Origin of the sequence: Bacillus sp. LK2, assembly GCF_001043575.1 — a bacterium.
In the GTDB taxonomy this organism is placed as follows: domain Bacteria; phylum Bacillota; class Bacilli; order Bacillales; family Bacillaceae_G; genus Bacillus_A; species Bacillus_A paramycoides.
Genome location: NZ_LDUK01000003.1, coordinates 57,672 through 115,342 on the forward strand (window position 1 = coordinate 57,672; position 57,671 = coordinate 115,342).

59 protein-coding genes, 1 pseudogene, 2 riboswitches and 1 other annotated feature (1 of these 63 only partly in view) are annotated in these 57,671 nt (G+C 34.8%); of the genes and pseudogenes, 19 read left to right on the plus strand and 41 right to left on the minus strand.

From position 1 onward, the window contains the following. From gudB to VK90_RS03400, 8 genes are all read right to left on the minus strand, one after another. Nucleotides 1-481, minus strand: the 5' portion of a protein-coding gene (gene gudB / locus VK90_RS03365; protein ID WP_002171137.1) for an NAD-specific glutamate dehydrogenase. Its footprint begins 806 nt before the window's first position; 481 of the gene's 1,287 nt are visible here — the first part of the coding sequence; its start codon is at nt 479-481; its stop codon lies beyond the left edge, outside the window. A gap of 355 nt (nt 482-836) precedes the next feature. After that, nucleotides 837-1,445, minus strand: a complete 609-nt coding sequence (locus tag VK90_RS03370) for a genetic competence negative regulator (RefSeq protein WP_002171136.1) — start codon at nt 1,443-1,445, stop codon at nt 837-839. A gap of 77 nt (nt 1,446-1,522) precedes the next feature. After that, on the minus strand, nt 1,523-2,398 hold the full coding sequence (locus VK90_RS03375) for a MerR family transcriptional regulator (protein WP_048370453.1): 876 nt from the start codon (nt 2,396-2,398) through the stop codon (nt 1,523-1,525). Then, entirely contained in the window at nt 2,398-3,174 is a 777-nt protein-coding gene (locus VK90_RS03380) for a metallophosphoesterase (RefSeq protein ID WP_048370455.1), read from the minus strand. Before VK90_RS03380 ends, VK90_RS03375 begins: the two co-directional genes overlap by 1 nt. 72 nt (nt 3,175-3,246) lie before the next feature. Continuing rightward, nucleotides 3,247-3,726 (minus strand): LysM peptidoglycan-binding domain-containing protein, encoded by a 480-nt coding sequence (locus VK90_RS03385; RefSeq protein WP_048370456.1) that lies wholly within the window; start codon nt 3,724-3,726, stop codon nt 3,247-3,249. Between the two features lie 22 nt (nt 3,727-3,748). After that, nucleotides 3,749-4,312 (minus strand): CPBP family intramembrane glutamic endopeptidase, encoded by a 564-nt coding sequence (locus VK90_RS03390; protein WP_002171132.1) that lies wholly within the window; start codon nt 4,310-4,312, stop codon nt 3,749-3,751. Then, nucleotides 4,312-5,841 carry a RecQ family ATP-dependent DNA helicase gene (locus VK90_RS03395; protein WP_048370458.1) on the minus strand — a complete coding sequence of 510 codons (1,530 nt, stop codon included), beginning with the start codon at nt 5,839-5,841 and terminating at the stop codon, nt 4,312-4,314. Before VK90_RS03395 ends, VK90_RS03390 begins: the two co-directional genes overlap by 1 nt. Then, nucleotides 5,831-6,892 (minus strand): helix-turn-helix domain-containing protein, encoded by a 1,062-nt coding sequence (locus tag VK90_RS03400; RefSeq protein WP_048370460.1) that lies wholly within the window; start codon nt 6,890-6,892, stop codon nt 5,831-5,833. Before VK90_RS03400 ends, VK90_RS03395 begins: the two co-directional genes overlap by 11 nt. A gap of 298 nt (nt 6,893-7,190) precedes the next feature. On the opposite strand from VK90_RS03400, the gene VK90_RS03405 reads away from it, so the two are divergent. Then, nucleotides 7,191-7,439, plus strand: a complete 249-nt coding sequence (locus VK90_RS03405) for a ferredoxin (protein ID WP_002171129.1) — start codon at nt 7,191-7,193, stop codon at nt 7,437-7,439. 116 nt (nt 7,440-7,555) lie between these two features. Here VK90_RS03405 and VK90_RS03410 read toward each other — a convergent pair whose 3' ends face one another. Further along, entirely contained in the window at nt 7,556-8,134 is a 579-nt protein-coding gene (locus VK90_RS03410; RefSeq protein WP_048370462.1) for an ECF transporter S component, read from the minus strand. Nucleotides 8,135-8,297: 163 nt separating this feature from the next. Continuing rightward, nucleotides 8,298-8,437, minus strand: a riboswitch (FMN riboswitch). A 247-nt stretch (nt 8,438-8,684) separates the two neighbouring features. Here VK90_RS03410 and VK90_RS03415 point away from each other — a divergent pair. Continuing rightward, on the plus strand, nt 8,685-9,371 hold the full coding sequence (locus VK90_RS03415) for a hypothetical protein (RefSeq protein WP_002171127.1): 687 nt from the start codon (nt 8,685-8,687) through the stop codon (nt 9,369-9,371). 29 nt (nt 9,372-9,400) lie between these two features. On the opposite strand, the gene VK90_RS03420 is transcribed toward VK90_RS03415, so the two are convergent. The 14 genes from VK90_RS03420 to VK90_RS03485 form a co-directional block, all read right to left on the minus strand. Then, complete coding sequence (locus tag VK90_RS03420) at nt 9,401-10,015, minus strand: peptidoglycan DD-metalloendopeptidase family protein (RefSeq protein ID WP_048370464.1); 615 nt, start codon at nt 10,013-10,015, stop codon at nt 9,401-9,403. A gap of 83 nt (nt 10,016-10,098) precedes the next feature. Next, nucleotides 10,099-10,680, minus strand: coding sequence for a cob(I)yrinic acid a,c-diamide adenosyltransferase (locus VK90_RS03425; protein WP_048370468.1), 582 nt, complete (start codon nt 10,678-10,680; stop codon nt 10,099-10,101). Nucleotides 10,681-10,820: 140 nt separating this feature from the next. Then, nucleotides 10,821-12,596: a sensor histidine kinase ResE gene (gene resE, locus VK90_RS03430; RefSeq protein ID WP_082147765.1), complete on the minus strand. Its 1,776-nt coding sequence runs from the start codon at nt 12,594-12,596 to the stop codon at nt 10,821-10,823. After that, nucleotides 12,596-13,312: a DNA-binding response regulator ResD gene (resD, locus tag VK90_RS03435; RefSeq protein WP_002171123.1), complete on the minus strand. Its 717-nt coding sequence runs from the start codon at nt 13,310-13,312 to the stop codon at nt 12,596-12,598. Before resD ends, resE begins: the two co-directional genes overlap by 1 nt. 302 nt (nt 13,313-13,614) lie before the next feature. Further along, nucleotides 13,615-14,772 (minus strand): cytochrome c biogenesis protein ResC, encoded by a 1,158-nt coding sequence (gene resC, locus VK90_RS03440; protein ID WP_048370470.1) that lies wholly within the window; start codon nt 14,770-14,772, stop codon nt 13,615-13,617. A 14-nt stretch (nt 14,773-14,786) separates the two neighbouring features. Next, a complete protein-coding gene (gene resB / locus VK90_RS03445) occupies nt 14,787-16,412 on the minus strand; it encodes a cytochrome c biogenesis protein ResB (protein ID WP_025147257.1) in 1,626 nt (541 codons plus the stop codon). A 122-nt stretch (nt 16,413-16,534) separates the two neighbouring features. Continuing rightward, a complete protein-coding gene (gene resA, locus VK90_RS03450; RefSeq protein WP_048370471.1) occupies nt 16,535-17,056 on the minus strand; it encodes a thiol-disulfide oxidoreductase ResA in 522 nt (173 codons plus the stop codon). Nucleotides 17,057-17,161: 105 nt separating this feature from the next. Beyond that, nucleotides 17,162-17,890, minus strand: a complete 729-nt coding sequence (rluB, locus tag VK90_RS03455; RefSeq protein ID WP_002171119.1) for a 23S rRNA pseudouridine(2605) synthase RluB — start codon at nt 17,888-17,890, stop codon at nt 17,162-17,164. Between the two features lie 288 nt (nt 17,891-18,178). Further along, nucleotides 18,179-18,709, minus strand: a complete 531-nt coding sequence (gene spmB, locus VK90_RS03460; protein ID WP_002171118.1) for a spore maturation protein SpmB — start codon at nt 18,707-18,709, stop codon at nt 18,179-18,181. Further along, entirely contained in the window at nt 18,706-19,302 is a 597-nt protein-coding gene (spmA, locus tag VK90_RS03465) for a spore maturation protein SpmA (RefSeq protein WP_002117584.1), read from the minus strand. Before spmA ends, spmB begins: the two co-directional genes overlap by 4 nt. Continuing rightward, entirely contained in the window at nt 19,295-20,419 is a 1,125-nt protein-coding gene (locus VK90_RS03470; RefSeq protein WP_048370474.1) for a D-alanyl-D-alanine carboxypeptidase family protein, read from the minus strand. Before VK90_RS03470 ends, spmA begins: the two co-directional genes overlap by 8 nt. 112 nt (nt 20,420-20,531) lie before the next feature. Then, entirely contained in the window at nt 20,532-21,446 is a 915-nt protein-coding gene (locus VK90_RS03475) for a superoxide dismutase (protein ID WP_002171116.1), read from the minus strand. A 112-nt stretch (nt 21,447-21,558) separates the two neighbouring features. Then, nucleotides 21,559-22,050: a YpuI family protein gene (locus VK90_RS03480; RefSeq protein WP_002171115.1), complete on the minus strand. Its 492-nt coding sequence runs from the start codon at nt 22,048-22,050 to the stop codon at nt 21,559-21,561. Between the two features lie 22 nt (nt 22,051-22,072). Then, a complete protein-coding gene (locus tag VK90_RS03485) occupies nt 22,073-22,462 on the minus strand; it encodes a hypothetical protein (protein ID WP_048370476.1) in 390 nt (129 codons plus the stop codon). A gap of 338 nt (nt 22,463-22,800) precedes the next feature. On the opposite strand from VK90_RS03485, the gene mprF reads away from it, so the two are divergent. Further along, nucleotides 22,801-25,386 carry a bifunctional lysylphosphatidylglycerol flippase/synthetase MprF gene (mprF, locus tag VK90_RS03490; RefSeq protein WP_048370477.1) on the plus strand — a complete coding sequence of 862 codons (2,586 nt, stop codon included), beginning with the start codon at nt 22,801-22,803 and terminating at the stop codon, nt 25,384-25,386. A 4-nt stretch (nt 25,387-25,390) separates the two neighbouring features. On the opposite strand, the gene VK90_RS03495 is transcribed toward mprF, so the two are convergent. Beyond that, nucleotides 25,391-26,185, minus strand: coding sequence for a hypothetical protein (locus VK90_RS03495; protein WP_048370479.1), 795 nt, complete (start codon nt 26,183-26,185; stop codon nt 25,391-25,393). A gap of 174 nt (nt 26,186-26,359) precedes the next feature. Between VK90_RS03495 and deoD the strand changes: the two genes are divergently transcribed. From deoD to VK90_RS03515, 4 genes are all read left to right on the plus strand, one after another. Beyond that, entirely contained in the window at nt 26,360-27,067 is a 708-nt protein-coding gene (gene deoD, locus VK90_RS03500; protein ID WP_002171111.1) for a purine-nucleoside phosphorylase, read from the plus strand. Nucleotides 27,068-27,268: 201 nt separating this feature from the next. After that, nucleotides 27,269-29,080, plus strand: coding sequence for a sensor histidine kinase (locus tag VK90_RS03505; RefSeq protein ID WP_048370482.1), 1,812 nt, complete (start codon nt 27,269-27,271; stop codon nt 29,078-29,080). Nucleotides 29,081-29,187: 107 nt separating this feature from the next. Continuing rightward, nucleotides 29,188-29,718, plus strand: coding sequence for a tyrosine-type recombinase/integrase (locus VK90_RS03510; RefSeq protein ID WP_000806236.1), 531 nt, complete (start codon nt 29,188-29,190; stop codon nt 29,716-29,718). A gap of 121 nt (nt 29,719-29,839) precedes the next feature. After that, entirely contained in the window at nt 29,840-30,034 is a 195-nt protein-coding gene (locus VK90_RS03515; RefSeq protein WP_002171109.1) for a DUF3924 domain-containing protein, read from the plus strand. Nucleotides 30,035-30,250: 216 nt separating this feature from the next. Here VK90_RS03515 and VK90_RS03520 read toward each other — a convergent pair whose 3' ends face one another. Beyond that, on the minus strand, nt 30,251-31,096 hold the full coding sequence (locus VK90_RS03520) for a DUF72 domain-containing protein (RefSeq protein WP_048370484.1): 846 nt from the start codon (nt 31,094-31,096) through the stop codon (nt 30,251-30,253). A 160-nt stretch (nt 31,097-31,256) separates the two neighbouring features. On the opposite strand from VK90_RS03520, the gene VK90_RS03525 reads away from it, so the two are divergent. The 3 genes and pseudogenes from VK90_RS03525 (at nt 31,257) to VK90_RS03530 (ending at nt 33,314) form a co-directional block, all read left to right on the plus strand. Beyond that, nucleotides 31,257-32,507 carry a PAS domain-containing sensor histidine kinase gene (locus VK90_RS03525; RefSeq protein WP_048370486.1) on the plus strand — a complete coding sequence of 417 codons (1,251 nt, stop codon included), beginning with the start codon at nt 31,257-31,259 and terminating at the stop codon, nt 32,505-32,507. Between the two features lie 82 nt (nt 32,508-32,589). Further along, a pseudogene (locus VK90_RS31340) lies at nt 32,590-32,664 on the plus strand (transcriptional regulator); the annotation flags it as partial. Between the two features lie 221 nt (nt 32,665-32,885). Next, the gene (locus tag VK90_RS03530; protein ID WP_025147267.1) at nt 32,886-33,314 is read left to right on the plus strand and encodes a hypothetical protein; all 429 of its coding nucleotides are present in this window, start codon (nt 32,886-32,888) and stop codon (nt 33,312-33,314) included. 105 nt (nt 33,315-33,419) lie between these two features. Here the strand turns inward: VK90_RS03530 and VK90_RS03535 are convergent, their stop codons facing one another. Next, a complete protein-coding gene (locus tag VK90_RS03535; protein WP_048370488.1) occupies nt 33,420-35,441 on the minus strand; it encodes a transglycosylase domain-containing protein in 2,022 nt (673 codons plus the stop codon). A 311-nt stretch (nt 35,442-35,752) separates the two neighbouring features. On the opposite strand from VK90_RS03535, the gene VK90_RS03540 reads away from it, so the two are divergent. The 3 genes from VK90_RS03540 (at nt 35,753) to VK90_RS03550 (ending at nt 38,301) form a co-directional block, all read left to right on the plus strand. Beyond that, a complete protein-coding gene (locus VK90_RS03540; RefSeq protein WP_025147269.1) occupies nt 35,753-36,373 on the plus strand; it encodes a DUF47 domain-containing protein in 621 nt (206 codons plus the stop codon). Nucleotides 36,374-36,384: 11 nt separating this feature from the next. After that, entirely contained in the window at nt 36,385-37,383 is a 999-nt protein-coding gene (locus VK90_RS03545; protein ID WP_048370490.1) for an inorganic phosphate transporter, read from the plus strand. Nucleotides 37,384-37,500: 117 nt separating this feature from the next. After that, nucleotides 37,501-38,301, plus strand: a complete 801-nt coding sequence (locus VK90_RS03550; protein ID WP_025147271.1) for a sulfite exporter TauE/SafE family protein — start codon at nt 37,501-37,503, stop codon at nt 38,299-38,301. A 293-nt stretch (nt 38,302-38,594) separates the two neighbouring features. Here VK90_RS03550 and VK90_RS03555 read toward each other — a convergent pair whose 3' ends face one another. Beyond that, nucleotides 38,595-38,822, minus strand: coding sequence for a hypothetical protein (locus tag VK90_RS03555; RefSeq protein WP_048370492.1), 228 nt, complete (start codon nt 38,820-38,822; stop codon nt 38,595-38,597). A gap of 170 nt (nt 38,823-38,992) precedes the next feature. Here VK90_RS03555 and VK90_RS03560 point away from each other — a divergent pair, with 170 nt between their 5' ends. Beyond that, nucleotides 38,993-39,505, plus strand: coding sequence for a Crp/Fnr family transcriptional regulator (locus tag VK90_RS03560; RefSeq protein WP_002171099.1), 513 nt, complete (start codon nt 38,993-38,995; stop codon nt 39,503-39,505). Nucleotides 39,506-39,535: 30 nt separating this feature from the next. On the opposite strand, the gene hmpA is transcribed toward VK90_RS03560, so the two are convergent. Both hmpA and VK90_RS03570 read right to left on the minus strand, forming a co-directional pair. Then, on the minus strand, nt 39,536-40,744 hold the full coding sequence (gene hmpA / locus VK90_RS03565) for an NO-inducible flavohemoprotein (RefSeq protein ID WP_048370494.1): 1,209 nt from the start codon (nt 40,742-40,744) through the stop codon (nt 39,536-39,538). A gap of 158 nt (nt 40,745-40,902) precedes the next feature. Next, complete coding sequence (locus VK90_RS03570; RefSeq protein WP_048370496.1) at nt 40,903-41,994, minus strand: site-2 protease family protein; 1,092 nt, start codon at nt 41,992-41,994, stop codon at nt 40,903-40,905. Nucleotides 41,995-42,145: 151 nt separating this feature from the next. Here VK90_RS03570 and VK90_RS03575 point away from each other — a divergent pair, with 151 nt between their 5' ends. Continuing rightward, entirely contained in the window at nt 42,146-42,343 is a 198-nt protein-coding gene (locus VK90_RS03575) for a hypothetical protein (RefSeq protein ID WP_002171096.1), read from the plus strand. A 135-nt stretch (nt 42,344-42,478) separates the two neighbouring features. Here the strand turns inward: VK90_RS03575 and VK90_RS03580 are convergent, their stop codons facing one another. After that, nucleotides 42,479-43,330, minus strand: coding sequence for a hypothetical protein (locus VK90_RS03580; protein WP_048370498.1), 852 nt, complete (start codon nt 43,328-43,330; stop codon nt 42,479-42,481). Between the two features lie 108 nt (nt 43,331-43,438). On the opposite strand from VK90_RS03580, the gene VK90_RS03585 reads away from it, so the two are divergent. Next, on the plus strand, nt 43,439-44,215 hold the full coding sequence (locus tag VK90_RS03585) for a class I SAM-dependent methyltransferase (RefSeq protein ID WP_048370500.1): 777 nt from the start codon (nt 43,439-43,441) through the stop codon (nt 44,213-44,215). Between the two features lie 40 nt (nt 44,216-44,255). Here the strand turns inward: VK90_RS03585 and VK90_RS03590 are convergent, their stop codons facing one another. Further along, nucleotides 44,256-44,465 carry a hypothetical protein gene (locus VK90_RS03590; protein ID WP_002171093.1) on the minus strand — a complete coding sequence of 70 codons (210 nt, stop codon included), beginning with the start codon at nt 44,463-44,465 and terminating at the stop codon, nt 44,256-44,258. 262 nt (nt 44,466-44,727) lie between these two features. Then, nucleotides 44,728-44,986: a binding site (T-box leader), on the plus strand. Between the two features lie 56 nt (nt 44,987-45,042). Here VK90_RS03590 and brnQ3 point away from each other — a divergent pair. Next, nucleotides 45,043-46,365, plus strand: coding sequence for a branched-chain amino acid transport system II carrier protein BrnQ3 (brnQ3, locus tag VK90_RS03595; RefSeq protein WP_048370502.1), 1,323 nt, complete (start codon nt 45,043-45,045; stop codon nt 46,363-46,365). A gap of 57 nt (nt 46,366-46,422) precedes the next feature. Here brnQ3 and VK90_RS03600 read toward each other — a convergent pair whose 3' ends face one another. The 9 genes from VK90_RS03600 to gltP form a co-directional block, all read right to left on the minus strand. Continuing rightward, nucleotides 46,423-46,779, minus strand: coding sequence for a DUF3992 domain-containing protein (locus tag VK90_RS03600; protein WP_048370504.1), 357 nt, complete (start codon nt 46,777-46,779; stop codon nt 46,423-46,425). Between the two features lie 10 nt (nt 46,780-46,789). After that, a complete protein-coding gene (locus VK90_RS03605) occupies nt 46,790-47,422 on the minus strand; it encodes a response regulator (RefSeq protein WP_025147280.1) in 633 nt (210 codons plus the stop codon). Beyond that, nucleotides 47,419-48,474 carry a sensor histidine kinase gene (locus VK90_RS03610; protein ID WP_025147281.1) on the minus strand — a complete coding sequence of 352 codons (1,056 nt, stop codon included), beginning with the start codon at nt 48,472-48,474 and terminating at the stop codon, nt 47,419-47,421. Before VK90_RS03610 ends, VK90_RS03605 begins: the two co-directional genes overlap by 4 nt. Further along, a complete protein-coding gene (gene liaF, locus VK90_RS03615; protein ID WP_048370506.1) occupies nt 48,474-49,214 on the minus strand; it encodes a cell wall-active antibiotics response protein LiaF in 741 nt (246 codons plus the stop codon). Before liaF ends, VK90_RS03610 begins: the two co-directional genes overlap by 1 nt. A 107-nt stretch (nt 49,215-49,321) precedes the next feature. Continuing rightward, nucleotides 49,322-49,984, minus strand: a complete 663-nt coding sequence (locus tag VK90_RS03620) for a PspA/IM30 family protein (RefSeq protein WP_048370507.1) — start codon at nt 49,982-49,984, stop codon at nt 49,322-49,324. A 44-nt stretch (nt 49,985-50,028) separates the two neighbouring features. Beyond that, nucleotides 50,029-50,385, minus strand: a complete 357-nt coding sequence (locus VK90_RS03625) for a lmo0954 family membrane protein (protein ID WP_048370510.1) — start codon at nt 50,383-50,385, stop codon at nt 50,029-50,031. A gap of 322 nt (nt 50,386-50,707) precedes the next feature. Next, a complete protein-coding gene (locus VK90_RS03630) occupies nt 50,708-52,024 on the minus strand; it encodes a Na+/H+ antiporter NhaC family protein (RefSeq protein ID WP_048370512.1) in 1,317 nt (438 codons plus the stop codon). A 94-nt stretch (nt 52,025-52,118) separates the two neighbouring features. Further along, nucleotides 52,119-52,224, minus strand: a riboswitch (SAM riboswitch). Between the two features lie 120 nt (nt 52,225-52,344). Then, nucleotides 52,345-52,863 carry a DUF402 domain-containing protein gene (locus VK90_RS03635; protein WP_048370514.1) on the minus strand — a complete coding sequence of 173 codons (519 nt, stop codon included), beginning with the start codon at nt 52,861-52,863 and terminating at the stop codon, nt 52,345-52,347. A gap of 67 nt (nt 52,864-52,930) precedes the next feature. Continuing rightward, the gene (gltP, locus tag VK90_RS03640; protein WP_048370516.1) at nt 52,931-54,205 is read right to left on the minus strand and encodes a glutamate/aspartate:proton symporter GltP; all 1,275 of its coding nucleotides are present in this window, start codon (nt 54,203-54,205) and stop codon (nt 52,931-52,933) included. Between the two features lie 486 nt (nt 54,206-54,691). Here gltP and VK90_RS03645 point away from each other — a divergent pair, with 486 nt between their 5' ends. Both VK90_RS03645 and VK90_RS30100 read left to right on the plus strand, forming a co-directional pair. Next, nucleotides 54,692-55,954, plus strand: coding sequence for a murein hydrolase activator EnvC family protein (locus VK90_RS03645; RefSeq protein ID WP_048370518.1), 1,263 nt, complete (start codon nt 54,692-54,694; stop codon nt 55,952-55,954). Nucleotides 55,955-56,054: 100 nt separating this feature from the next. After that, a complete protein-coding gene (locus VK90_RS30100) occupies nt 56,055-56,216 on the plus strand; it encodes a hypothetical protein (protein WP_197088198.1) in 162 nt (53 codons plus the stop codon). 30 nt (nt 56,217-56,246) lie between these two features. Here VK90_RS30100 and VK90_RS03650 read toward each other — a convergent pair whose 3' ends face one another. Then, nucleotides 56,247-57,602, minus strand: coding sequence for a sodium-dependent transporter (locus tag VK90_RS03650; RefSeq protein ID WP_048370521.1), 1,356 nt, complete (start codon nt 57,600-57,602; stop codon nt 56,247-56,249). Nucleotides 57,603-57,671 lie beyond the last annotated feature (69 nt).

Sequence of the window (57,671 nt, forward strand, 5' to 3'; positions counted from 1 at the left end):
CGTCTGGAGCTGGAATATCTTTTGTTGGACCAACGATTTGGCTAATTGCTCGTACATAACCACGGCTTAATCTTTCTAACTCACGGAATGACATTTCACGTGGGTCACAGATAATTCCACCTTTACCTCCACCATATGGTAAATCAACAATACCACATTTTAAACTCATCCAGATTGAAAGTGCTTTCACTTCATTTTCTGTTACATTTGGATGGAAGCGAATTCCACCTTTCGTTGGACCAACAGCATCATTATGTTGTGCACGATATCCTGTAAATATTTTAACAGTCCCGTCATCCATACGAACTGGAATCTTCACCGTCATCATACGAACTGGTTCTTTCAATAATTCATATACTTCGTTTGGATAACCCAATTTTTCTAATGCTTCATTAATAACAATTTGTGTTGAATTCAACAATTCAAAATGTTGTTCCCTTTGTTGTTGTGTTTTCGTTTGAGTTCCCTTTTCGGCTACCATAGTAAGTAAACCCCCTGTAATTTCACTTGTTTAGTAAACCTTCATTGCCTAGTATACACCGTTAAATTTGGAATGCAATAGAAAACGCTAACAAATATATACAAACTATTTTACGTTGCAAGCGTTTTCACTATTATTATAGTCCTTTTATTGCTTTTAGAGAAGTAAAATACTTAAATATTTAAATATTTTTTAATTTCATCAAAATATAGTGCGATAAAATAAATATTTAACCAAGAAAAATCAATTAAGTATTTGCAAATAGATCAGCTATTCTTCTTGTCCCCTCAGTTTTCAAAACTTTAGATTTCCCTATTCTTTTCAGGATAAAAATAAAACCTCAAGCTACTTTACATTAGCTGAGGTTTTGTTTTTTCACAAAGTAATTGTATATTTGTTCAACTGCTTGAGAATCCATTAACTCCTTACCATATTCCATGATGCGGTAAATGGTTGCTGTAGATGAATTTCCGTATTCCGCTAAAATAGCTATAAAATCTGCTTTCAGCAATTGAAATTGATCTTCTTCTTCTATCCAAAGATAAAAACGCCCATCCCACGTATACAGCTTTCCGCTAGTTACACCAAGGTTATATAAGCGATTTGACAAATTGATTACATCATCCAATGTAGCAAACTCGTAAAGTATATGCTCACTTTCATCAAGAGTCACTTGCATTTCAATAAACTCGTCACGGAACTCATCTTCTGTGTCCATTTCGTGATTTTCTTTTGTTACAATTACAACCATCCCTTGCGCTTGTAGAGAAAATACTTCAACAGCAATCGGACCATCCGCTTCAAATCCTAATTCTTTATTCGCTTCTTGCATCATATCACGGAATAGCTGCTGTACTTTCGGTGCGTTTCTCCACAAATCTTCTTTCGTTAATCCTCGTTCAGATAAATCATCAAATGTTAGGAAAATTTTTATCTTATTGTAATTTAAACGTTCCAGCCTCATCTCATACCCTCCCTACGTAACCATTGAATCTAATTTTTATTATATGAAATAGAAAATAGATGGTTCTTTCCGAACAACTATTCTGACAATTTTAACCATCCATCCCATTCTTCTTTTGTATTACCAATTAGGACATTTTGAAGATTTAATTGACCTTCAACACCTTTTCTCCCTATAAAACCAACAGAAAGATTTTTATTTTTTTCCTGCAACAAATCAGTGAATCTCACTGCCTTCTCAAGTTCTCGTTCATCATCAAAAGATATAAACAAATATTTAGGTCGTAATTGTTCAATGGCTAGTATAATACCTTCTTCATCTAAACTTGTCCCAATATACATCGCTTGATATCCTTTTAAACGTAAATACGTCGCGAAAATAAATCCTTTTAATATATTATTTTCTAAAACGAAAACTTTGTGTGCGGAAGGATGCAGTGACGCATTATGATAAACCATACCTAGACGTGTTTGCAAGAATGATACTACATATTTGAATTGTGACATTGTAATCTCATTATTATTTTTTAAAACTAACAATTTGTTTGTCACTTGAAGGATGATGCTTGTAATGACTTTTTCTGCTGAATATATACTAAAAGCTTCGTTTAATAATGCAGAAGTTGTAATTTCATCAAATTTTAACAAAGCTTGTAGTATATCGTCCACTAAAACAACTTCTTTATCATAAAGATTTTCTTTTTGAACGTTATTCTGCAACCGATTCCCTTCTAATAACTGAACTGCTTGTCCAATCATCATACCCTCAGAAACTTTGTCCATTAACCATTTCAAAATTTTGATATGCTCTTCTGTATATAGACGATGCCCCGCATGATTCCGCTTTGGAGCAATAATATGATAGCGTCTTTCCCATGCACGAAGTGTACTCGGCTGAATTCCGAGTATATTTGAAACAGCTTTTATATTATATTTTCCATTTAAAGTTGGCATTATTTCCCCCTGCATAGCGTAATGATATGTGTTTGGGAAGGTGCCCGAAAACGAAGAGGGAACAAAGTTGTTCCATACCCATTACTAACAAAGAGAGTCGTATTTGAATGCTTATATACGCCCCCCTTTAAATGCTTTTTAGACGGGAACAATCGAATCTGTCCTCCATGTGTATGCCCACTTAGCACGAGCGAAATTCGTTCTTTCCCAGACATTTTTTTTATTATATCAGGGTTGTGACTAATTAAAATGCGCAAACCCTCTTCTTTGCAATCTGCCAACGCTAAATCTAAACGATCCCGTTCTAATCCAACGTCATCTACACCGAGTAAGCAAATCTTCTCACCTGATTCAGATTCAAATACAACTCGTGTATTATCTAAAACCTTCACGTTATTTTCTAACAATAAAGCATCTAATTCGTGATATTCAATTTCATAATCATTATTTCCCCACACAAAATATACAGGAGCTACTTCTCTTAGTTTTTGAATATTTAAAGAGATTTGCGATAAAGGTACGCCCTTTTCCGCTAAATCGCCGCCAATAATTACGAAATCTACTTTTCCTTTTACTTGTTCAATTAGCGAGTTAGAAATGATCCTTCTATGAATATCCGAAATAAAAAAAACATTAACTTTTTGAAAACTTTCCGGAAATTCTTCGAATACTAGAGTATGTTCCAACACCGTATTACGCATCGCTTCTTTATACATTCCAAGAAGACATACAAAACCAATGCATATGAGAGTACCTAATAATATAATCCATGACATATATTTTTTACTCCCCCTCCTCGTAAAGTATAGTCCATAATTTTTATATCCAGCTATGAATCACTTATTTTACTAGCTCTCTTGTTTCGTGGACTTATCTTTAATAGGAATTTTTAATTCTTGCCCTACTTTCACTTCATCTTCTTGTAAATTATTGTATTTTTTAATCACTTCAATCCCAGTTTCATCTGAAAAATATTGCTTCGCTATACTTTCTAACGTTTCTCCCTCTTTCACAGTATGAGTGACTACTTTCTCAGACTGCTTCTTTGATTCAGTCTTAGCTGAATCAAAGAAAATCACTTCAAACGCACTTTTTCCAGCATTATTACTATCACTTTTCACCTGTATATATTTATCTGTATACCATAGAATTCCAATAGGTAACAATATGAATAGAAATGTTAACACTCGGACGAAAATGTGATTCATTTTAAATTTTGGTTTTTTTTCTTTATTTCTACGAATTTCACTACGCGGCGGTAAACCTTCATCTTCTTCCACTCGCTCAACTTCTAATTCCTCTTCAAAATCAGGAATTCGTTTTCTCATGTTGTTCACCACCACCTTCCATTTATTTTCTTAATTGAAGCCCCATTATAAAATCAACAAGAAAGTGTGCAAAGATTGTTATAAACAAATTTCCTGTCCACTCAAATACATAACCAAAAACAAAACTAATAAAGCAGACAAAACAAAACAAAAAAGGCTTCGTTATATATCGAATATGTAACACAGCAAAAATTAAACTCGCTATTACAATTCCAAAATGAGTCTGCATTACACCTCTAAATAAAAATTCTTCAGCAAAACCAATAATAAACGTAATGACGAGTAAATGCATGACAGAAATTCCTTGAAACATTCTATCGTTAATACCACCGTCATCAAACCAAGACTCTGGGAACACTCTCATTGCAATATAATCTAATAACACAATACCAATCGCTAACAAACCACCTATTACAAGTATGGAAACAGGTTCCCATTTCCACAAACTATAAACTTCTTTCTTATCTTGAAATAATATATATGCTAGTAAACAACCGATACCAATAATAATTAATTGTGTTATGTAGAGATTCAGTCTTATTTCCCTCGGACTCATATCTTCAACATTATGCCTTTGAATGTTCATCATTCCTCCATCTTTTCTAGGCCGAAAAGCTTTTGTAACTCTGTTTCCCAATTATAGTCGAAAATTGATTGTTGCGCTCGTCTTTTTTTATAATCCGTTTTTGTAATACCACAGTAATCACAACAGTTTTTTAACTCTTGGTCTTTTCTATAACCGAATTGTTGTAATAAATATTCACGTCTACACCCTTGAACTTGTATCCATGACTTCATATTTTCTAGCTGACTATATTTATTACGCAATCTCACTTCCACTTCCGCTATTAATCTGTACATTATTTCATCTGACAAGCTCTCTAGCATAAGATTTCGCTGTTGTATGATTCCAAGATGTTCAAGATGATAGCGGATGAAACGCCAATATTGTTCACTAAATCCTGCTGCATCATAACAAATTCCTTCTACATCTTCTATTGGTAATGCTTTCATTTGAAACATTCTTTCTTGTAGTAACGAAAATAAAAATTGTATTTGCGACTTACTTGGCAATTCATCTTCAATGATTGAAATTGGCAAATCATGATCCATTGGGCTACATAATAAAATGGCTATACTCGGTTCGCCATCTCTTCCAGCTCTTCCGATTTCTTGTAAATAGGAAGCTACATTTGTCGGATAATGAAAATGAATAATATATCTCGTATTCGACTTATTTACTCCCATCCCAAAAGCACTTGTACATATTACAAGCTGCAATTGATCATTCATAAACTGTTGTTGAATTAACATACGCTCTTCGTGTTCCATACCACCATGATAAAAAGCTACACCTGTAACCCCTTTTCCTCTTAAATACTCAGTTAAACGCTCTGTCCATGCCCTACTTGAACAATAAACAATACCCGGTCCTTGTAAGTACATTACATGCTCAAAAAGCGCCTCTTTTTTTTCTTCTATCGTCTCCACAAATTGTACTTCCATCGCAATATTTGGACGATCAATTGAGTATACATGCTCAGCGACATTTTTTAGACTTAAACTCTCCGCTATATCTCGTAGTACATCCTTTGTCGCGGTCGCCGTTAATGCTAGTACCGCTGGAGATCCGATACTCTCAATTACTTGATCTAACTTTTTATAATCCGTCCGAAAATCATAGCCCCATTGTGAAATACAATGAGCCTCATCTACGACAAACAATGAAATATGAATTCCCTTCAATTCTCTTATTAACAATTCCGACTGCAACATCTCTGGTGATACAAAAATAAATTTATAAAAAGCTAGCTTTTTCATAGCCTCTCTTTTTTCACTTAACGTCCGAAAACTATTAAATGCAATAACTCGATTTTTCACAACATGCTTTAATTGCATAACTTGGTCTTCCATTAAAGATAATAATGGTGATACAACAAGCACCGTTCCCTTTTGCATAAGCCCCGGAAGTTGATAGCACATGGACTTCCCCCTTCCAGTCGGAAGCATTGCTATAACATCTTTTCCTTCCAATAGGTCCGTAATAACTTCCTTTTGTCCCGGACGAAATTCAGAATATCCAAACCACTTATATAAATATTCCTCAAGCTTCATTTATACCCTCCATCCGTGCCAATACAAGACGGACTTCAAAATAAGAGATTTCCTCCCCAACCGCTTGCTTCAACACACGCAATTTACGTGTTTGTAATGCTTCAATTACTTTTGTTACTTTTTCTATTTTGTCTTTTCCCATAAACATCTCAATAGAAAATTCTTTTTCTCGTAAAGCAATTTCTACAAAATGATCTTCTATTGTTGCAACCTTCAAATTCCTTATTGTTGCTATTTCTTCTAAAGAACGCCCTTGTCTCCAAAGATTGTATGTTCTTTTCGTCGACAAGCTAAACAAATCAGCTCTCTCATTTGGATAAGATATAATTTCAGCTAATAATGGAAACTCATTTTCTTTATTGCGAACTTCTTGAATAAAGAAGTGAATTGTACCCCAAAATAAAAAATGCACTCGAAATACATCTTGTTTCGTAATTTCCGCTAATTGTTGTACAGTACAACCAATACGTTCATAGCCAGTTAAACGATATGTTACAATTGTCGCCTCTACTGGATTACTTTTTTCTAAAAGACCATGTATTTCCTTCCACAATCTTTTAGCCAATTCACTCCTCACATATGGAATTCCAGTGAGAAAACGTTTCACCCACATCATTATTTCTGTATCTTGTTGAATTGGAATAAATTTCGTATTCGCCTGTTGTAAATTCGAAATAGTTTGGACAATTAATGATAATCTCTTCCAAAACGTTGCACCTAATTCACCATAGTGTAAACCATGTAAATACGTCGGAAAAGCAAATACATCTTCCCATTTGTTTAATTGTATTTTACCAGTAGTCGTTAACACGTATGTATTTTCATGTATAGCTTGAACCAACTCCGCTTGTAACAACTTTGCAACTTCTCGATCATAATCAGCTCTATCTAATGATTTATATATCCCAAACAAAAAAGAAATTCGGAACATATTACCATCTTGTAATGTTTGCGAAGATCGCTTTCCTTTTAATAAATAATAAATAGAAGAAACGGTTCTTTCACCATTCAATTGTTTTAAACAATATAATAAAGTGTATTGTAGCTGCATTACCGCTTCCACCCTTCAATATAACTTAATTTCTTTTTCAGTATGATTACACGTTTACCGTTACTAATTAAACTTATCATATTCGCGCTCTATACTTGTATATATTCTATTGTATCAAACGTAGTAACATTTAAGTATTTTGAAAATCTTATGAAATAATTCAAAAATAAGTTGACACTCTAATTGATAAGCATTATCATTATAATTTTATGTTGAAAAGTTTTAAAAACCGTTTTACAATAAGGTTATAATTTTTATGGCGAACTTTTCACATACATATTATCAGGAGGGAAAAAAGATGGCAAAATATACAATCGTTGATAAAGATACTTGTATTGCATGCGGTGCTTGCGGAGCTGCTGCACCAGACATTTATGACTATGATGATGAAGGTATTGCATTTGTAACATTAGATGATAACCAAGGTATCGTTGAAATTCCAGATGTATTAGTTGAAGATATGATGGATGCATTCGAAGGTTGTCCAACTGACTCAATTAAAGTTGCTGACGAATCATTTGATGGCGACGCTTTAAAATTCGAATAGTCTTTTATTAACTTCAAAAAATCCCCCTCCTAAATATGAGGGGGATTTTTTGTTCACTCTTTCATTTGCCTTAACAAAAAACCATCAGCAGTAATACTGCCGATGGCTTAATATTTTCAAGCGTTTTTCATCTTTGCAAATACCCATACTTTCAGGCGTGAAAATAACGCTACAAATACAATCGTCACAACAATTCCTTTAATTATATTAAACGGTAATATAGCCGCTATAATAGTTTGCCGCATAACATCACTAGACATAGCTGGTGAATTTAAAAACCAAGTGTACGCTGGTAAAATAATGAAGTAGTTTAACACACTCATAATAACCGTCATAGTAATTGTTCCTAACATTAATCCTGTAGTTAAACTTTTTACTGAACGATACTTTCGGAATAAGAATGCTGCCGGACCTATAAATAAACATCCCGCTATAAAGTTCGCTATTTCTCCAACTGGCACTCCCGTTAAACTCCCTTGAATTCCATAGTATAAAACATTTTTAATGGCTTCTACAATTACTCCTGCAATCGGACCAAAAATAATCGCTGCAATTAGAGCTGGTACATCACTAAAATCAATTTTTAAAAATGGCGGAAGCCCTGGGAATGGGAAGTCCAACATCATCAGTAAATATGCAATACTACTTAGCATCGCCACACTCACCATCTGCACTACACTGTTTTTTTGTTTCATCTTTCTCTCTCCTTTTCCATCGATCTTCTCATGGAAAGTGGAAAGGTTCTGCTATGCCTATTTTTTCATAGAACGAAAAAACCCCTTGTGATTTACACAAAGGGAGAATTTTAAGGCACATCAAACAGACGTTCAAATACTTATCTTTTTTGAACGCTTGAACCTCCATCTTCTCCCATCCAGACTATACTGTCGGCTTTGGAATCACACCAAATCCTGCCTTAACGGCTCGCGGGCTTAGAACGACATCATTAACTGTTCATCACCGCCGGTCGGGATTTTCACCCTGCCCCGAAGATAGACCGATATTCTATTTTCTCCTTCATTATACAACAACATGATCGTATTGTGAACTAAAAAAGCGTAACTTATTATAAATAAGTTATCTACTTTAAGTATATGTAATGGACTGAAAAATATTTTACAATACAACCCATATTTTTTATAATTCGGTATTTCTCTTATGAATCCCCTAGTCATATATAGTTAAAAGTGATAAGATGTTGAATTGTTAAGATAAGAACATTTTCTGAATTATGGAGGAAATGTCATGAAGAAAGAGAAAAGACACTCTATTCGAGAAGCAATGAAAAAAAACTTAAGAAAAGAATACTTTTACTTAAAAAAGGAATTGCTTTTCTACTGTCCAATTGATTTAGGCACATTCTCAAGTGAGACATACTACGCTACTTTTGATCAAGATGGCATAAGTATTTATCAGTATGATAAAAAAACAGAAAGTAAATTAAAATTGTGTGAGCGTCATCCATGGAAAAGTTGGAATAAAGTGAAAGTTGATCACTATTTGACAACTTCTCAATTTATTTTCCAAGGTGAGCGAAATTGGATTTTATCCCTTTTCCAAAAAGGAAAAGAAGCTCAAAAAATAATTGAGGAACATACATCTTTACAAACAGAAGTTGTTTCCCGTTCTTTTTTCAAAAAACTTCCTGGTTTCCGTTCTAATACACCATTGAATAAATACATCGGCAGCATTTGTTACACTGCACTTATTGCATTTTTATTAAAATGGATGATCCCATTTCAAGCACCACAAATCGCCCTGTATTCTATTTCAATTGGCTTTATGCTTCTTGGCTTACTTTGTCTTACAATCGGTTTAATCGAACCAACTATTGTACTGTTTCGGACAAAAGAAAAAACAAGAACAAAAGTCTTTTACTTATATAGCTACTTAGCTATTTCTGGATTTATATGTGTCTTTATTTTTTGGTAAAAAAAGAGCTAGTTTGACTAGCTCTTTTTTTAATCAACGTATAATTGTTGATTCGGATAGATTCGCTCTTGTTGCAATCCATTTCTCACTTTAATTTCATCAACTGTCATACTAAATTTCCGAGCAATGCTGACTAAAGTATCACCTTTTTGTACGACATATAATGATGATGACACGACTTGATTTTTTTGTTCATTTAAAACAAGCAACGGATTCATCGCATTCCTTTTCTCCATCGTCCATCTTCCTTGATGCACTTCTAAATGTAAATGCGCGCCTCGCGATTCTCCTGTATTACCGACCTCTCCAATTAGCTCTCCTTTTGAAATATTATCCCCTTGAACTACATATCTCTTATTTAAATGCGCATAAACAGCCTCGTATTCTCCATGTTTAATAAACACAACATTCCCATAACTACTTGAAAAATAAGACCTCATCACCTTACCATTTTGAATAGCCGCAACAGGTGTTCCAATAGGCGCAGCTATATCAATACCATAGTGCTTCCCATGCCTTGTCCCAAAATAATCACTTATCTGCCCCTCAACAGGCCATATCCACTGATTTTCTTCAGCGTAAACATGTAATTGAGATAAAAATAATATACTCAATAGCATCACGCTACATTTTAACGCTTTCATATACATCCTCCGTTTTCTAATAACCATCATACCTTCTCTATTGTGGTATATTACAGAAAAAAGTATACAAAAAAGAAAGTGAATTACTCCACTTCCTTTTCTTCTTTATCACGAAAAACAATTGCACTGCGGTTATATTCCACATCTTTCACTTGTAAACGAGCATTTATTACTCTAGCAATCGCAAAGAAATAGTCAGATAACCTATTTACATACTTAAGGACAATTTCATTTATTTCTCCTTCTTTTTGCAATGACACGATGTAGCGTTCCGCCCTTCTTATAACTGTACGTGCAATATGGATAGTAGCCGAAGCCTCGCTACCGCCTGGTAAAATAAAACGCTCTAACGTAGGTGCTTCTTCTATATACGAATCAATCCTTCTTTCTAAATACTCGACCATTTCTACCGTTACTTTATAAGGAATTTTTTGCTCAACTACCGCTAAATCTCCTCCACAATCAAATAGTTCATGTTGAATATTTTCAAGTTCATTATAAATGTCACGAAAGCGTTCTTCTTGCAACTTAGTCATCGCATATCCGATATGAGAATTCGCCTCATCAATTGTGCCATAGGCTTCTACACGTATATGATCTTTATCCACTCGACCACCTATTACACTTGTTTTCCCTTGATCTCCTGTTTTTGTATATAGTTTCATTTCATTACGACACCCCTCTTATTATTTTCCGTTCTAATCAATATAGAAAAAGCTCTACTATTCTTTATTTAATTGAACTTACAAAAAAATAAAAAACAGTAGAACTTTTATTAATCATCATCCTTAAAGAACATGTATATCTAAATTAAACGATTCGGTAAATATACAGAGAATGTAGTTCCTTCTCCAACAACACTCGATACAGAAATTTTACCATCATGGCCTTGAACAATATTTTTAGCAATCGCAAGCCCTAATCCAGTTCCAACCTTTTTCCCGCGCGTTCTCGCTTTATCAGCTTTATAGAATCGATCGAACAAGAATGGAATATCTTCTTCTGGAATACCAGCACCTGAATCCTGCACTTCGAAAGTAAGGCCATTATTTTTCGTATCAATTACAAGTGCAACATGCCCACCTGCATTCGTATGACGGATTGCATTATCAATTAAATTCGTCAACACTTGTTCCATACGGTCTGCATCAAACGGGTATTGTTCAATTGGACTTTGGAAATCAACTGTTAATTGGACTTCTTTATCCTTTGCAATCCCTTGGAATTTACGGCCAATTTTTTCGACAAATGGATGAATATCTACTTCACCTATATGTAACTCTACATGACCACTTTCCATACGAGCTAAATCTAATAACTCATTTACAAGTTTACCTAAACGAACAGATTCATCATAAATAATTTGGACAAACTCATTAATTTCTTCTTTCGTTTGCACAATATCATCTAAAATTGCTTCACTATACCCTTGAAGCATTACCATCGGTGTACGAAGTTCATGTGAAACATTTGCAATAAAGTCTTGACGCATCTTCTCCAGACGACGTTCTTCCGTCATATCTCGCAGTACTGCTACAGCTCCACGAATTTTCGTTTGGTTGTAAAGTGGTGTCATAAGAACTACGTAGTTACCTTTTTGCAAATTAATTTCAACAACTTGCTGTTGTTCGCTTTCTACAACAAGATGGAATAATTCAACAAATTCAGAAGGCAATTTTTTACTCAATTCTAATTCTTTTTCTTCTTGCCAAACTTGTAAGAAATGTTCTGCCGGTGGGTTGATAACAACGACTTCACCTTCTTGATTTAACGTAATAACACCATCAGCCATACTACTCAAAATGCTAGTTAACTGCTCTTTTTCTTGTTGCAATGCATTCATATTAAACTTCAACTGCTTTCCCATTTGATTTAAAGCAGTTGCAAGCTCACCTATTTCGTCCTGAGACACCATAGGAGCTTTCGTATCAAATTTCCCGCGCGCCACCTCAAAAGCAACCTCACGCATTTTACGGAGCGGCGCTGTAATTCGAGTAGATAAGAAAAATGCAAAGAAAGTTGTTAAAATAATCGCAATCCCGGCTGCTAAGAAAATAAAATCAGTTGTTTTCTCCATATCTTTTATTGGCACTTGTAAAGATTCATATACAAACACTGCACTTTGATTTTTTGACTGTACTGGTTTCCCGACGATCACAATATCACTTTCAGTGTTTTTATTCTTTCTACTATTAGGAGCTTTTTTAATGTTATTTTTAATTTCTTTTTTTTCTGTAAAAACAGCTGCTAATTCTTTATCTTCTTTTAGATTATCTATCGTTAGAGTAACTAACCCTTCTTGTTTCGGTGAAGAAGATATTTCCTTACCATCTTCTACAATAATAATCCTTGAAAGTTTATCAGAGAATTTGTACGCGATATTCTCAATCGTTTTTACATCGGCACCTTCTTCAATTAACTCTGTGACACTTGTTGCAACTTTCTGAAGCCTAGCTTCACTCATATCAACATAATACGTTCTAAAAAACTGCGAAAGTAAAATAGCAACAAATCCAAGAACAAACGAAACGAGAAGTAATATGGTCATCCATAACTTACCTACTACACTTCTCCAAAGCATCAGTCGTTCACAACCTCAAACTTGTAACCTACGCCCCAAACCGTAACAATCATTTTCGCTGCGTCTGGTGATTTTTTACTTAACTTCTCACGTAAACGCTTTACATGTGTATCAACTGTACGTAAATCTCCGAAGAATTCATATTGCCACACTTCTTTTAGCAATTGCTCACGATCGAATACCTTATCAGGGGCTTTCGCTAAGAATAATAGTAATTCATATTCTTTCGGTGTTAAGTTTACTTCATTACCATCCGCTGTAACGCGATGTGCATCATTATCAATTGTTAAATGTGGGAACACAGTAACATCTTTCGTCGTTGTATCTTGTGTAAAGAATGTTGTTGGTACAGCACGTCGTAATACCGCTTTCACACGAAGCACTACTTCACGCGGGCTAAACGGCTTTACAATATAATCATCTGTTCCAACTTCAAATCCTTGTACCCTATTTACTTCCTCACCTTTTGCTGTCAGCATAATAATTGGCGTTGCTTTCTTTTCACGAATTCCTTTACACACTTCAATACCATCTTTGCCAGGCATCATAATGTCTAATAGGATTAGATCATAATCATTTTGTAATGCCATTTCTAAAGCTGTATCACCATTATCTGCTTCTTCAATTGTATATTGCTCTCTTTCTAAATACATCTTTAATAAACGACGAATACGATCCTCATCGTCTACAATTAAAATTCTTGATTCATTTTCCATTTCTACCCGTCACGTATTTTAACGCAACGGTTTACACCTACCCTTCTACAATATGATGCTGCACCTATTCTCGTTTAACAAAGCATATCTTTAAACATTCCACTTTCCATATTATACTTCACAAGAATAATAAATTTTGTTCATTTTTTTTCCAAAACTATGTATTTTTTTTGAACAGTGTATTTGGTCCTCGACATCATTTTACAAAATCAACCGCTACTTTGTCATGTTTTTCTCAAAAAAGAAGAAAAGTTAACAAAAATAAAATAGGAAAGTGACATACACTCTCCTATTTTATTTCTCTATGCATATGAATGTAAACCCGCGATAATTAAGTTTACTACAATAAAGTTAAACATAATGATTGCAAAACCAATTACTGCAAGCCAAGCGGATTTCTCTCCATGCCACCCTTTAGATAAACGTAAATGTAATACCGCAGCATAAAAGAGCCAAGTAATAAGCGCCCAAACTTCTTTTGGATCCCAACCCCAAAAGCGCGTCCACGCTATTTGAGCCCAGATCATTGCAAAGATTAGCGCCCCTAATGTAAATACTGGGAATCCAATTGCAATAGATCGATACCCAATTTCATCTAACAAATCACTATTCGTATTCTTTACTAACGGCTGCAGTGCTGCTGATACTCGTTTGCGCAAAACAAGTCTTAATACAATATAAAGTAGTGTTCCGACTATTACTGACCAAATAACAGTATTTAATTTTTTCGCATTTACAAACGCTGGAACCTCCACTTTTGGCTCTAACTTATTTTCTGTCATTAACTTCCCTTCATGTGGTCCCACTAAAGCTGGAAGGTTATACTTCATCTCAACTTGTTGTTCATTTTTATCAATCCATTGAAACTTCGCTTCGTATTTCATGCTAGAGAATACCGTTGTTACTGCAATAAATCCAACAGTACAAACAAGTGTGAAAACTACCGTTTCTAACCAAAATGTACGTTTACTTCTCGTTGATTGATCTACATTTTTCAATAAATACATTACGCCCGTAATAAAACTAATTGCTAAGATCGCCTGTCCTGCTGCTGCAGTAGTCACGTGAATATGTAACCAATTACTTTTTAAAGATGGAATAAGCGGGGATATCTCCCTCGGGAACATACTTGCATAGGCAATTAATAAAAGCGCAACCGGTAATGCAAATAGTCCGATTATACTTACTCGGTACATAAAATACATCACAATAAATGCTCCGACAAGCATCATACCGAAAAATGTACCAAACTCAAAAAAGTTACTAACTGGCGCATGCCCTGATGCAATCCACCTTGTAACAAAATATACTGTTTGTGCAATAAACCCTAATATTGTTATAGTTATACCTACATTTGCCCACCTATGACCTTTTTCTTTGATTGCTCCGCCAAAAAATAGAGTTGCAATTAAATATAAGATGAAAGCGGCAAACAGAAAATTACTACTTATTTGCACCATATCGTTTCCCCACCTTAACTAATTTTTTTATCGGTTATTTTATCATGTGGTTGCGGAATCGCTGTTCCTTCTAAAACTCTTTCAATATCTTTCTTTAAACCGAACCAATTTTTATTTGTATGACCTGCAACCCACCACTCATCATTGACGCGTTGTATCCAAATACGGCGATGGTTCCAATACATACCTTGAATCACACCAACCATAAATATAAATCCACCAATACCAAGAATCCAAAGCGTTAAATCTTTTCTTACAGTAAGTGCTGTTGCATTTTGCATTTCCACACCTGCAAATGACATTTTATATTTATTGTTTCCATCCGGTTCTATATTTTGCCGAATACCAACAAAGCTCACTTCACCATCTGGTGTTTCCGGGGTAAACATTTTAAAGACGAATGCAGGATTGTTTGGTAATTTTGTCTTCGTATTCGGCTTTCCATTCTCATCAAAATAAAAATCAGGAAAATAGCTTAATAGTTCTAGAGAATACCCGTTTCCTAGATCATATTTTTCTGTAGGATTCGCTAAATTCACTTTAATCGGTCCCCACTTTTGATTATTTGCTTTATTTTGCAAATGGAAGGACATACTTTTAAATTCACTTTCCTTATAATCCACTTGATAAACAGCAAATTGGTCAAACTTCAGTGGCTCATTCACCCGAATTTCAGCTTCTTTTACCTTTTCTAATTTTGGTTTTTGACCTGCTATAGTTTCTCCTACTGCTTTATATAATACGGCATTCGTTTGGAAGTTTTTCGCAATCATTTTATCACCAATACGATCAATCGCATCATCAAAAACTTCTTTGTCCTTACTCTTATCATAAACTTCCTTTATAAACTTTTCGTTTTTCAAATAGTATTGACCATCAGTTCCTGGTATTTCTTTCGTTTCACCATCGCGTAACCAAAGTGCTTCGTCTACATACATACTCGGTAAAAAACGTAGCATTGCACCAAATAGAAAAATAATAAGACCGATATGATTTACATATGGACCCCAGCGAGAAAAACGTCCCTTTTCCGCTAAAACGTTCCCGTCTTCCACTTTCACATTATAATTTCTTTTCTTTAAATTAATTTGAACTCGTTCTAAGTCACCCTCTTGTGGCGAACCAGTCCCGTACACTCTCTGTCTCTTTAAAAAGCTTGGGTGTCTTTTCACCCCTTGTTTTTTTAATGCTTTATAAAGAGGAATTACACGGTCTAAGCTACATATAACGAGTGAAATGCCAATGGAAGCAATTAAAATCATGTACCACCATGATCCATATAAATTATTAAACCCTAATTGATAGTATAATTGCCCTAAAAATCCGTACTCTTTCTCATAATATTCAGCCGGTGCGATTCCTGGAGTTATGTACATTTCTTGCGGAAAAATAGTTCCTATTGCCGATGCAGCTAAAGTTATTACAATTAACCATACCCCTACTTTTACAGAAGAGAAAAAACTCCAAATTTTATCGATTATCGTTTTCGTATGTGTGAGAGATCTCCGGGCACTCCCCTCATATCTCATATCCAATAAATTCACATTTTCATTGCTTTCAAATGGTTTCCCACAAGCTTCACAAAAAACGGTTCCTATCGGATTAACATGTCCACATTCACACTTAATTTCTTTCAACACTCTCACCACCCCAGTATCTATATGTACTATTGTATATTCTACCTTCAAGTTACCGCAATACTCAGAATTCTTAAAACGAAGGTGCTATACACCAAGCACCTCTTATGTAAAGGCTTTCTTTATTATGGAGTAATTTTCTTCAAATAGGCTTCCAGTTGTTCCTTCGTTTGCTCACCTATAATTTGCTCAACAACCTTGCCTTCTTTATCAATTAAAAAGGTTGTTGGTAATGGTCCCACTCCATATGTACCTATGATTTTTTGCCCTTTATCAATTGCAACCGGGAATTTCAAACCATATTGGTTCACAAAATTTTTCACTGCGATATCCGTTTCATCTGCATCTAACGCGATAATTTCAACGCCTTTTTCTTTATACTTTGGGTATAACTCATTCATGTACGGCATTTCTTTTTCACAAGGCTTACACCAAGTTCCCCAAAAATTTAAAAATACACCTTTTCCCTTTAAATCTTTCAGTTCAATTTTCTTTCCTTCTAAATCAGTCACGATAAAGTTAGGTGCTTCTTTCCCAATTTGCATTTTCTCTTTATCAGCAAAAAAACCTTGATACAGTGTAAATCCTACAGCACCGCTTAAAATGAGCAGAATGATAACACGAAATAATAGGCGATTTTTTTTCATATTCTCTCTCCTCTCTTCGATGAATATATGTATTCTTTTTTACAAATGTTTTATTGAATAAATCACCAGCGGAGCATTCCACTGGTGAAAGTTTCAATCTATAGCTTATCGTGGTTTTGTAGTCGCCAATGCACGTAATTGCTTCACCTCATGCGGTGTCAATTCTCTTGCATCACCAGGTCGCAAACTACCTACTTCTAAAAAGGCATAACGTTCACGTTTTAATTTCATGACTTTACAATCTAACGCTTCAAACATACGACGTACTTGACGGTTACGTCCTTCATGAATCGTTAATTGTACAATCGCCATCTCTTTACGCTTGTCCCAAGAAATAATTTTCACTTGTGCTGGTGCTGTTTTCCCGTCTTCCAGCGCAACACCTCGTTCTAACATGCGAATTTTCTCACCTGTTAATGGCCCTTTAACTTTCGCAACATACGTTTTTTCAACTTTATATCTCGGATGCATTAATACATTTGCAAAGTCCCCATCGTTTGTCATCAATAATACGCCAGACGTATCATAATCTAAGCGTCCGATTGGGAATAAACGTTGTCTAATTTCAGGGAAAAAGTCTGTTACAACATTTCTTCCTTTATCATCTGATACACTTGAAATTACACCAGTTGGTTTATATAGTAAAAAGTAAACAGGTTCTTCTTTTTCAAGAGGGATGTTATTTACTTCTACTTTATCTTGAGGAGTTACTTTTGTTCCTAACTCCTTCACTATTTTTCCGTTAACTTTCACTTTTCCTTGCTGAATTAATTCCTCAGCCTTCCTTCTCGATGCAATACCTGCTTGCGCAATCACTTTTTGTAATCGTTCCATTTCTTTTTTTCACCTCAAATTTATCTTACCTTCATTAGAAAGACTTGGCAACTGCCTAAGCTTTACGCCATTTGCTTCGCCTTGCCTTAACAACATAGCGATGATAATAAACGTATAAAGGTCAATACACGTTTTCACCCTTTATTATTGTTTACACTTTTTCATATTGCTCACAATAAAAGTTCATCATTTTGTCAAAAATACCGCATAAAAAAACCACTATTAAGCTACACCTTAATAGTGGTCGTATACGTATTATAAGCGAAGTAGCGTAAAAAATGAATACCATTAATGAAACAATAAAGAAACAAACACAATTGAGCAAATAATCCCGATTAAATCTGCAAACAATCCTACTTTTAGTGCATCTCCCATTTTTCTAATACCAACAGCCCCAAAGTATACCGTTAAAATATAAAAAGTCGTATCTGTACTACCTTGCATCGTAGAAGCTAATCTCCCAATAAACGAGTCTGGTCCATATGTAGCGATTAAATCGGTCGTTATACTTAAACCAGCAGAGCCCGAAATCGGACGTATAAGTGCCAGTGGAACGATTTCTGCTGGTACATGAATAAAATCTAACATCGGCTTCATTACCGATATCATTGCATCTAGAGCACCTGATGCCCGGAAAATAGAAATAGATACAAGCATTCCAACCATAAACGGCAAAATTGAAACTGCAATTTGAATCCCTTCTTTTCCTCCCTCAACGAACGATTCATACGTTGGAACTTTTTTTATCGTACCATATAAAAGGATAAAACCGATTACACAAGGGATTACCCATAATGAAATTGTATTTACAATGCTCATTTTTTCCGCCCCTTTCTACTCCTTCTCCGGTAAAAATAGCGGTCAATCCAAATTGCCCCGATCATCGATAACACTTGTGCAATGAATGTTACGCCAACGATTTCTGTAGGGTTTGCTGATTCATAAGTCATTCGAATTGAAATTACAGTGGTCGGAATTAATGTAATTGCTGATGTATTTAAGGCTAGGAACGTCACCATAGAACGACTTGCAGAATCCTTCCCACCGTTTAACTCTTTGAGTTGCTCCATTGCTTTAATGCCCAGAGGTGTTGCTGCATTTCCTAATCCAAAAAAGTTTGCCATCATATTTGATAAAATGAATCCCATTGACGGATGATCCTTCGGTATTTCTGGAAACAATCTTTTGACTATCGGCATAAAAAGTGAAACTAACTTTTTTAACAATCCCGCTTCTTCTGCAATTTTCATTAAACCGAGCCAAAATACTAAAACACTAATAAGTCCAATACATATCGTAACCGCATCTTTTGACCCTTCAAAAACGGCTTTATTCACCTCTTCCATCGTTCCATTTATCATGGCATATACAATCCCTATAACTGCCATCGCTACCCAAACGAGATTAACCATCTGTACCAACACCTATCATGTAAGAAAAGATTTCTTTTACATTATTCCAATACATTCCCGTCGTAGCTACTAACTTCCGCTTACTATAAAACAAATTACGTTCTCCAACTTTCTCATTACCAACAAAAATTTCCGTTTTCCCAATTTTCACTCCATCCGAAGGTTTTACACTTTTATCAAGTTCAACTTTTAATAACACATTCTTCCTTTCCTCTTCAGTTAAAGGTACGGAAAAACTATTTTTCGTGTAAACATGATTGGCATACTTCTTTTCATTTATTTCAGCAAGTGCTCCTTGCCCTAAAACTTTTGTTTGCTTATAGCGTTCAAAGCCTTTATCAAACAGGTTCATATGATCGTTCCAGTCGCTAGAAGCACTCAAAGTTACCACAATTAAATCCAGCCCATCTTTTGAAGCTGTCGTGACAAGCGTCCGCCCCGCTTTTTTTGTAAAACCTGTTTTCCCCCCTGTTGCAAATTCATAATAAGATGTCACGAGTTTATGTTTATTTTTCCACGGATAATCCCAAGAATCTGATTTATATGTTTTTGTTCCAAAGATTTTCTTAAAAGTCTCGTTCCCCATGGCATATTTCGTTAATAATGCCATATCATACGCTGACGAATAATGCGATCCATCCCCATCCAAGCCATGTGGGTTTGAGAAGTGAGTATCTTTCATTCCGATTTCTTTCGCCTTTTCATTCATTAAATATACGAACCCGTCTATACTCCCTCCAACATTTTCAGCAATTACTTGCGCTGCATCATTACCAGATCTGAGCATTAATCCGTAAACTAAATCTTCTAACTTTACTTTTTGTCCAGGTTTTAAATAAATGGCCGACCCTTCTACCCGTACCGCTTCATTACTAACCGATACCAATTCTTTCATTTTTCCTGATTCAGCAGCTAACAATGCTGTCATGATTTTTGTTATACTAGCAATTTTTTGTGGCTCATGTTCTAATTTTCCATACAGTACACGGCCAGAATGCTGTTCCATTAATACTGCGTTACGAGCACTGACACTACTGTTCATCTCTGCATATGTAGGAATCGGCATGACGCTTGCGTACATTATAATTAGCGAAATGATTATACAAATTCGTCTCATATTTCCCCCCACGTCCTTTTGGCACTTTTTGTACAAGTGTATGCTTGGCCTTTTAAAATATGAACGAAATCTCCCTTCCAATTCCAATAAAAAAGACGCATGAGATATGCGTCTAATACGGTGTCCATTCAATTTGTTTTGCACTTTCAAATCTCTTTTCTACATCGGACCAATTTACAACATTCCACCAGTTTTTAATATATTCATCTTTTCGATTTTGATATTGTAAATAATACGCATGTTCCCAAACATCAAGTACAAGGAGTGGTATCGTATCCCATTGTGTAAATAATTGATGAAGCGTGCTTTGTAAAATTTCTAACCTTCCTGAGCGGGGTACCCATACAAGAATTGCCCACCCTGAACCTTCCACTTTAGAAGCTGCTTCTGTAAAATGTTTTTGAAAACGTAAAAAGCTTCCAAAGTCTTGCTCAATCTGTTGTGAAAGAGCACCTCTTGGGCTTCCACCACCATCTTTTTTCATATTGCCCCAAAATATTGTGTGTAAATAATGACCTGATCCATGAAAAGCAGCTTCTCTTTCCCAATGCTTTATTAGATCAAATTTATTTGTTTTTCTCGCTTCTTCCATCATCTTCTCCGCTTTATTTAAACCTTCCACATAACTACGATGATGTTTGTCATGGTGTAACATCATAATTTCTCGTGAAATATACGGTTCCAACGCATTATACGGATAAGGTAATGGCGGGAGTGTATGCCCACCAATCGGAACAGCCCGTTCACTATCCCCTCTTTCATATAATTCATATTCCTCCTCTTCCTGCATAAACACTTCCTGTAAATGGTGCTGAATATGTTCTACATCATCACTTATTTCATACATAAATTCGGCATCTGTATCGTATTCGTGCTCTTTCATACGTTCTAATAACGTTTGAATTTTATAAGCAAGCATATGGACATCATACACTTCCATTGCGCGGCTATCTAATACGTGAAGAACACTTTCACACCAGCTTTCTACTTCATGAAAGTAATCTGTAAATACACCTTGCTGACTCATGTCACACCTCCTTGATGCTATCCACTTTAACTATATTCAATTAAAACCCCTTATATAACTGGACAAAAAGAAAAGAAGCTAAGTGACTTTAGCTCCTTTTCCTTCACCTTAATTAGTATTTGTGTAACATCTTCGTTTGGTAATCTGTCTCATAATATTCTAGTTCTTCACGCATCGCCTGAAACTTGCCTTCTAAGTCCTTCATCACTTGTTCTATGGATGCAGGGGGTGTTTGCTGAAAAACAATAGAATTTTTCCCTGTATAAGCAGAACGACTATTTTCATACCAATGATCATTCTTTGGTGAAAAAAACTCTGCAATTACTTGATGATAAATCTTATACAAAACTTTTTCAGCTGCGGTCTTTCGAAATGGCTGGCTATTCAACAAAACAAAACATGCATCAAGCCCTTCTTCACAAAAAACAAGAAGTCTTCTTATTGATGCTAATAATCCTTTATAATATCGTTCGTTTCCCGCTGGTGTCTCCTCCACTAAAGAAGGTAACGTATGATAGTTCACATAATTAGTTATCAAGGAAATTACATCTTCTAAAAATATAGAAACTTGTTCTGTTTGATTTTCAACCATCGAATTAGACATTTCTTCTCTCTCCTTTGCCATTTTACGCTATTTCTACTCTTTTATTTTTATGTAATTCAGCCAATATTTCTTGTACTTTCCCCACTGTTTCCTCGTCAAAATATCTTTGAAAGTCTGTTACCTCATTGAGATACAAACGCTTTTGTACACGAAGCTCTTTATTTTTCACTAAACAAGCGATGGCTACAATATCTCGTAAATATACGTCTTGTTCTTCTACTTTATAAACTGGATTTCCTTCAAACGGAGTAATTTCTTGTAAAACTTCTTCAAAATATCGAACATATAAGACAGAAAAGGTTTTTTCTTGATCATTTAGTACATATGTCACTTCAGATCTATTAAAAAAATCTTCTGATGTATTAGGTTTTGCTTTCTCTAATTCATATCCTGCATAACCTATTATAATCATCTACTTTCCCTCTTTTCCTTCTTTTGCTTTATCCCGCTATTTGAGCAGTAAGACTCCTACCTCAAAATTCGGCTACTACGAGGAAGTTAGGTGGGAGTCCAACTGCCCGTAAAAGCCCGATTGGTGTGGGCTAATAATCAGTAGGGGATGAACAAAACCACCACTGATTAAAGTTTCACTTTATTCTAACTCAATTTTCTGATAAACGGAATATTCTTTTAAATATAACCTATATAAAAAATAGCTTTCATATACAGGAAATTACCTTTTTATTTTTCTTGAAGTTTGTCATAATAATATTATTGTCTCAGTTTTCTTACACAAGGAGAGTTGTATTTATGTCGTTTTCATGGAAACGTTTCTTACAGATTGGGAAAATCGTCTTCCCATTTGTTGTCTTAACAATTGTATTCTTTCAGGCTAAAAAAGAATTAGCAGGTATTTCTTTTTTAGAAGCGATCCAAACAATTAAAAACATTCCAACTGGAGGAGTCTTTTTAGCAATTACACTCGGTGCATTTGCCGTATCAACAATGTTCTTTTATGACTTTGTTATGCTTCGTTACCTAAAAGCAGATATACCTGTACAAAAGATTTTCCGCATCTCATGGATTGCTAACACTTTAAATGGATTTATCGGTTTTGGCGGTCTTGTTGGAGCTGGTGTACGTACAATGCTATATCGTCCGCATATAAAAGAGAATGGGAAACTTATTAAAAGCATTGCATGGATGACAACTGCATTTATTAACGGATTAGCTATTCTTTCATTCCTCGGTCTCATCGGAATATTAGATACAAGGTTTATTCTGCACGAAAAACCGTGGTTATGGCCTGTTCTTATCTTCTTTGCTCTTTTCGTTCCTATATATATTGGGTTTTCTAAAATTAAAAATAGAAAAACAAAACAGACAGAAGGACAAGAGGATGAAGAAGAAGAGAAAAATCCAACTGTTTTATATTCATTAGTTTCATTAGTCGAGTGGGTATCTGCTGGCATCGTTATGTATGTCATATTAATATTGTTTGGAATTGATATCGACTTTCAAAAGTTTTTAGGTGTTTATGTAATTGCGGCTTTAGCCGGTGTCGTAAGTCTTGTTCCTGGTGGCCTTGGATCGTTCGATCTTGTCTTCTTAACTGGACTAGGACAATATGGCGTTGATACAGGCGTATTACTACCTGCTATGTTGTTGTATCGCCTTGTCTATTACATATTACCATTCTGCCTTGGTCTCATTTTTGCAGCCTTTGAAATGACAGGAGCAGCCATTAAAAAGATTGAAGATAAACCATTTATTGCACCTGCTTTAGAAACAACTGGTGTGATTTGGACTTTACAACGTGATTTTTTAGGAAAATTAGGTTCATGGGCATCCGCCGCTTTAACAGCATTTGCTGGCTTAATGGTTATTTTATCAACTATTCTACCAACAAGCATAAATCGAGCTCACGCCTTACATATTTTAGCTCCAAAGCATCTTATTCAATTTTCTTTTAGCTTGTCATTAACATTTGGTATTCTCCTCCTTATTCTTTCGCGAGGAATATATTATGGAACAAAGCGTTCTTATTATATGACGATTGTTTCTTTAATTGGAGCAGCAATCTTTAATACCCTAAAAGGAATTGATATTGAAGAAACCTTTATTTTATTAATCGTACTTGCTGTATTATATATGCTTCGCAAAAGATTTGTACGCGAGAAAATGGAAGTCTCTCTTTCTGATATCGTAAAAGTTTTTCTATTCTTATTGCTAACGTTATATTTATATAAAAACCTAGGTATTTTATTTGCAGGTGCAAAAGAAGCGTTCAAACCTGATTTTGTCGTTCGGAATATTACACAAGTTCAACGAAGCGCATTAGCAGCTGCATTCTTCGTTCCCACCTTTTTACTTATAGGCTCACTAATTGCCAATCGTTACCGTAGTGAATTTCCCGGGCAACCGGCTAATGATAAAAGGTTACAAAACTTTTTAGATGAACATGGTGGAAATGTACTTAGTCATTTAGGTTTTTTAGGAGATAAGCAGTTCTTCTTTAGTAGTGACGGGAAAGCACTTCTTCTCTTTTCAATCACTGGAAAACGTCTTGTTGTACTAGGCGATCCAATTGGTGATTCATCCTCCTACCGTACTGTGTTGCAAGAGTTTTTAGCTGAAGCAGATCGATTTGGATATATTTGCGTATTCTATCAAATCGAAAGTAAATGGATGAGTTTGTATCACGATTTCGGTTATAACTTCTTTAAACTTGGTGAAGAAGCTGTCGTTGATTTAAATACGTTTACTATAACCGGAAAAAAACGTGCGGGTATGCGAGCTACTTTCAACCGTTTTGAACGAGAAGGTTATACATTCTCTATTCATCAGTCACCATTCTCAGACGAATTATACGAAGAATTAAAAAAAGTGTCTGATGCTTGGCTCGACGGAAAAAAAGAGAAAGGTTTTTCACTTGGGTACTTCGATCGTGAGTATATTAGTCGTGCTCCTATTGCCACATTATCTGACGCAGAAGGGAAAATTGTTGCCTTTACAACCTTTATGCCAGTATATCAAAGCGGAATATTATCTGTTGATTTAATGCGTTATTATCCAGATGCTCCTAGTGGTATTATGGATGCAATCTTCATCCACTTATTCCACTGGGCAAAAGAAAATGAATACCATTCCTTTAATATCGGTATGGCACCACTCTCAAATGTTGGTTTATCAACGCAATCATTCTGGTCTGAACGAGTTGCCGCAGCAATCTTTAATAATGTCCGTTATACGTATAGTTTCAGTGGATTACGACATTTTAAAGAAAAATATAAGCCAGCATGGAGCGGAAAATATTTAGCATTTCGAAAGAATCATTCTTTACCAATTACTATGCTCTCTGTAACAAAATTAATAGGAAAACGAAAAAACAGCTAAATACTTAGCTGTTTTTTCGTTTTTGAACTTGTACAGTAAACTCCTTTTCATACTTCTTACCATTTATATAGAAATTTCCCCACATTTTATATGTTCCTTCTTCAGGAAATGTAATACGATATTGTAATTGCTCATCCGTATCAACAGGAATGGCATATAAAAAATGTTCCCTCGTTTCATCAACGATATATAGAGAGTCGACTTCTCCTCTTCCTGAATTTAATTTTAGCTTTTCTCCTTTTTTTGCTTGAAACTGAAATGTTAATGTTACTGCCTCATTCGGATGCAATGCACCAAATAAGAGAGAAACTTGATACTCTCCTATTTTTTTTGTAAGTACAGTATCGATTGGAAGTTTCTTTTTATTGTTGTCCTTGCTCTTATCCTTTTTTCCTTCTCCAAAATCTTGCTTAGAAAATGATTCCATAGACTTATTTTCGTCTTCATACAAAAATATTGTGTACCCTTCACCTTTCGCTACTTCTGAAGATAGCTTATATGATCCATTCCCAGCAAAGGTAGGCTTCATTTGTTGTATATTTTTCAACTGTTCATCCACAATAACTGCTCGAATTTGATCATTCACACCACGAACTTCATTATTCTTTTTATTTAGCAATTGAAACGAAATGTCGACTTTTTCATTTCCCTTTTTATTTTCCACATCCCATTTTACTTCCTGAACATCTCCTGTCGTTTCTACTGTTTCTTGATATTTTTTTATGTAAAATCCTCCTGCCACAATAAGTACTAATGCGATAAGCCCAATGACAAGATTTTTCAAAACATCACCTACCATTTTTAAAGTCTCTTTCCATACAAAACTTCTTATTATATATTCTAGATTATGATTTATGAAATCCTTCTATTTTGTACATATTACAAATAATAAAAAGATTTTAATTGACAGGATTCGTAGTGTATAATGCAAATGATATTGATTTCTATCAATACATAATAAGGAGGGCTTTTCATGAGTGTACATATTGAAGCAAAACAAGGCGAAATTGCTGAATCTATTCTATTACCTGGTGATCCATTACGTGCAAAATATATCGCTGAAACATTTTTAGAGGACGTTACTTGCTATAACAACGTGCGTGGCATGTTAGGTTTCACTGGAACTTATAAAGGAAAGCGTGTATCTGTTCAAGGTACAGGTATGGGTGTTCCTTCTATTTCTATTTATGTAAACGAATTAATCCAAAGCTACGGAGTAAAAAATTTAATCCGCGTTGGAACCTGTGGTGCAATTCAAAAAGATGTGAAAGTACGTGACGTTATTATCGCAATGACAGCTTGTACAGATTCTAATATGAACCGCTTAACATTCCCAGGATTTGATTTTGCACCAGCTGCAAACTTCGATCTTTTAAAAAAAGCTTATGATGCTGGAACAGAAAAAGGCTTACACGTTCGTGTTGGTAACGTTTTAACAGCAGACGTATTTTACCGTGAAAGCATGGAGATGGTTAAAAAGTTGGGAGAATACGGTGTATTAGCAGTAGAGATGGAAACGACTGCTCTTTACACATTAGCAGCTAAATATGGTGTAAATGCATTATCTGTATTAACAGTAAGCGACCATATCTTCACTGGTGAAGAAACAACATCTGAAGAGCGTCAAACTACATTTAACGAAATGATTGAAATCGCTTTAGATGCAGCAATTCAGCAATAGTATATTAAAGAACTTGTCATACGTCTGGCGAGTTCTTTTTTATGTTAGGGAAACTTCGACAGTCACTATACCTCCTACTTTATGTGACTTTCTATAAAAAACTACTTTAGAAAGAGACAGATTTCCCCCTCTACTTTTTTGTAACGTTTGTTATAATTAAGAAATCATTTATATTACAGTATTTTCATACGAGGTGAAACAGTGAAAAACAGAAGCATCGTTTTTAAACTATTTTTATTAACATCAACATTATTTACAATCATATTTCTCCTTTTTTTCCTTGGACAATCTCTATTTTTAGAGAAGTTTTATATCAATAAAAAAGTAAAAACGGTTCAAACCGCTTTTGAAAAATTCGTAGATAATTACGAAAAAAGCGACCAAAGCTTTGAGGAAACTAGAAAATTAAAACAAGAATTTCATGATAAAACAAATGCTGAAATGCAATTTTTAGATTCTAATGGCATTATTAAAAGTGAAAACAATTACTACATTGATGTGACTAACCCTGACAACGATCAAACCTATTCCATCCCACTTAATAATCTTTTAACACCAGAAGAATATAATAAATTCGAAAACTTAGGTTTAAAAACAGGTGGAATAATTCGCGTAGATGGATTCATACAAGGTAATATAATAACACCAATAGAACTGACAGTTAATTATAATCGATGGCGAAATGAAAATGTCAATTCGGATTTTCAATCAATTAGTGGTAATCCATCTAAAAATAGACTTACAAATCGATATAAAACTATGTCTCAGATCAGTTTTACTGGTATGATATCTAAATTGCATCTCCCTTCCAAAGCTGAGGTTCGTCTTGCAAATGATATTGAAACATTACAAGCTGTTGATTATTTTGCAAACACTATCAGACAAGGTACTTCTAATCCAAATCAATTAAACACGTATATATTAGATAGTGGAGAAAATATAAAAAATAGTATCTTTGTAAAACCTATTATGGAAAACGGTAAAATTAAAGAGTACGCTTTTGCAATCGCCTCTTTACAACCCGTTAATGAAGCAATGCTTGTTTTAAAAGATTATTACGTCTATGCCTTAATTATCGTATTTCTCGTTATTATTTTGTTATCCTTTTACTACTCAAAAATCATTGTTAAACCATTAATTAAGATAAATCGTGTCACAAAAAAAATGGCTAACTTTGATTTTAGCGAGAAATTACCTGTTGCAGCAGACGACGAAATTGGTGGCTTATCAAGTAGTATTAATACACTTTCTGTAAACTTAAAAGACCGAATTGATCGATTAAATGTTGCAAATACAAAATTACAACAAGATATTGAACGCGAACGCCAATTGGAAAAAACGAGAAAAGAATTCATTTCTGGTGTGTCTCATGAATTAAAAACACCACTCAGTGTTATTCGTAGCTTCGCTGAAGGTATTAAAGATGGCGTAAGTAAAGATACGACATATTACACAGATGTTATTTTAGAAGAAACAGAAAATATGAATAGGCTTATTGTAGAAATGTTAGAATTAGCAAAACTAGAATCAGGTACGTACAAACTAGACATGTCGACGTTCTCGATTGGCGAATTAATTCAACAAGTGTATGCAAAATTATCATTTAGCATGGAGGAAAAACATTTGCAAGTGGACGTCCATGCCGACGCTTCTCTATTTGTTAAAGCGAATCGTAGTCGTATTGAGCAGGTAGTTGTGAACTTACTTAGTAATGCAATTCGATATACTCCAGATGGAGAAAAAATACACGTCTCTGTTGTAGAAACGGAAGATAAAGTGAAAATTGAAATCGAAAACACAGGTAATCCTATTCCAGAAGAAAGCCTTGAAAAGATTTGGGATCGCTTCTACCGTTTAGACGCTTCTCGTAGCCGTCATACTGGAGGTACCGGCCTTGGGTTATCTATTGTAAAAAACATTTTAGATCTCCATCACGCCGAATACGGTGTGTATAATACTACTAATAGCGTTGTATTTTATTTTAATTTACAAAAAGTAAAAGAAGTCAAATAATTTGTCTTAATTTCACTAGGAGTTCACATGAAATTCACACTCTCCCTTTATAGTAAGAAACAAGTTAATCCTTTCCTTTACACACATAAAAGAGGAGAGTGCGTGAAATGAAACAAGCAGGACAACCTATTCAAAACGAAAAACAATTAGAAACTATCAAAAATATACTTTTACAATCTTCGAAACGTGATGGCTTATTATTCGTATTAGCTGTAAATTCTGGCTTAAAAGTAAGTGAAATCTTACAATTAAAAGTCAGTGATGTAATCGATGAAAATGAAAATGTTCGCCATTCCATTTTATTTTACAATGAAAAAGTAAAAAAACATAAATGGTTTGCTGTAAATGAAGACTTACAGCACGCAATCGAAGACTACATGAAAGAACGTAAAACTTGGAAACGCAATGAGCCATTATTAAAGTCTCAAAAAGGAACAAAGTCTATTACGAGACAACATGCATGGTACATTTTAAACAAAGCTGCAAAAGAAGTTGGATTAGAAGGGATTAGCTCACATACACTTCGAAAAACTTGGGGCTATTGTGCATATAAATCAGGTGTTGATATTGCATTTTTACAACACTTCTTTGATCACAGTACTCCATCAAAAACTTTAAAGTATATCGGTATTGCTTAATAACTCTTATACATAAAAAAGGTTACCATTTATAAATTTGGTAACCTTTTTTATGTTTCATATTCTCTTTTCTTGTCTCTCCTATACTGTAGTGGTACTCTAATAGTAAGGGGGAGAAATTATGAACACATTAACAATTGAATTACCGAAAGAAACGGCTGAAAAACTTGATTTATTAAAGAAAGCTTATCAAAAGAAAACAGGTGCTACAATTTCTGAAAGCACTCTTGTTCAAACACTTATCTCAAAGGAATTTATCCAAGCGATAACTCCTTTTGATTTACAACAATTCGTCAATGGAAAAGAACAGCATTAATCGCTGTTCTTTTTTATTTTCAAAAAATAAATATTAAAAGTTTTTTATTTATTTTTCGAAAAACTATTGACTATGATAATGATAACCATTATCATTTATTATGAAGCCAACAATTGATGAATCAACCAAACGCTCAGTAACATTGTTACCCCTCTTTTTCATATAGAAAAGCACTGTACATTCCCCCTGTTTGTACAGTGCTTTTCTTGTTTGAATTTATTCAAATAAATTTAATTGCTCTGGTTTTGGCTCACCATATGTAATACTCATCATTTCCATCAACTGTTTCGCATTGTCCGCCGCATCCCCACCCGAATTATTGTTAAACAATACGTATATGTCCTTAGCTTTTTTTTTCAATTGCTCTAATCGTTCTACCCATTCTTCCAACTCATTATTATTGTAGCGATACAAACAACGAACTGCTCTCCAATTTTCTCCTTTGTCAAGCCACCCATGAACATTCCGGCCATGAAAACGTATTAATGCCATGTCTGAGTTCGTTGCTTCTAATATGAGTGGCACTGATCCTATTCCCGCCTGTGGTTCGTCACAAATTGTATGAATCCATTTTTCCCGTTCTAAAAACTGTAACGTCTTATCTTTCATTTCCGGATAAAACCATGTTTGATTTCGAAACTCTATTGCACACGGGAAGCCTTCCATTTTTTCTTTCGTATATCGAAGTAAATCTACATTTTTCTTTTTACAATCAAACCATGGCGGATATTGGAATAAAATCATTTTTAATTTATTTGCATCTTTTAACGGCAAAATCGATTGTTTATAAACATCAAACATCTCTTCAAACGTAGAAAAAGGAATTTCACCTTTCATATGTCCTGTCATCCCTTGATAAGCTTTTACTATAAAAGAAAAATCTTTTGGCGTTTCCATCGCCCATTTTGTATAATTTCGTGCAGGTTGTATCGCATAAAATGAGCTATCCACTTCCACGATTGGAAAATTCCCACTATAAGTTCGCAATTTATTTCTATTTTCATAAGGATTAATATATAAAGAATCGTGATCTCCCCATCCCGTCACTCCAATATAAAGCAAACGAATTCCTCCCTTCCCAACTTCATCTTAAACTCATTCTATTTACTTCACCAAAACCTTATCCGACCAATTTCATAAAGTAGCTCTTTCTTTAAGAGTATCCGTATAAAAATATGATATACTAGATGGAAGAATTTTTAAATTGAGGAGTTATTTATTTATGCTTCAAGACGACACTATTTTATCTCATGAAAATCGAATAAAAGAATTAGAAAATAAAGTACGGTTTTATGAAGAGCTTGTGAATCAATTACCACATCATTTCACATATAAAAATCCACATATTGGTTTACAAATAAAAAAAACGAGAACGTCTCATTCTATTCAGCACATACAAAAAGAAGATAAAGAGCCTAAATTTCATCTTACTTGCGATTCATTGTTCTTATTTGAACAACTCGAAAAACATTTTGTTCATATTTTCGATGCTTTTTCTCATCACGTCACTTTTATTGATAGTAAAGGTAACATTACATTATGTAACCAAGCTGCAGCAGATGATTTGGGTGTAGTACGAAATTCTATAATTGGAAAACCAATTCAACAATTATTAAACTTACCTGAAGAAAAAATTAAAGCTATTGAAACGTTAAAAACGGGAACTGAAATATATAATGAAGAAGTTTTAGACAAAAATTATGGTATCGTAAATAACCGCATTATTCGCGATTATAATGGAGAGATTTTCAGAGTTATTAGTGTATTCCATTATTTAAATACAGAACGAGATGCCGAAAAGTTTTCCTTAGCTGGACGAATAGCAGCTGGGATTGCACATGAAGTACGAAATCCCCTTACAACGGTACGTGGATACTTGCAATTTTTACAAGAGAGCGTTTCTCCATCCAATAAAGATTTGTTTAAAAGTCTACTCATCCCTGAATTAGATCGTGCAAATAGCATTATTACAAAATTTTTAGCTATTTCAAAAACGCGTGAATTTACTAGAGAGCCGTTTCCCATCAATACATTTTTACGCGATTATATTCAACAACTACTCGCTAGTGAAGTTTTTTTACACAACATTTCTATTGATTATAATTTTTCTGCCGAATTAGATGATGTACTCGTCAATATTGATCGTCATGAACTCGTACAAGTTTTTTTAAACTTATTTCAAAATGCTGTCGATGCTCAAGGTGAAAAGCCTCTTTCTATTCAAATCACTAGTTATCGCTTAGATAATTTTGTTCGTATTACTTTCAAAGATAACGGAACAGGTATTCCTCCAGCTATTCAAGAATATATATTCGATCCATTCTTCTCTACAAAGGATTCAGGAACCGGACTCGGATTATCAGTAACAAAGAAAATTATTCAAAACCATAATGGCACATTAAAAGTTTCTAGTGATCAAAGTGGGACAACTTTTACTATATCCATTCCATTATTGCCAAAAAGAGATAATTGAAGTTTCGATAAAGTAAACCTTTAATCAATGGGAGGATTCATCCCCCATTGATTATTAGCCCTCACCAATCGAAGTCTTACTGCCTACAGTAAATACTATTTCTATTCCTAACACAGGGGAAACAACAGCTATACTTTCTGTCTTCCGAATTTACTAACTTTTAGTTTTTAACCTTATTTTTGAGAAACCAAGCATAGTTGATTTATAGTAATCTGTATTATTTTGATTGTAAGTTAAATCTCTCTTTTAATAAAAAGGAGCACTTATTTGGGAGGATAAGTGCTCTTTCTTTACGTTTCTTTACCTCAAATTTACTCTAGCTTAATCCTCATTTTGTATGATAAATAATGAAGACAAAGATATGAAAGAGGGATGAAAATGAGAGTTATATCACTGACACGCTTTTGGATTGCTCTTATGATATGCATAATTTTATGCATAGGATTTTTTTCAACTCTAAAATATTCAGCTATATCAAAAGCAGATAGCAAAACAGTTCCATACGAACTTCTGTATACAAAGCAAAACAACGTTCCTTATTCCTCTTCCACACAGAATGAAAAAAAGGTTATAAAAGGAATGCTTATTACAGAGGCTTCTAGTTATGAACACCTACTTCAAATTGCCGAAACGATTAAAGATCAATATAAAAATAAAGACGTTGATGAAATAACACTTTCTATCCATAATAAAAATACTGGAAGTTACGAAGAAGAATTACCATATGAACCCATTAGTAAAGGAATAATAACCGTCACGTATGATTCTCAATCCTTCGGCAGTACCAATGTTGCGCTCAACAAATAAAGTGGAATTTTAATCAGTAGGGATTTTCCCCATCCCCCACTGATGATTAACCAACCGGGCTTTTACCACAAAAAAGAGGCGAATCTCGTTATTCGCCTCTTTCTTTTACCAAAATGATGGAATCCACTCTTTCACTTTATCAATCCACTCTTGTTTCTGTTCTTTTCTTTGTTGTTCCTCTTCTTTTCTTCGCTTTTCTTCCTCAATCGTTTTTAATTGTTTTGTATAGTCCGCCTCAGATATTAACGATAACTGAAATGCTTTTTGAGCAGGGTTTCCGTTCGCTTTTTTCATAATATCCCGGAACATTGTCGTTGTAATTTGGCTGCCTCCTGGCACATAATGCTCACTATCAGTTTTATCATACCCTACCCAAATCGCGCCTACTAAATCCGGTGTATATCCAACAAACCATGAATCCTTTGCACCAGCACTTGGTCCATTTACAAGCTGAGTAGTTCCTGTTTTTCCGGCTGTATCAATATTATTAACTTTCGCTTTTTCACCTGTTCCTTTTTCGACAACACCTTTTAATAAGTATGTCATCTTTTGAGCAACTTTCTCGCTCGTCACACGTGTTTCTTTCTTATACCATTTCCCAATTGTTTCACCTTCAGCATTTTGTATCTCTCTAATCGCATGGGCTTCTATTTGGACACCATCGTTTGCAAATGTACTATACGCTTGAGCCATGACAAATGGAGAAGTCCCCATATGCATACCTCCTAAAGCAATCGGATACGTACGGTCTTCAGGCTCTAATGGAATACCAAAGCGTTCTAAAGATTTTAATCCTTTATCTAATCCGATTTGCTCTAACAGCCAAACAGCTGAAACGTTATACGATTTTGCTACCGCTTCATACATGGTCACATTACCGTGAAAAGTATGATCACTATTTTGTGGTTTATATTCTTTAATATTAAACGGTTCATCTTTTAATACATCGTATACTTCATATCCTTCCTCTAAGGCTGGTACATACACAGCAAGAGGCTTTAATGTTGATCCTGGTTGCCTTTTTAATTGCGTCGCATGATTAAACTGTAAAAATTGATAAGGACCTCTGCCCCCAACTAAAGCTGGAACACCGCCTGTTTTTGGATTCATAAGGACGACTCCAGTTTGCATAAGCTGGTCTGATCCACTATCTTTAAAATAGTTATCATTATTCACAACATCTTCTACAGCTTGTTGTTTTTTCGGGTCAAGCTCTGTATAAATACGATAACCACCTGCTAAAATTTCATTTTGTGTCAATTCGTACTTGTCCATCGCTTCTCTAACAATATAGTCTACATATTGAGAATATTTCCCCTTATATTTATCATCTACACCACGCTTTAATACTAGACCTGCTTCTTTCTCCTTACTATACTGTTCTTCAGAAATATATCCTTGCTCTTTCATTAAACTTAATACGACATTACGTCTTTCAATTGATTTATTAAAGTTTTTATAAGGTGAATACGCAGACGGCGCTTTAATTAATCCCGCAATCGTTGCAGCCTCTGATATTGTTAAGTCTTTTACCTCTTTATCAAAATAAGATTTAGCTGCTCTTTTTATACCCCAAGCACCTTCGCCAAAATAAATTTGATTCATGTACATTTCAATAATTTCATCTTTCGTATAAGTACGTTCAATTTTTTTAGTTAAAAAATATTCTTTAATTTTACGTGAGAATGTACGGTCTTGCGTTAAAAATACATTTTTCGCAAGTTGTTGCGTAATTGTACTTCCCCCCGCTACAACCTCACCCGCTGTAATATTTTTGAAAACCGCACTAATAATTCCACTATAATAAATGCCATGATGACTAAAAAATTCCTTATCCTCTACTGCAACAATTGCCTGAACCATGATGTCAGGAATATCTTTCCTTTTAACTCCTTCTGTTTTAGAAGAAGCTAATTTGGTTGCAACTTCATTATTGGCATCGTAAATTAAAGTAGGTTGTGGAACAGCTTGTTTTAATTCAGATATGTCTTGAATGGAAATTATTATATTCACAGCAACAAATAGAGTAACGAGTAAACTCCCCAATACAATTAATGAATTGCGCAGTTTCTTCCTCTGGTTGAACCATTCAAGCATTTTTTTAAAGTGAGTGTTCTTCAATTTCATTCGTTCACTTCCTTCATTTGTTTACACTCTTCTTTTTAAAAGGAAGAATATACCTCCTTTTAAATTTATTATAATAACGTAGTCGTTCCTATAGTGTAAAGCTTTTCTTTAACATTCATACTTTTTGCAAGAAAAGGACATTCTACAAGTAAGATATTCATTATTAAGTATTAATATTATTAATACAACAATGTGAGTTATGTTAAGTTTTTGTAAACTTTTCGATAAAATGTTTTAAAAAACGACAGTTTTTTGTTAGAATTGACTAGCCAATATATTTTACATATATTACTTTTGTGGGGGTAACAATAATGGTCTTTAAATCAAAAAAAGATAAATTTTCTGAAATGCTAATGAATGTTTCCGAAAATTTAAAAGAAGGCGCGCAGTTTTTCGTGGAGTATAAAATTAAAAATGCTAGCGATTTAAAAGAATTTTCTATGCGCATGAAAGAGTATGAGTCAAAAGGTGACTCATTTATTCACGAAATCATTATGGAGCTAAACAAAGCGTTTATTACTCCTATTGAACGTGAGGACATCCTACAGCTTGCAATGAGTATGGATGATGTATTAGACGGATTAGATCACAGTGCTGGTCTATTCGAAATGTATTCTATTACAGAAGCTGATGAATACATGATTAAATTCGTTGAAGCAATTAATCAATGTGCGATTGAGATTGCAAACTCTGTTGAACTTCTGTCTAACAAAAAATTAGTCGACATTCGTACAAATGCGATTAAAATTAAGGATTACGAGTCACAATGTGATGATATTCGCCGTCATGCGATTAAGCACTTATTCTCTCGTGAAAAAGATCCGATTAAGATTATTCAATTTAAAGAGATTTACGAAGAGCTTGAAGAAGTGGCTGATAGCTGTCAAAGCGTTGCAAACGTATTAGAAACAATTATTATGAAGAACGCGTAAGGAGTTTGATCATGGATACACTCTTGATACTGACCGTTTTAGTAGTCATTTGCGCTTTAGCTTTTGACTTTATCAATGGATTTCACGATACAGCAAACGCTATTGCAACGGCTGTTTCAACGAAAGCTCTAAAGCCTAGACATGCAATTATTATGGCAGCTATTATGAACTTTTTAGGTGCAATGACATTTACAGGTGTAGCAAAAACGATTACAAAAGATATCGTTGACCCATTTGCCTTGCCAAATGGTTCCCTTGTAATTTTAGCTGCTTTGCTTGCAGCAATAGCTTGGAATTTGATTACTTGGTACTACGGTATTCCAAGTAGTTCTTCGCATGCAATCATTGGAGCAATCGCTGGTGCTGCAATTGCTGCTGCTGGTTTTAGCTCATTAAACTTTAAAGGGTTCATAAAAATTCTTGAAGCTTTAATCATTTCACCGATTATCGCTTTTGTTATTGGTTATATCGTATACAGTATTTTTAAAGTGGTCTTTAAAAACTTTAACTTAACGAAAACGAACAAAAACTTCCGTATATTCCAGATCTTCACTGCAGCATTACAAGCCTATACACACGGTACGAATGATGCACAAAAAGCAATGGGAATCATTACGATGGCTCTTATGGCCAATAACTATCATACTTCTAGCGACATCCCGTTCTGGGTACAATTATGTTGTGCAATTGCAATGGGTCTTGGTACTTCTGTCGGTGGATGGAAAATTATTAAAACTGTCGGTGGACAAATTATGAAAATTCGTCCTGTAAATGGGGTAGCTGCTGATTTATCATCATCACTTGTTATTTTCGGCGCAACATTCATTCACTTACCGGTTAGTACGACGCACGTTATCTCTTCTTCTATTTTAGGGGTTGGTGCTTCTCATCGTGTGAAAGGCGTAAAATGGGGAACTGCAAAACGCATGTTAATTACTTGGGTGATTACACTTCCTATTTCAGCTTCTTTAGCTGCGTTATTTTACTACTTATTACATTTAATCTTTTAATCAAAAGTCGTCTTCCTTATTTTTCTAGGAAGACGACTTTTTTGTGAACAAGCCTATTTCTTATTAAAAAGCGTGTATAATGATTGATGGATAAGTTATATAGAGGAGTTGGCAATTTTGGAATACATCATGTTACTTTTCATCGGATTAATCGCCGGGACAGTCGGGAGCCTAGTCGGACTTGGGGGCGGAATTATTATCGTTCCGTTATTAATTGGATTACACAGTTTATCACCACAACTCGCAGTGGGAACTTCTATGGTAACAGTCGTTTTTACAGGACTGGCTTCTACCCTTACTTATATGAAGCATAAACGGGTGGATTATAAAAGTGGACTTATTTTATTTATCGGGAGTGGCCCTGGTGGTATTATCGGATCATGGGCGAACAAATTTTTAAACCAGGATACATTTTCTTTATACTTTGGGATTTTCCTTATATTTGTCTCCATTCTTCTTATGCTACGAGACAAATTAAAACCTCTTTCCTTATCAAATATGACTGTAATTAAGCGTTCTTTTACAGATAACGAAGGAAATACTGTACACTATCAATTCCCACCGTTTCTCGCTATCTTTATTGCCTTTATAGTTGGATTTATATCTGGTTTATTCGGAATTGGTGGTGGCGCCTTGCTTGTTCCAGCAATGATGCTCCTTTTTGCATTCCCAGCACACATTGCTGTAGCCACTTCAATGTTTATCGTATTTCTATCAGCAATTGTAAGTTCTTTAACTCATATTTCTCTTGGAAATGTCAGCTGGATGTATGCATTAATTCTTATTCCTGGCGCATGGATTGGCGGAAAAATCGGGGCTTATATTAATACAAAATTAAGCGGTAATGCCGTAATTAATTTATTACGTATCACATTAATAATTCTTGGAACTAGATTAATCATTACTTCACTTTTATAACGCGTTCTTTCTAGAATGCGTTTTTTCTTATACACATGAATATAAAAAGGCTCCTAGGAGAACAAATAAAACTACACAAACACTTAATAGCATAAAATTTGAAATATGTACTTTCTTCAAGTTGATCACTCCTATAGCTGCGACTGTTATCTTTATGATAGCGAAAAAACAGTTCACATGCGGTTACAAAGTGCTAACAATGCAAAATCATTTATTACAAATTTTATCCTTTTATTTCATTTCTTCGTATAATCTATCGATTCAATAAAAAAAGATGTCATATTGACATCTTTTTAGTGAAGAAGTGACCATCCCATAAAGTCTTCATGTACTTGGCACGCCCTCTTATCGTTTCGATCATATAATTCAGCATAACTATCTGTTTCTTCATCATAAGCCATCGTATAAATAATTTGGCCGTCTATTTCAACGGATAAAACGACTCCACCTTTCATCTCTTCTACATGAATGATAGCATTCGCCGGAATTTTCATATCCGTCACCTTCATCGCATCTAACAATATACTAAACCCCCTACAGCGTATTCATTGCTAGTACTATTACACACTAAATAGTATACTACTGTAATAGCATACATTTCGTCAATGAAATTGCTGTTTAAAAAGCATATTGTCTTTATACATATACGCTAAAATAGAAGATATAGAAATGTTTAAATGGGGGGCTAACATTGATTTTACACAAAGGAGATGTACTATTCCGTCAAGGCGAGGACGGTCCTTTATATTTTATAAAAACAGGTTTATTAAAAGTGGTAAGGCTACAAGAAGACGGAACACCATTTTTGTTCAACATTATCGTTCCGGGTGAAACGATACCTCACCATTCTTTAATTTCACCGAAGGAATATCACGGTACAGCTATCGCTTTAATAAAAACAGAAGTTGAACCTATTATTAGTGGTGAATGGTACGATAAACTTCAGGCGAATCCTGAATCCTATGCTGACATCGCTATGCAATTGCAATCAAAATTAAGAATGATGCAACAACGTATTGATCAATTGACAACCGTCTCTCCGAAAGAACGTCTTCATCGTTTACAAGAGTGGTTCACACTATATTTAGGTGACATTCCTATATATGAAATATTAACGCAAACTGAAATTGGTCAACTAATAGGAATACGCCGTGAAACAGTAAATCGATTATTAAGAGAACAAACAAAAAACGAGGCAAAGTAACGCCTCGTTTTTTGTTTGTTCAAATTTCACCTATTGTAAGCTTGCTGCTGGACCGAAAAATTCATAATGAATGTTCTCTGGTTTAACGCCTAACTCGATTAATACAGCATTAATATGTTTCATGAATGGCACTGGACCACAGAAATAAAATTCTGCTTCTGTTGTTGGAATAATAGTTTGTAACCATTCACCTTCAATGAAGCCTTCTTTATCAAAGTTCTTCATTTCCAAATCTTTTTCAGTTGGTGCAGAATAGCAAGTATATGCTTTAACTTGTTCGTATTCATTGTCTACTGCCTTAACGTGTTCTTTCATTGCATGTGTGTTACTATTTATCGCTGCATGAACAAAACATACTTTACGTTTTGAGTCTTGTTCAATTAACGTATTTAACATACTCATCATCGGTGTAATACCTACTCCACCACTAATTAGTACAACAGGTAAAGTTGAATCCATATTTAATACGAAATCTCCCGCTGGTGCACTTACTGGTAAAATATCCCCTTCTCCTACATGATCATGTAAGTAATTAGATACTTTACCGTCTGGTGTATCTACACCTTTTTCTTTCTTTACACTAATACGATAATATTCTTTTCCAGGAGCGTCAGACAAGCTATATTGACGATTATGTGTATATGTTTCACCTTTAATATTTATTTGAATCGTTACATATTGTCCTGGGATGAATGAAGAAACTTTCCCTCCATCTTCAGGTTTTAAATAAAATGACGTAATAACATCGCTTTCCTTCACTTTTTTAACAATCACAAAGTTGCGGAAATCTTTCCATCCACCTTCTTTATGTGCAGCTTCTTCATACATCCCAGCTTCAATGCTAATGAATGCGTCAGCGATGACACCATATGCTTCTCCCCATGCATTTAAAACTTCGTCTGGCGCGCCTGCAACCTCTTTAATCGCTTGTAGTAAGCATGTACCTACAATCGGATAATGCTCCGCTTTAATGCCTAAACTTCTATGTTTATGACCGATTTGTTTTACAACTGGAATAATAGCTTCTAAATTATCAATGTACATCGCAGCTGCATAAACAGCATTTGCCAACGCTTGTTGTTGTCTTCCCTTTTTCTGATTTGTATGGTTGAAAATATTTAATAACTCCGGATGTTCCGAGAATAAAATTTGATAAAATCTCGTTGTAATTTCAACGCCTTTTTCTTGTAATAATGGTACTGTTGACTTTACGATTTCAATTGTTTTTGCACTTAACATTGTATCCCACTCCTCTATTTCCTTAACTGTTTTTAGTTTAACTGAATTGTATAATACATATTGTGATTTTAATCACTATTAACATGGTGTTTTTGTGAAAAATATATGAACAATGCACATTCCTTTATAAATTCTTCCTATCATTTCGACACTATTTTCTACACACTTCTCCTTGGCAAGTGCTCTTGTAAAACAACATACCCTTCATAAGCTGTATAACCAAGTATAGCCATTAATCCGATATAACAAGCAAATACCGTCCATTTCGTTTTCGTATCGACTTTATAATAATTTTCTTGTTGTCTCTTTTCTATTTCCCATTCATTTAATTTTCTTTCCGACACTTCAAATGCTTCTCTTATACGAATTGTATACTCATCTTTTTCATCTTCATATGGGACATAATCAAGTGGCTCAAACTTTGGTAAAAGGTACTCTAACACTTCGATTTTTTGAAATTCTCCCGTTTTTAATTCTTTCTCTCTTTGTCTTAATACATTCATCTCATGGTGAATCATATAAATCGTTCGATGTACCGCACCAGTTTCCTTTAGTTCCTCTTCAAGCCTAGCAACATATTCTTTCATTCCATCTATTTTATATCCTAATTCCTTAATCGGCTCATCTCTCTTTATTACTCTATATAGTTCCATACAGCCGATAATAAAAATAAATCCCCCCAAAATACTTTTGAAGTAAATAGAATAGCCGAGTAGTAAAACAAGCCCTGCTCCCCAAATTTTCGTACTTACAACTGAAATAATTCGTCCGCCATCTAATGGGGAAACTGGAATTAAGTTAAAGAAATTAATCATACTTCCAAGTAAAATAATTAGCGCCCAAAACGGCTCTTTCGTTACCATATAAAGTGGAATGGCCGGTAAAAATGAAAGCAATCCGAAAAGAGGTCCCATATATGCAATATAAGCTTCATCTTTTGCATTTTTCGGCATCTCTTTCATCCCAATAAGAGCTCCCATAAATGGAATGAAGATCGCTGGTGATGTAGGGATTCCTTTTCTTCTCGCTGCCCATAAATGCCCCATCTCATGAACAAACAACAAATAAACGAGCGCTACTCCAAACTTCCAACCATATATAACTGCGTATGCACCAAGTGATAAGAACATACTAAATACGGTTGAAAATTTTGCTAGCTTAAAAATCGCAAATATCCATTTTAACTTTGATAGTAAAAATAACCCTATTGCGACGATAATTCCCCATAATCCTTTTTTATTATTTTTCATATTCCTCTCCTTTACATCACCTTAATGAGTCATACACTCTCATCAAAGTCTATCCTTTTCTCTATTATGACATATTTTTCTCTTTTCTTAGAAATAATGTTTATATAATCCATTTTTAGCCGAAAATATAAGTGAAAGGAGGTAGAAACAAATGAAATTACAATCTCTCATAATAGGTGCCCTTTCTTTCTTAGCTTCAACTCTTATTTTTTATACAGTTAGCTACTTATTATTATTAGATTGGTTGCCAAATCACTTATTTATAGCTCTTATTATTCTTTCCGCTCTTATGATTTCTTTTCTTATTACCCGAAAATCAATGAATGAGCCATCTGCAAAAGCAAAATAATAGAGGGGGCCTTTGCCCCCTCTATTATCATTTCCTAGGAAAGTCCATATTGCTTGTATTATTTACAAACTAATAAAATTTCTAATTTACCCCGCATAAACAGACAGTAAGACTCCCACTGATTACAGTTTCACCTTATCTTTGTAAATTCATTTTTTCACCATAATCTTTTACAATTTGGATGATATTTTGAAACACCCCTAGTTTTTCTTTTTTACTATTTAATATTTGTAAATCATAATTATCATAATATGTTTCTAATGATTTTAATTGTGATAATGAAGCTTCTTTTATTGGAACAGTAATATTCACTTCATACTGCTTATATCCTTCTTTTGCTTTTTCAGCTGAAATGATTTTACTCTCTTTTGCTCCAACTAATTTTTGAACTTTTTCCGGGAAGATTAATTGCAAATAATATTCTTGTTCCTTCTCCAGCTTATTGTATAGTGATTGCGAAATTGTATACCGGACCTTATAATTCATTTTCTGCTCATCTGCTTTAATATGGAATGCGGTAATCTGCATATCTTTTTTGGTCACTTCCGTTAAATTTTCTATCTTCGTATCATCTTCTTTTTGATCTGAAACATTTGGGAATAAAGATAAAAGCTGTTGCGTTTCTTTTTCGGTAAGCATGTACATATCTTTCTTATATTGAATCCATCCCCGGCGATCTTCTCCTCTTAACCATGCATAATATGTTTCTATTTTCCCATCTCTACTAATTTGTATTTCATATTCCGGTTCGCCAAAGCTACCTGTTATTTCTTGTTTTTCTGCTTTGGTTATAATGTCTACCACTAACTCCGCATCCATTTTCTTTAAATTTTTTTCTTCTTTACCTTTTTGTATAACAGTTACCTGTAATGGTTCTTTCACTTCATTCACTGTCTCCTCTACTTGTTTTGTTTCTTTCTTTTGCTCGGCTTGACCACACGATGCGAGTAAAATCACACATAAAACCATTAAATAATTCCCTTTCAAATCGATCCCTCTTTTCTAATAAGAAACCCTTATAACCTTCATATAAGAAACAAAAACGTGACATGATATAAAATGAGCTATACTATACACTGAAGGGAGGATTTTACAATGTCCATTAATTTTCATGATGCAAATAATAAGTACACATATGCAAATCGTAACGCACATATTTCATGGCGGGAAGCGATAAACAATATTGTAGATGTACAAAACAAACGAATAATTGATATAGGGTGTGGCGGTGGTATTTATACAAAAGAACTTGCACTTATGGGGGCTACAAACGTAATTGGACTTGATTTTTCAAAAGAAATATTACAAGCCACAAAGGAGAATTGTAGCAGCTTCCCAAACATCTCATTTATTCACGGTGATGCACATAATATCCCGTTCCCTGATGAAACATTCGATATTGTCATTTCACGTGCAGTGATCCATCATTTACAGGACATTCCTACATTTTTAAGCGAAGCTTCTCGCATATTAAAAAAAGACGGTATGCTTATTCTACAAGATCGAACCATTGAAGATTGCATAATTCCAGGAAGCCCTGAACACATTCGTGGATATTTTTTCTCCGTCTTCCCAAAACTCATTGAAACAGAAGCGAAAAGAAGACCAAAAACCACTACTATTCAGCACTTATTACAAAAGCATTCTCTTCAAGCGTTCCCCATTCAAACACAATGGGAAGTACGAAAAATTCACGATTCAGTAGAAGCATTACTACAAGATTTATCCCCTCGAACAGGTCGATCCATACTGCACGAATTAACGGATAATGAACTTTCTCAACTTCTACATCATATTCAAACAGCATTACAAAACCGCTCTCCTATTATCGAAAGAGATCGTTGGACAATTTGGAGTGCTTTGAAATTGTAAGGAAGGAAGCCTCACAAAAATAATGTGAGGCTTCCTTCTTTCATAATCTAATTTTGCAACACTCTTGATATCCTCCACTTCTGGCCTGTGCACTTCCACACTTCGGACATACTAAATATCTAGACTGATTTGTCAACAAACTACCTTTTTGAAAGAGTAAAACTTCTGCTTGTTTAAACGAACGCGAATAATATAACCATATAAAACCACATATAGCAATAATGCCAAATAATACTCCCATCGCAAACATTTCAGTCACCTCTTTTGGTTTGTTCTTTCCAGCAAGTGGATTGTTGTATTATTCTCTGCAAATTCAAACGATTCCTTCTTTACTCCTATAAATATCGATTTTCTCCATAAACTTTACAATTCTCTATAATGTTTTACACCATTTTTACAAATAACATTAAACCTTATATTATCCGCTATATTTCTACATGAAAATATATTTCCCAAAAAATATGTTGACTTTCTAAAAAAAACATGTGAAAATACTGTCAGAATACTTGAATAAAAATTCATTGACGAGAACGAGTACGTTATAGGGCTGTTCCCCAGAGAGTTGGCATTTTGCTGAAAGCCAATGCTCAGTTCGTAACCGAAAATCATCTCCGAGAAGTAGAACCGAATGCTGAAGTAAGTTCTTACCGGCCGTCCCCCGTTACAAGGAACACGTATCATGTTGTACGTTGCAAAGCCGTATACATATAGATATATTTCTACATGTATAAATTAGGGTGGTATCGCGGGTAAATATAACTCGTCCCTTTCTTCAGGGACGAGTTTTTTGTGTTCTTACAATGAATTTACAAAAAGGAGGAAAAACAATGAACACTGTATCAAAAAAACATATTTTTTTCACAGGTCTTATGCTATTTTCTTTATTTTTTGGGGCAGGAAATTTAATTTTCCCTCCTATACTTGGACAAAATGCTGGTGAAAACTTTTGGCCAGCAATGATTGGCTTTTTACTAACAGGGGTCGGTTTGCCGTTACTAACTGTTATCGCTATTTCTTTATCAGGAAATGGAATGCAACAACTTGCAAGTCATGTTCACCCATTATTCGGAATTTTCTTTACTGTAGTTGTATACATTGCAATTGGTCCATCTATGGGAATTCCACGTGTCGCTAACGTCGCTTATGAAATGGGAGTTAGTTCTTTCTTACCAGAAACTATTCGCTCTAGCAGCCTAGCACTATTTTTATACACGGTCATCTTCTTTGCTATCGTATTTTGGCTTAGTTTAAATCCTTCTAAGCTCGTCGATCGTATCGGAAATATATTAACACCTATTTTACTATTCTCTATTTTCTTATTATTTGTCAAAAGTGTATTTTCACCACTTGGGCAATCAGGACCAGCAATGCAAGAGTATCAAACTTCTCCGATTTTCAAAGGTTTTATGGAAGGATACTTAACAATGGATACCATTTCAGCACTTGCATTTGGAATTATCGTTGTAAATGCTATTCGCTCAAAAGGTGTGAATGACCGTAAGTCAATTGCCATTGCAACAGCAAAAGCGGGACTTATTGCCGCTACTGGTCTCGTACTTGTATATGGTGCACTTGGCTGGCTCGGTGCTACAAGCATCTCTCTCGGATACGCAAAAAATGGCGGACAGCTACTTACTGTTATTGTACAGCAATTATTCGGTCCATACGGTCTGATCCTACTATCTCTTATCGTTACACTCGCTTGCTTAACAACATGTGTTGGACTTGTATCTGCATGCAGTCAATATTTCTCAACATTATTAACAAAATTTTCATACAAAACATTAGCAAGTATCATTTGCGCGTTAGGATTATTAGTTGCCAACTTAGGCTTAACAAAAATTATCGCAATCTCCGTTCCTATTTTACTTGTTGTATATCCAATTGCAATTGTACTCGTGTTACTATCGTTACTTCATAAATATTTCGGTGGATATCGATTTGTTTATGTAGGTGCTTTAATTGGAGCCGCAGTTGTGAGCGTATTTGATGGATTAAAACAAGGGAATATTCCTGTTTCATTTATCACATCTTATTTCGAGTTTATTCCATTATATAATGAAGGTATCGGCTGGTTAATACCAGCATTAGTTGGGGCTATTATCGGTCTTGCTATCGCAAAGCTAAGTGGTGCAAAAGCAGTACCATAAACGGATCATTCATCTGAATCGAAAGCATCATAAAAAAACTCCCGTTTCGGGAGTTTTTTACATTTGATAAGAAATATGATTAAAGCTACTTACTTTGCAAGCTTTCGTATAGTAATCAATATTCGTATCCACTGTTTCTACTTTTACAACATCATAGCAATCATCTTGCTTTACTAGAAATAAATAATATTCTTCCGTCGCCTCGATAATTGCAATACGATCTGTTTCAATATCATATTGTTCACAAAGTGCTTGCAACGCATTCACATAGTTACCTAATTTTTTCGTTTTATCCATTCCAAATATCGTTTGAACTAACATACACTCTCTCCCCTTTGTATGTACTGTTAACACCTTAATGATAACGCTTACATAATTAACCGTCAACAAAAAGCTTTGACCATATATAGTCAAAGCTTCCTTCTTATTTCGTCAATTGATGTCTAAATGCATAAATAACCGCCTGTGTACGGTCACTTACATTTAGCTTATTTAATATATTACTCACATGTGTCTTTACTGTTTTGAGGGCAATAAACAACTCATCTGCAATCTCTTGATTACTTTTCCCCTCTGCAATTAATAACAAAATTTCAAACTCTCTTTCTGTTAACTCTTCATGCAAAGGTTGTTCTTTCTTTTGACGCATACGAGACATCATTTTGCCAGTAACTTTCGGCTCTAATACCGTTTCCCCATCATAAGTAGCTCGTACAGCGTCTGCAATATCACTCGCTCTTGATGTTTTTAATAAATAACTTGTCGCTCCCGCCTCAATTACAGGGTACAACTTTTCATCATCTAAAAAACTCGTTACAACTACAATTTTCGCTTCTGGCCATTCTTGAATAATTGCACGCGTTGCTTCAACCCCGTCCATCTCATCCATAACAAGGTCCATTAAAATAATATCCGGTCTTAATTGCAAAGCTAACTCTGAACCTTTTCTTCCATTTTCAGCTTCTCCAACTACTTCAATATCTGGCTGCGTTGATAAATATGCCGATACACCCATTCGAACCATTTCATGATCATCAACTAGTAATACTTTTATCATGATTCTCCCCCTCTCTCAATCATAATCGGTACTTTCACTTCTATTTGTGTACCTTTATTTGGAAAACTAAGAACCTTTAATGTACCACCAATTTCATGAACTCGTTCTTGCATTGATCTTAAACCGTATGAACCTGCCTTATTAACCCCAACTTTAAAACCAACACCATCATCAATAATTTTCAAAATCGCATATTGATCAATTTTGCGTAGGCGTACTTCGGTTTTCTTTGCTTTTGCATGCCGTAAAGTATTAGACAGAGCCTCTTGTACAATACGGAATAAATGATCTTCTACACCTTTTTTTAATTGAATCGGTTCAATTAACCATTCAATTTTCATATGTTGCTTTCTAGACAGTTCTGTTAATAATTCTTCTATACCCTCTGTTAGTTTCTTACCTTCTAACTGCACTGGGCGTAAATGAAGGAGCAATGCTCTCATTTCTGATTGTGCATTTACAACCATATTCTCAACAAGTTGCAACTGCTTTTTCGTCGTGTCTGGAATTTCAGCTACTTGTTCATTAATAGCTGACATCATCATCGACATTGCAAAAAGCTGCTGACTTACAGAATCATGTAGCTCCCTCGCCAATCGATGCCTTTCTTGGGAAATCGCTTCTTGTCTCATCTCTTCATTCCAATGAGCTCGTTCATTCGTTACTTTTTGAAATAGCCCAGCTTGCTCCTCTAATCGACGAGCAAGACCGATTACTTTTCGTTCCACTTCATGAAATTCATCATCCGCAGTAAACGAAACATCACTCGGAAAATTCCCTCGCTCTACCTCAAATAGAAAAGTATTTAATCCTTGTATACGCTGCTCTATATAATAACCGATTGCATAGCCTATAATTCCTCCGATAAGAAGACTAGTACTCATAATAAACAAGCCAATTGGAACAGAAGCAATGGATTCCTTCCACAGTAAATCATAAACTTGTTGCTCACTTTTCCATACATATACAATTGTACAAATGAGCGCAATACTCACAGAGGACAACATAGAATAACGAATATACATCCACGAAATATTCCTTTGTTTTTTCATTATACTTTCCTCACTTCCGTATCGCCTACGACAAGCGAAGAAATAATTTTTATACGGCGAGGAGCTTCTTTATACTGTTCTGTTCTAAACGTAACAGTACGGTTAAATCCTGTTTCTTCGTGTCCTGGCAGGAGCACTCGCCCAACAATAACAGAATGATTTAAAGACAGTTCAATATCATACGGCACATATAAACGAATGTTACCAATGACTCCCCGAATAACAATTACCGTTTCTCCCTCTGGAATCATAGCAGTTGTTAAATCAATCTCGACATCACAAGCACCATATTGAACGTTAATATCCTCAAGTTCATAAATATGATCCATTATTCGTACATTACCTACAAACATATTTTTTATATACGGTTCTGTGCGATATATTTGTTTTTCTTCATCTATATATCCCTTTTCTTTAATTTTAACTTTCATTGCTTTTTGCCGATGTCCTTGTTGAATCAGTTGATAACCAATTAAAGCTAAACAAGCAAATACAACAAGTACGAATGCTGCTGATGAAAATAAGAAGAATAGAAATACAATGCCACCAACAAATAAAAATACATTTCCTCTTACATAACGGTTCTTCTTTCGATAATATCTCCCAAAAATAATCATAATAAATGCAAAAATTAGACCACCTGGTTCAAAATGTCCAAGTATCATATCAAGAAAAAGACCGAATCCAAATATGATGAGGAGCATCCCCATTAATTGTGTTTTTGAAAAATGCTTCTTCATTTCAGCTCCCCCCCTCTTTGTCACATATACATAGAAGAAAAGGCATTGCTTTCCAACACCTTTTCTTCTATCACTATATCATAAGCCTGTTTTATTATATACTACAATTATTTTGTTACTTCTTTCGTTAACGATACTTCACTTTTTTCTTTCATTTCACGCTCAAGTTTTGCAATTTTCATATCAAATGTGTCGCGCTCATGCTCTTCATTTATACGAAGCTCTAAGTCACGAATGTGATCTTCAATTTCTTCGAATCGTAAGAACGGATTATTTTCATCCATTTTATGCATAGCAGTATTCATACGACGGTTTGCATGTGCCATATTTTCACGTGCCATGAGTTCCATACGTTTTGCGTTCATTTCTTTTAATTTATTTTTCATGTCAGCAAGACGGCGTTCTAATTCATCAATTTGTTCTACAACACCTGCATACATTTCTTCTAAGCGAGTTACTTGCCCTTCATAATACGCTACTTCCTCTAATGCACGTTCATGTAATTGTAATTCTCCTGCTTCTTGTGCGATGATAGCTTGCTTTGATCTTTTATTAACGAAATAACGTGCTTGCTCAAGCTCACGAGCAAAGTTAGATTTTAATGTTTTATGACGCTGAATTAACTTCTCAATTTTCGTTATTTCACGCTCACTATCGCGTAAATATTGGTTTAACATAGCAATTGGATTTTTTCTTTCTTTCTCATCTAGCACATTATGAAAATCAGCTAAAATTGCATCGCGTACACGTCCGAATAAAGATTGTTTCATTATAATCTTCCTCTCTTCTACTTTATAATTTGATTTATTTTGTATTAGTTTTTCATTAACTTGTTCCACTCATCTTCAAAGTTGCTATATGGTTTAGAACTTTCTGGAGCAGAATCAACAACTACATTTTTTTCTTTTTTCCACTCACGGTATCCATAGTATAAAACTACTAATGCCGCGATACCGATTAATGCTGGGGAATGAGAAAGGGCGATGGACAAGCCGATTAAACCAACAATACCCCAAGCTAACTTTCCAAAAAATGATTGTGCTCGCACAAATGATTTATAGCTCCAGTACACAACTCCTGCTCCGATTGCGAATCCTACAATACCAGCAAGACTACCAAGAGCAATTAAAGCCAAAATGCCGGCCGCGATAAACGCTAGAAATTGTTTCATCTTGTGCTTGCCTCCCTTCGATTTGATACTCTTATCTTAACTATTTTTTCATTTTTCCATAACGAGCTTAAGAACTGTTTTCGACTCAGACTTAAGACCGAGTTGAATTCAGCCTTTTGTAAAATAGATATTCCTCTCAACAACATAAGACAAGTTGATAAACACATTTATCCCGTTAATGCCCGATTGATGAGGACTAATAATCAGTAGGTATAGGTGCTGAATCCCCACCAATTAAAACTTCACTTTATTACACATAAAAAGCCGTTCAGAGAATGCTCTCTGAACGGCTTCAGTTGCTACTAATAAAATTCATAGTTGATTACGCTGTTTTATGATACTCTTTTTTCTCCGTACCCTTCGAAAAACGCGGGAAACCAATTAAAATCGAAATGATGCCACATACTCCAACTAATATTGGATAAAATGCATAAGGTAACAATTCAATTGGAGATAATGCAGCAAATCCTGCCGCTGTTAACATTTGAGCACCGTACGGAATTAACCCTTGTACACAGCAGGAGAAAAGATCTAATACACTCGCTGATTTACGTGGATCAATTTCATATTGATCCGCAATATTCTTCGCAAGCGGACCTGTAAAAATAATAGAGATTGTATTATTTGCTGTACACATATTCGTCATACTCACTAAACCAGCAATTCCAAACTCTGCTCCTTTTTTCGAACGAATATTACGTGTTAAAAGATTCATTAAATATTGAATACCACCATTATACTGGATAAGCTCAACCATACCACCGATTAAAATTGCAAGTAATACTAATTCCATCATACTGCCCATTCCAGTCGTTACACTTTTAAAGAAACTCTCTAACGTATAACTTCCATCTATGAGACCGATAACACCAGATAGTACAGTTCCGCCTGTTAACACGATAAGTACATTCCAACCAAGTAATGCTGTAACAAGTACACCTGCATATGGTAAAATCTTCACCCAATCAAATGTATGAGCTTTAATTTCTGTATCACTTCCTAAAGTAATCATTACTAATAGTACAATTGTAATGATTGCAGCTGGCAATACAATTAAAAAGTTCGTTTTAAACTTATCTTTCATTTCTGTTCCTTGCGACCTTACAGCTGCAATTGTTGTATCAGAAATAAATGATAAATTATCACCAAACATCGCACCACCAACAACAGTCGCCATCGTTAGTGCAATTGAGATATCAGTTTGCCCACTAATACCTACAGCGATTGGCGCTAATGCGGCAATTGTTCCCATTGAAGTTCCCATCGCTAATGAAATAAATGCCCCTATAACAAAAATTCCAGCAACGATAAACCCTTGCGGTAAAATAGATAACGCTAAGTTAACTGTAGAATCAACTCCACCCATTCCTTTTGCTGTTGCAGAAAACGCCCCTGCAAGTACAAAGATTAATACCATAATCATAATATCCGGATTTCCTGCACCTTTTGCAAATCGTTCCACTTTCACATTAAAGCTTTCTTTACGATTCATCGCTAAAGCAATTCCTACAGCAATTGAAATCGCTACAAGTATCGGCAATTTATAGAAATCACCTGTAATAATTCCAGAACCAATAAATAGCGCCAAAAATATTCCAAGTGGTAATAATGCTAAACCATTTCCTCTCGTTTCTTTCAAAGTATCATCTCTCCCTAGTTTTCAACCTTTTTTAATGAACAACAAAAGACCTCTTCCAACGAGAAGAGGTCTTATACATCTATAAGAAACACTCTTCTCATTTTTCAAGCACATGCTTGCTGGATTTGGCACAGCACTCTAAACTCGAGTCCGCTGCCGAGGCATCGTAGGGCCAGTCCCTCCGCCTCTCTTTATAAGAAGGTTTCATATTTATTTTTTAATAATAATTTCTTTCCTAACTTTACTCGCTTACAAAACAAAAGTCAATTATTTTTTGTATAGATTTTTTTGGTAATTATACAAAAACGTGAATACATCAATCATTTCAACTTTTCAATCTCTTTATCCATTATTGAAATCCAATAAAATTCTCCCTTTTTTATCACTGCTACAATCCATTTTGTTATATGCCAAGCTAATTCATATTCTTCTTTAGTAATATCCCCCATACTATAGGCATCCTCTAACTCGTCTTCATCCAATACATAAATCTCACCGTTCGGTAACAATACTACATCTAAATATAAATCATCAAAATAAGGTAAACCACGCTCGTCTATTTTATATTCTTTCGTCACGTCGATATAATATTGCACTAATTTTTTTTGATCGTCTAACATAGCTGTAATTGCAAAGTTTTTCCCGTTTATAAAATATTGCATCCATGTATACTCATCACCTGCAATGCAAAGTTCTTTACCTTTGTATTCTTTATAACTAGGCTCTCTCACCTTTTTTATATTCAGTACTCCTAACATACCTTCTTCAACTTGTTTTACTGTGTATGTCTTCTCTATTAATCGCTTCCACGTAGAACCATCACCGTACTTACGTTTCATAACTCCCTCTCCTCTTCTACATACAAAAAAGCTCTCACATATTATGTGAGAGCTTTATAAATCATAATTAAGCCGCTTGACCCTTTTCAGAAATCTCTTTTAAATAAGCTTGTCCTTTTTCAGCGTCATATTGACCTTCCCACTTAGACATAACTACAGCTGCTAAAGAGTTACCTACAACGTTAACTGCTGTACGAGCCATATCTAGAATACGGTCAATACCTGCAATAAATGCTAATCCTTCAGCTGGAATACCTACTGTACCAAGTGTCGCTAATAATACAACGAATGATACGCCTGGTACACCCGCGATACCTTTTGATGTCACCATTAGTACAAGTAATAATGTAATTTGTTGTGTAATGGATAAATCAATACCGTACATTTGCGCTAAGAAAAGTGCCGCAATTGCTTGATATAAAGTTGATCCATCTAAGTTAAATGAATAACCTGTCGGAATAACGAAAGATGTAATTGCTTTCGGACAACCGAATTTCTCCATTTTCTCCATAATTTTCGGTAAAACCGTTTCTGAGCTCGCAGTAGAATACGCAAGAATAAGCTCATCTTTTAAAATTTTGAAGAATTGGAAAATATTAATACCGAATATTTTCGCGGTAAGCCCTAATACAACTACAACGAAGAAGATCATTGCTCCGTATACTACAATTAGTAATTTCCCTAATGGAATTAATGAAGATAAACCGAATGTAGAAACTGTAACACCAATTAATGCGAATACACCAAATGGTGCAAACTTCATAACTTGGTTCGTTACGTAAAACATTGCGTCTGCTACACCTTGGAAAAATTGCAGAACCGGTTTACCACGCTCACCAATCGCCGCTACACCTAAACCAAATAATACAGAGAAGAAGATAATAGCAAGCATATCACCTTCAGCCAATGATTTCATAATGTTCGTTGGAACAATATTTACAAATGTATCCGCAAATGAATGACTTTGTACTTGCTCTGTCGTATGTGTATATTTGGAAATATCTGTTTTCGTCAATTTATCCATATCAACGCCTTTTCCAGGTTGGAAAATGTTTGCTATTAATAGACCAACAACAATTGCAAGTGTTGTAATAATTTCAAAGTAAATAATTGTTTTTCCGCCTAGTCGGCCTAACTTCTTAACATCGCCAACACCAGCAACCCCAACAACAATACTTGCTACAACAATCGGTACAACGATCATTTTAATTAATCGGATGAAAATATCACCAATTGGTTGTAAATAATTTACCACTGCCGGATTACCAAAGAAAATCGCCCCAACTGTAATACCAAGCACAAGTCCTATTAAAATTTGCCATGCAAGTCCTATTCTTTTCATATTTGCCGCAACCCCCTCTTTGATGCATTCACTCTACCCTTCTCTCGTTCTATGAAACTAAGAAATTAAGAGTATTACATATTATTCGACAATTCACTACATTTTGTCCCTGTTAAAAATCATAAATCAAAAATTAAAATCTGACAACAAAATAACTTTGCACGAATACAAATAATTTTCTTGACAAAAACAAAACCCATGTCAGAAAACCTCACATGAGAACGATTCCTCACCAGTGTTTTATGGACTTTTAAAATAATATTTCACTATGTAAAAAGCCAATATTATATCCTTTATTTCCCACTAAAAATAGAGCGCACCTCATCTTTTGCATTCATAAAAATATTAAAGCACAACGACAAACAATACTAAATTCCGACAAAACTTAGCAATTTTATAAAATTTTCTTTACATTATGATTACAGCGATAGACACCCTTCTTCTTCTTATGATATATACATTCATAGGGAAAGGAGCAAGACAACAATGAAAAAGAAATTTGCAGCATTTAGTGTTTTAGCAGCTGGAACGATTTTCGTTTCCCCGTTACTTTCACCCGTATACGCTGAAACGAATGAAAATAAATTATCTAATATTCAATCTGAATTAGAAGGCAAACAAAATGACTTACAAAATAAATCAGCTGAGAAAGAACAAATAGAAAAAGAAATCCAGGAATTACAAAAGAAAATCGATGAATTAACTACTTCTATTAATAAAAACGAAGCTGATTTAAACGATACAAAAAAAGAAATTAGCAAAACACAGCAAGTTATTATTGAAAAAAAGAAACATATAGAGCAATTACAAACGAACATAGATACACGTCAGGAAGTTATTAAACAACGACTACAATCTATGCAAGAAAAACCTCGCACAAATATCATTACAGAAGTATTAACAAGTTCTGCAAATATTGCTGATTTAATTGATAATATGTACTCCGTAAGTTTAATTTTAAACAACGATACAGATATTGTGAAAAAACAAACAACTGATCAAAATGCTGTGACAACAGAAAAAGAGGCTGTTGAGAAAAAAGAGCAACAACTGAAAGAAGCTGAACAAAAATTAGAGCATAAACAACAAGAGTTACAAAATAACCAACAACAGCAACAAACTCTTATTAACGATCTACATACGAAAGTAGCAAAAGTAGATTCCGAGATTGAAGGGTTAGAAGAGTCAAAAGGTATTTTAGAAAACCAGCGTCAAGCTGTTCAAAAAGCAATTGAAGAAGAAAAACGTGCAGAAGAAGCTCGTAAGGCTGAAGAGGCACGTAAGGCTGAAGAAGCTCAGAAACAAGCTACTACATCTGCTCAAGCTGCCCCAACACCACACGATACAAATGTCGGTGGATTTATTAAACCAGCGGCTGGATCGAAAACTTCTGGATTTGGCGCACGTTCTTTAGATAACCATAAAGGAATTGACATCGCTGCTTCGGGAACGGTTCCAATTATTGCCGCTGCAGATGGTGTCGTTATCCGTTCAGAATTATCATCTAGTTACGGAAACGTTGTGTACTTATCTCACCGTATAAACGGAAAAACATATACGACAGTATATGCACATATGAGTAGCCGTTCCGTATCGAATGGACAAACTGTAAAACAAGGCGATCAACTTGGATTTATGGGGAATACCGGTCAATCATACGGACAGCATTTACACTTCGAACTTCACCTTGGAGAATGGAATGTCGGTAAAACAAATGCAGTTGATCCATCTCCTTATATTGGATTATAAAAAACTCGGTGCATACCGAGTTTTTTTACTACCACTTCACACTTTATAGGCATTTCACATAGACTACAACTAAATGCCTATATTTTGCGGGGGGATAAATATGAATACACAATTACAAGAAGAAATAGAAGAAGCTAGAGAAACATACATCGGCCGACTATTTACATTCGGCGGCTCAGTATTATTTTTAATTGGATCATTTATCGCGGTTATCACAGCTTATAAAGCATATAATCGTTTATTAAATACACCTACAGCATAATAAAAAGACGGAGATTTCCCCGTCTTTTTATTATGCAAACATTTTAAATACGCCTATCGCATTTAAAAATACGATAATTACAGTTACTGGAATTATATAACGTAATAAGAAAAACCAAATATTAAACAATGTTTTCCCTTTCGTTTCCGTAACTTCTAATTCTTTCATTAATAACTCTTTACTCATTTTATTTGGTACGAATAGCGAAATGGCTAGTACCCCTAACGGCAGCAGCACATTACTTACCGAAAAATCAACGAAATCAAAGAATGTCTTCCCAAATATTTTCACATCACTCATAACTCCAAACGATAATGCCGATGGAATTCCAACTGCAAAAATAAGAATACCAATTAATAACGATGCTGACGGACGCTTCTTCTCATTATCTTTCGCAACAGATGCTACTACAATTTCAAGCATTGAAATCGCAGATGTTAAAGTCGCAAAGAAGAATAACACTAAAAACATAATAAAGAAAAATTGTCCAAATGGTATTTTTGCAAATACAGCAGGAAGGACGATAAATAGCAGCCCTGGTCCCTCGGTCGGCTTAACCCCTAATGCGAAAATCGCTGGGAAAATTGCTAACCCTGCAAGTACTGTAATAAAAATAGTTAAACTTACAATAGATGTTGCTGACTTAGCTAAGTGCTCTTCTTTCTTTAAATACGAGCTATACGTTACCATTACGGAGGCACCTACCGTTAGTGAGAAGAAAGATTGTCCCATCGCATATAAAATCGTATCTGCTGTAAGCTTTGAAAAATCTGGTTTTAAGAAGAATTCTACCCCAGCAAAAGCACCATCGAGTGTTAACGCACGAACAATGATAGCAATAAATAAAATAAATAATAGCGGCATCATGTACTTACTTGCTTTTTCTATGCCTTTTTCCACACCTTTACTAACAACAAAAATGGTACAAAGCATAAAGATGAATTGCGCTCCAATAGCACTTACTGGATTTGAAATTGTTTCACCAAACAATTGCCCATAATCTACTACTCCGTTCCAGAAGCTACCTGTGACACTATAGTATAAATAAAGTAAAATCCATCCACCTACAACACTATAGAAAGATAGTACGCTAAAACAAGTAACAACTCCCATACGACCAATCCAAGGATATAACTTGCTATTTGGTACTAATTGTTTATAAGCTGTAACCGCCTCTTTTTGGGTACTACGCCCGATAACAAACTCGGCTAGAAGAAGTGGCATACCTATAAATAAAGTTAATAGTAAAAATACAAGGAAGAATGCGCCTCCCCCGCCATTACCTGCAACATACGGGAATTTCCATATTGCCCCAAGACCTACTGCGGCTCCGGCTGCTGCGAGTACAAAGCCTATTTTCGACGTCCATTGCTGTGTTTCTTTCATCATAAATTCTCCTTTTCTGAATATTTAAACTTTTATTAATTATACACTTTCATTTCATACTCGCACACC

Bases quoted from the DNA above. Each gene is read 5' to 3' on its own strand.
- VK90_RS03370 (WP_002171136.1), bottom strand. From the start codon at position 1,445: ATGAGGCTGGAACGTTTAAATTACAATAAGATAAAAATTTTCCTAACA.
- VK90_RS03375 (WP_048370453.1), bottom strand. From the start codon at position 2,398: ATGCCAACTTTAAATGGAAAATATAATATAAAAGCTGTTTCAAATATA.
- VK90_RS03380 (WP_048370455.1), bottom strand. From the start codon at position 3,174: ATGTCATGGATTATATTATTAGGTACTCTCATATGCATTGGTTTTGTA.
- VK90_RS03385 (WP_048370456.1), bottom strand. From the start codon at position 3,726: ATGAGAAAACGAATTCCTGATTTTGAAGAGGAATTAGAAGTTGAGCGA.
- VK90_RS03390 (WP_002171132.1), bottom strand. From the start codon at position 4,312: ATGAACATTCAAAGGCATAATGTTGAAGATATGAGTCCGAGGGAAATA.
- VK90_RS03395 (WP_048370458.1), bottom strand. From the start codon at position 5,841: ATGAAGCTTGAGGAATATTTATATAAGTGGTTTGGATATTCTGAATTT.
- VK90_RS03400 (WP_048370460.1), bottom strand. From the start codon at position 6,892: ATGCAGCTACAATACACTTTATTATATTGTTTAAAACAATTGAATGGT.
- VK90_RS03405 (WP_002171129.1), top strand. From the start codon at position 7,191: ATGGCAAAATATACAATCGTTGATAAAGATACTTGTATTGCATGCGGT.
- VK90_RS03410 (WP_048370462.1), bottom strand. From the start codon at position 8,134: ATGAAACAAAAAAACAGTGTAGTGCAGATGGTGAGTGTGGCGATGCTA.
- VK90_RS03415 (WP_002171127.1), top strand. From the start codon at position 8,685: ATGAAGAAAGAGAAAAGACACTCTATTCGAGAAGCAATGAAAAAAAAC.
- VK90_RS03420 (WP_048370464.1), bottom strand. From the start codon at position 10,015: ATGAAAGCGTTAAAATGTAGCGTGATGCTATTGAGTATATTATTTTTA.
- VK90_RS03425 (WP_048370468.1), bottom strand. From the start codon at position 10,680: ATGAAACTATATACAAAAACAGGAGATCAAGGGAAAACAAGTGTAATA.
- resE (WP_082147765.1), bottom strand. From the start codon at position 12,596: ATGCTTTGGAGAAGTGTAGTAGGTAAGTTATGGATGACCATATTACTT.
- resD (WP_002171123.1), bottom strand. From the start codon at position 13,312: ATGGAAAATGAATCAAGAATTTTAATTGTAGACGATGAGGATCGTATT.
- resC (WP_048370470.1), bottom strand. From the start codon at position 14,772: ATGGTGCAAATAAGTAGTAATTTTCTGTTTGCCGCTTTCATCTTATAT.
- resA (WP_048370471.1), bottom strand. From the start codon at position 17,056: ATGAAAAAAAATCGCCTATTATTTCGTGTTATCATTCTGCTCATTTTA.
- rluB (WP_002171119.1), bottom strand. From the start codon at position 17,890: ATGGAACGATTACAAAAAGTGATTGCGCAAGCAGGTATTGCATCGAGA.
- spmB (WP_002171118.1), bottom strand. From the start codon at position 18,709: ATGAGCATTGTAAATACAATTTCATTATGGGTAATCCCTTGTGTAATC.
- spmA (WP_002117584.1), bottom strand. From the start codon at position 19,302: ATGGTTAATCTCGTTTGGGTAGCGATGGCAGTTATAGGGATTGTATAT.
- VK90_RS03470 (WP_048370474.1), bottom strand. From the start codon at position 20,419: ATGAGACGAATTTGTATAATCATTTCGCTAATTATAATGTACGCAAGC.
- VK90_RS03475 (WP_002171116.1), bottom strand. From the start codon at position 21,446: ATGAGTCAGCAAGGTGTATTTACAGATTACTTTCATGAAGTAGAAAGC.
- VK90_RS03480 (WP_002171115.1), bottom strand. From the start codon at position 22,050: ATGTCTAATTCGATGGTTGAAAATCAAACAGAACAAGTTTCTATATTT.
- VK90_RS03485 (WP_048370476.1), bottom strand. From the start codon at position 22,462: ATGATTATAATAGGTTATGCAGGATATGAATTAGAGAAAGCAAAACCT.
- mprF (WP_048370477.1), top strand. From the start codon at position 22,801: ATGTCGTTTTCATGGAAACGTTTCTTACAGATTGGGAAAATCGTCTTC.
- VK90_RS03495 (WP_048370479.1), bottom strand. From the start codon at position 26,185: ATGGTAGGTGATGTTTTGAAAAATCTTGTCATTGGGCTTATCGCATTA.
- deoD (WP_002171111.1), top strand. From the start codon at position 26,360: ATGAGTGTACATATTGAAGCAAAACAAGGCGAAATTGCTGAATCTATT.
- VK90_RS03510 (WP_000806236.1), top strand. From the start codon at position 29,188: ATGAAACAAGCAGGACAACCTATTCAAAACGAAAAACAATTAGAAACT.
- VK90_RS03515 (WP_002171109.1), top strand. From the start codon at position 29,840: ATGAACACATTAACAATTGAATTACCGAAAGAAACGGCTGAAAAACTT.
- VK90_RS03525 (WP_048370486.1), top strand. From the start codon at position 31,257: ATGCTTCAAGACGACACTATTTTATCTCATGAAAATCGAATAAAAGAA.
- VK90_RS03530 (WP_025147267.1), top strand. From the start codon at position 32,886: ATGAGAGTTATATCACTGACACGCTTTTGGATTGCTCTTATGATATGC.
- VK90_RS03535 (WP_048370488.1), bottom strand. From the start codon at position 35,441: ATGAAATTGAAGAACACTCACTTTAAAAAAATGCTTGAATGGTTCAAC.
- VK90_RS03540 (WP_025147269.1), top strand. From the start codon at position 35,753: ATGGTCTTTAAATCAAAAAAAGATAAATTTTCTGAAATGCTAATGAAT.
- VK90_RS03545 (WP_048370490.1), top strand. From the start codon at position 36,385: ATGGATACACTCTTGATACTGACCGTTTTAGTAGTCATTTGCGCTTTA.
- hmpA (WP_048370494.1), bottom strand. From the start codon at position 40,744: ATGTTAAGTGCAAAAACAATTGAAATCGTAAAGTCAACAGTACCATTA.
- VK90_RS03570 (WP_048370496.1), bottom strand. From the start codon at position 41,994: ATGAAAAATAATAAAAAAGGATTATGGGGAATTATCGTCGCAATAGGG.
- VK90_RS03575 (WP_002171096.1), top strand. From the start codon at position 42,146: ATGAAATTACAATCTCTCATAATAGGTGCCCTTTCTTTCTTAGCTTCA.
- VK90_RS03585 (WP_048370500.1), top strand. From the start codon at position 43,439: ATGTCCATTAATTTTCATGATGCAAATAATAAGTACACATATGCAAAT.
- VK90_RS03590 (WP_002171093.1), bottom strand. From the start codon at position 44,465: ATGTTTGCGATGGGAGTATTATTTGGCATTATTGCTATATGTGGTTTT.
- brnQ3 (WP_048370502.1), top strand. From the start codon at position 45,043: ATGAACACTGTATCAAAAAAACATATTTTTTTCACAGGTCTTATGCTA.
- VK90_RS03605 (WP_025147280.1), bottom strand. From the start codon at position 47,422: ATGATAAAAGTATTACTAGTTGATGATCATGAAATGGTTCGAATGGGT.
- VK90_RS03610 (WP_025147281.1), bottom strand. From the start codon at position 48,474: ATGAAAAAACAAAGGAATATTTCGTGGATGTATATTCGTTATTCTATG.
- liaF (WP_048370506.1), bottom strand. From the start codon at position 49,214: ATGAAGAAGCATTTTTCAAAAACACAATTAATGGGGATGCTCCTCATC.
- VK90_RS03620 (WP_048370507.1), bottom strand. From the start codon at position 49,984: ATGAAACAATCTTTATTCGGACGTGTACGCGATGCAATTTTAGCTGAT.
- VK90_RS03625 (WP_048370510.1), bottom strand. From the start codon at position 50,385: ATGAAACAATTTCTAGCGTTTATCGCGGCCGGCATTTTGGCTTTAATT.
- VK90_RS03635 (WP_048370514.1), bottom strand. From the start codon at position 52,863: ATGAAACGTAAGTACGGTGATGGTTCTACGTGGAAGCGATTAATAGAG.
- gltP (WP_048370516.1), bottom strand. From the start codon at position 54,205: ATGAAAAGAATAGGACTTGCATGGCAAATTTTAATAGGACTTGTGCTT.
- VK90_RS03645 (WP_048370518.1), top strand. From the start codon at position 54,692: ATGAAAAAGAAATTTGCAGCATTTAGTGTTTTAGCAGCTGGAACGATT.
- VK90_RS30100 (WP_197088198.1), top strand. From the start codon at position 56,055: ATGAATACACAATTACAAGAAGAAATAGAAGAAGCTAGAGAAACATAC.
- VK90_RS03650 (WP_048370521.1), bottom strand. From the start codon at position 57,602: ATGAAAGAAACACAGCAATGGACGTCGAAAATAGGCTTTGTACTCGCA.